Below are 57671 nucleotides of genomic sequence, written 5' to 3'. Positions count from 1 at the left end.
GTCTGTGGGCAGTGTCGGACTGACCGAAGACTTCATCAGTGGCACCTTCGCCAGCAAGAAGGAAGCCGTGGAAAAAGCGGGCATCGATGAGCTGGTGGAGCGCATGAACAACCACGAGTTTGAGCTGATTGCCGTTGGCCGCGCCTTGCTGCAGGACCCTGAATGGCTGACGAAGGTGAAGGAAGGACGCCTTGAGGAGGTAGAATCCTTCGCCAAGAAGTCCCTCGCCAAGCTCTACTGAGTTGCTATACCCCTTCAGCCCCGGTTATCCGGGGCTTTTTTGTGCCTGCCCGGTGGTCACCTGTCTGATTGGTAATCGCGTTCACCGGCAGATCCACTATGATGTGGCGTATCGTTCACTGGATGGGAGTTAAGCATGTTCAATTCAGCCGTACTGAAAATAACTGCTCTGGTCGCGGTGCTGACCCTGGCCGGGTGTGCCACGGTGGGCCGGGATTTTGCGACCCACAACGTCGATGAAATCACCATCGGTGAAACTACCCGCTCCGATATACAGACGCTGTTTGGCGAACCCTGGCGCACTGGCGTCGAGGACGGCAAGCGTACCTGGACCTATGGCAAATACCGCTGGTCCGCGATTGGCGATGCGGAAACCACCGATCTGGTGGTTCGGTTCAATGACGACGGTACCGTCTCGTCCTACGTCTACAACACCACAGAGTAGTCGTCCTGATGTTGTCCTGCCGGTGTGGTGCCGGGAATACCCGGCACCACACCGGCTAATATTCAGGCACGCAATCCACTCACCAGTTTGTCGATGCTGTCCTTGGCGTCCCCGAACAGCATGCGGGCGTTATCCTTGAAGAATAGCGGGTTCTCCACACCTGAATAACCCGTCGCCATACCCCGTTTCAGGACCACCACCTGGTGAGCCTTCCAGACTTCCAGCACCGGCATGCCGGCGATCGGGCTGCCCGGGTCTTCGGCCGCTGCCGGGTTGACCGTGTCATTGGCACCAATCACCAGCACCACATCGGTATCCGGGAAATCGTCGTTGATCTCGTCCATCTCCAGCACGATGTCATAGGGCACGTGGGCTTCGGCGAGCAGTACGTTCATATGGCCGGGCAGGCGCCCCGCCACCGGGTGAATGCCAAAGCGGACATTCACGCCCCGTTCCCGAAGCAGTTTGGTCATGTCACTGACGCCACTCTGGGCCTGGGCTACAGCCATACCGTAACCGGGAACGATAATCACGGATTCAGCATTGCGAAGTTCTTCACAAACCTCATCAATACTGGTTTCGTGAACCGACTGATCCGAGTCGGCCACGGCAGAGCTGCTGCTGGTCTGGCCGAATCCGCCGAGGATTACACTGACGAAAGACCGGTTCATTGCCTTGCACATGATGTAGCTGAGGATGGCACCGCTACTTCCGACCAGGGCCCCGGTGACAATCAACAGGTCGTTACCGAGCATGAAGCCGATGGAGGCTGCGGCCCAGCCGGAGTAGCTGTTCAGCATGGAGACCACCACCGGCATGTCGGCACCGCCAATGGCCATAATCAGATGGATGCCGAGGACCGATGCGATCACGGTCATCAGCACCAGGGCAATCAGCCCCAGGGCCAGGCTGTCGGTGCCCAGAAACCAGGCACCCAGCAGCACCGAGACAATGATTGCGGCCAGGTTCATCATATGCCGGCCAGGCAGGGTCAGTGCCTTGCTGTCGATCCGTCCATCCAGTTTGCCGCAGGCCACCAGTGAGCCGGTGAAGGTGACGGCACCGATAAAGATACCGATAAAGACCTCCACGAGCTTGATGGTGTGCTCGGTGCCGGTGGTCTCGGTGAGCGGCTCAATGTACCCGGCAAAGCCCACCAATACCGCTGCCAGGCCGACAAAGCTGTGCAGCAGTGCGACCAGCTGGGGCATTTGCGTCATTTCGACCTTGTTGGCGATGGCGATGCCGACGCTGGCGCCAAGGAGGACCGCAATGACGATGGCAATGACACCGTCGCTACTGACACTTGCCAGGGTCGCGACCAGGGCGATGATGATGCCGGCGACCCCGTAAAGATTGCCGCGCCGTGCTGACTCCTGATGGCTTAGGCCACCGAGGCTGAGGATAAACAAAACACTGGCCACCACATAGGCCACACTGACGAGTCCCGTACTCATGGTGGGCGCCTCCTACTTGCGGAACATTTTGAGCATGCGATGGGTGACCCGGAAGCCGCCCCCTACGTTGATGCTGGCAATCAGCACCGCGACGAAAGCCATAATTCCGACCGCAACATTCTCTGCCTGGGCCAGATGCAGTATGGCGCCAATCACAATGATGCCGCTGATGGCGTTGGTCACGCTCATCAGGGGGGTGTGCAGGGAGGCAGTGACATTCCAGATGACTTGCCAGCCAATAAAGCAGGCCAGTACAAACACTGTGAAGTGGCTCAGGAAGCTTTCAGGCGCATGGGCGCCAACGCCATAGAGTGCGGCCACCGTGACAAGCAACAGCGCACCCTTGCCAATCAGGCTGCGACGTTCGGACTCCTTCCGCGCGGCCTCCTTCTGCTCGGCAGAGGGCTCTTCTGTACCCGGCGCCGGCTTGGGACTGACGGGCGCTTCCGGTTGTGGCGGTGGCCAGGTCACATCCTGGTCCAGCACCACAGTCAGGCCACGAATGACGTCATCCTCCATGTTCACCTTTGGCTGGCCGTCTTTTTCCGGCGTCAGCTCAGTCAGCAAATGGAACAGGTTGGTGGCGTACAGATCACTGGCGACCTTGGCCATTCGACTTGGCAGATCGGTATAGCCGATCAGGGTGACCTCGTGTTTCTGCACAATCTTGCCCGGCTCGGTCAGCTCGCAGTTGCCACCGCGCTCGGAGGCGAGATCGACAATCACGCTGCCAGGCTTCATGGATTTCACCATATCCGCCGTGATGAGCTTGGGTGCCGGTTTGCCCGGAATCAGGGCGGTGGTGATGATGATGTCCACCTCTTTGGCCTGCTCTGCAAACAGCGCCATTTCCGCCTTGATAAACTCGTCGCTCATCTGTTTGGCATAGCCACCGGTGCCGCTGCCTTCCTCTTCTCCGAAGTCCAGCTGAAGGAATTCGGCACCCATGCTTTCAATCTGTTCCTTCACCTCAAGCCGGGTGTCGAAGGCACGCACCACGGCACCGAGACTATTGGCAGCGCCGACAGCCGCGAGACCGGCCACACCGGCACCAATCACCATCACCTTGGCCGGCGGTACCTTGCCGGCCGCGGTAACCTGACCGGTAAAGAATCGCCCGAAATGATTGGCCGCCTCGATCACCGACCGGTAGCCGGCAATGTTGGCCATGGCACTGAGAGCGTCCATTTTCTGGGCGCGGCTGATCCGGGGCAGGCTGTCGATGGCAAAGGTAGTGATTTTCTTTGCAGACAGCTTTTCGAGCAGCTCGGGACTCTGGGCCGGCCAGATGTAGCTGACGAGAAAGGCGCCTTCCTTCATCAGGTCCACTTCGTGGGCGCCCAGCGAAGGGTTTTCCATCGGTGCGCGGACCTTCAGAATGAAATCCGCCTCACGCCAGAGCGAGCGGGTATCGACGGCGATGCTGACTCCTACCGCCTCGTAGGCTTCGTCGCGGTAGTGCGCGGCTTCGCCAGCCCCGGCTTCGATAATGACCTCGTAACCCAGGTCGATCAATTTGTGAGCGGATGGCGGGGTGACCGCTACCCGTCTCTCGTCAGTGAAAATCTCTTTCGGGATGCCCAGCTTCATAGTGCGCACGTCCTCCGGCTAAACCGATGAACCAAGTATCTGATATACAGACTAGTTCAACCTGAGGAAACTGCTCGTTTCTGAACTGCCGTTTGCCTGAAATGGTTCCAGTGGTTTGAACCAGGTGAGTCGGTTTAAGTTTGCTTTAAGGTGCAGGGCCCATACTGCACCCATCTTGAATCAGGTTTTACCGGGAAAACCTATGGCCCTGTCCTATAAACGCGCTTTCCATGCACAGGCTGTCGCGCATGGTGGAACCGCTCGGTTTCAACGGCCTGAGATCAAACCCTACTGGATGGTGTTGATCAGTGCCGTTGCCCTGACCGCCTTTTATAACTTTCCTTTCTATTCCGCCATTGAGCAATACGTTGGTTTTGAACAGCCGATGCTAATGGGCAAGCTTGTCTTGCTGTTGCTGCTGGTTAACCATTTGCTGATCAGCCTGTTTTCGGTTCGATTTGTCTTGAAACCGGTACTGGTGTTTCTGTTTTTCAGTGCTGCGCTCAGTGGTTATTTCATGAATGCCTACGGTGTGCTGATCGACAAGCACATGCTTCAGAACGTGCTGGAAACCGATGTAAACGAGGCCCGTGGCTTGCTCAGCACCGGATTACTGGTTCATGTAGTGCTCTTTTTTGTGGTGCCGGTTGTCCTGCTGAACCTGATCCGGGTGAAGTGGCCGGTCGGGTTTAAAAAGATCACCCACTGGCTGGCACCGGTGGCCATCAATGTGGTGCTGATTCTGGTGCTGGCGTTGACCAGCTATGAAGAGATGGCCTCAACGTTCCGCAATCATCGGGATATCAAAGATCTTGTGGTGCCGGTGAACAGTGTTGCTGCCATGGTGTCGTTGGCCAACAAGGCAGCGGCTGCGCAGTTTCCCCAGGAGTATCAGCAAGTGGGGCTGGATGCGACGGTTTCTCTACCGGTTGCGGATCGTTCCAAACCCAACCTGGTGGTTTTTGTCCTGGGCGAAACTGCGCGCGCAGACCATTTCGGGCTCAATGGCTATGAGCGGGATACCACGCCCGAGCTCAGCCAGCTCGCCCGGACATCCGGTGGCAACCTCATAAACTTCCCCCGGGTGTCGTCCTGCGGAACAGCAACTGCGTTGTCAGTGCCCTGCATGTTTTCCTGGCTCGGAAGGCCGGATTATGACGAAGCGGTGGCAAAAAACAGCGATAACTTTCTGGATGTGATGACCCGGGCGGGCATTGTCAGTACGTGGCTGGACAATAATTCCGGCTGTAAGGGCATGTGTGATCGCATTCCCACGATCCGCCCCGAGGATACTGAGCTGTGCCAGGGGGAATACTGTGATGATCTGGTTTTGTTGAAGGGAGCCCATGAACAGCTTGATGCAGCAGACAATAAAGATCATTTCATGGTGCTGCACCAGTTAGGCAGTCATGGCCCCGAGTACTTCAAGCGCAGTAAACCTGACCAGAAAAGGTTCCTGCCGGAGTGTGAAAGCAATGAACTGCAGACCTGTGACCAAGAGACCATTATCAACGCCTACGATGACAGCATTCTGGTGACGGACCAGTTGCTGGCTGAAACCGTGCGCATGCTGAAATCCATGCAATCGGACTATAACACCGCCCTTGTTTATGTTTCCGACCACGGCGAGTCACTGGGTGAGGGTGGCATCTACCTGCACGGAATCCCCTACATGCTGGCGCCAGAGGCCCAGACTCATGTACCCATGGTGATGTGGCTGTCAGACGGTTTCCGGATCGACAACCGGATTGATGCCGAATGCCTGAAACAGGTCGCCTCGCAACTGCTCAGCCACGATAACCTGTTTTCTTCAATGCTGGGTCTGATGAACGTAGAGAGCGAGGCGGTAAAGCCCTCGCTCAATATTTTCGAGAGTTGCAGAACTCACTGAATCCTTTGTCAGTCCTCCGGTCGTTGTTCTGCGGAGGATCAGGCCACCGCAGAGCCCCAACTGAAGGCCTAGCTCACCAGGGTTCCGCCGTCCACCGCCAGGCATTGCCCGGTGATGTGGCGCCCCGCCTCGGAGGCCATCAGCACCGCTGCGCCCTTCAGGTCTTCCTCGCCGCCAAAGCGGTTCAGCGGGATGCGCTCCAGCATGGTGTCACCCTGGGCATCCAGCAGGCCCTGGGACATCTTCGAGGGGAAGAAGCCGGGGCACAGGGCATTCACGTTGATGTTGTATCGGCCCCACTCCGCAGCCAGGGCACGGGTGAAGTTCACCATGGCACCCTTGCTGGTGTTGTAGGCGATGGTCTGCATGCCTTCGGGGTTGCCGGACAGGCCGGCAATGGAGGCGATGTTGATGACCTTGCCGGTCTTGCGGGGAATCATGCAGCGCTTGCCGACGGTCTGGGTCAGGAAGAAGCTGGCGTTGACGTTCAGGTTCATCACCTTCATCCAGCCTTCGGCCGGATAGTCTTCGGCTGGTGCGCCCCAAGTGGCGCCGGCGTTATTGACCAGAATGTCGATATCGCCCAACTGCTCCACAACCTGATCGACAACGCCGGGAATGCCCTCGAGATTGCCCAGGTCGGCGGCGATGGTGACTACCTTGATGTCCAGACCTTCCAGGTGCTGTTTAGCGGCATCCAGCTCATGCTGTTTGCGAGCACTGATGGCGATGCTTGCGCCCAGCTCGCCCAGAGCCTCGGCCATTTGTAGGCCCAATCCCCGGGAGCCGCCGGTAATAAAGGCGACCTTGCCGCTCAGATCCAGTAACTGTTTTACACTCATAATCGGTTCCTTGGTCGGTGCTGTCGGAATCAGGCACTGGCGGCCAGCAAGCCGTCGCTGACCTGGGCCAGGTGGTGCTCGGCATCACCGAACAGCAGGTTGATCAGGGTCAGGCGCTTGAACAGATGCGCGGCGAACATTTCGTCGGTGACGCCCATGCCACCATGCAGTTGCACGCCTTTCTGGCCAACATAGCGGGCAGCCTGGCCCACCAGGGTCTTGGCCATGGACACGGCTTCCCGGCGCTGTTCACGGTCCTCCGAGTCGGCTTCGGCCGCAGCAAGAATGGCCATGGACCTGGCCTGCTCGGTCTGGATAAACATATCCGCCATGCGATGCTGCAGCACCTGGAACTTGCCGATGGCGACGCCAAACTGCTTGCGGGTCTTGATGTAATCCAGGGTGGCGCTGTTCATGGCTTCCATGGCGCCCACGGCCTCCGCACACAGTGCGGCGATGCCCAGGTCCACGGCCTTTTCGATGGCCGGGAAGGCGCTGTCGGGCGTGCCGATCAGATTATCGGCACTGACGACGACATTGCGAAACTGAATGTCAGCCGTGCGATGCCCGTCATGAGTGGCGAAATCGTTGATCTGAACACCGTCGGTGGAGGCATCCACCAGGAACAGGGACAGTCCCTGTTCGTCACCCGCAGCGCCGCTGGTGCGGGCCGAGACAATCAGCTGCCGGGCCTGCCCGCCATGGAGAACCGCCGTCTTTTGGCCGCTGACCAGGTAGTTGTCGCCGTCCTTTTGCGCGGTGGCTTGCACGTAGCTCAGGTTGTAGCGGGCGCCCGGTTCACTGTGGGCAAGGGCCATCAGTCGTTCGCCACTGGCGATGGCGGGCAGGATGTCGGCTTTCTGGGCGTCGCTGCCATGGTCGCGGATCAGGCCACCGGCCAACACTACTGTCGCCAGATAGGGTTCAACCACCAGGCTGCGGCCGAAGTTCTCCATAACCACCATGGTGTCGACGGCGTTGCCGCCCAGACCGTCATAGTCTTCCGGGAAGGTGAACCCCAGCAGGCCCATCTCGGCCAGCGCGGCCCAGGTCGCCGGATCAGTACCTTTGCCCGAATCAATTACTTCCCCGCGTTTTTCAAAACCGTATTCGTTGGTCACGAAGCGGCGCAGGGAGTCGTTCAGCATTTGCTGTTCTTCGGTCAGTTCAAAATTCATAACGCCTCCTTACAGACCAAGCACGAGTTGGGCGATGATGTTGCGCTGGATCTCATTGGATCCGCCAAAGATAGAGAGCTTGCGCATATTGAAGTACTCGCCGGCTGCCGGCGTGGCCTCAATGGAACCGGTCCGGGGACCGTCATAGTCCAGCTCCAGGGCTTCCGGAATGTGGGCAATGGCATTGTGGCCGGCGGCTTCCATCAGCATTTCAAACAGCTGCTGGCCGATTTCGGTGCCGCGAATCTTGAGTATGGAGGCTTGCGGCCCGGGCCCGCGCTTGTCGGTCAGTACCCGCAGCACGGTCAGGTCCAGGGCACGTAGTTCCATGTCCAGTTGTGCCAGACGGTCACGGAAGCGGGTATTCTCAATCAGCGGGCGCTGGCCGTCCCGCTCTTCCCGGGCAACGTTTTTCAGCCGTTTCATCACAGCCTTCCACTGGCCTACATTGGCCAGCCCGGTGCGCTCATGGCCCAGCAGGAACTTGGCGTAGGTCCAACCCTGATTCTCTTCGCCGATGAGGTTCTCGGCTGGCACCTTCACGTTGTCGAAATAGACTTCGTTAATTTCGTGCTCGCCGTCCAGCATGATGATGGGGCGAACCTCGATACCGGGATCGTTCATGTCGATCAGCAGGAAGGATATGCCCTGTTGCTGCTTGCCTTCGTTGCTGGTGCGCACCAGGCAGAAAATCCAGTCGGCGTGCTGGCCGAGGGTGGTCCAGGTTTTCTGGCCATTGACGATGTAGTGGTTGCCTTCGCGCTTGGCGGCAGTTCGCAGGGAGGCAAGGTCAGAGCCGGAACCGGGCTCCGAATAGCCCTGGCACCACCAGTCTTCGCCGCTCAGGATGCCCGGCAAGAAGCGCTGTTTCTGCTCGTCGTTGCCGAAGGTCATGATGACCGGTGCCACCATGCGCAGGCCAAAATCGAGCTGGCGCGGCGCGCCGGCGAGGGCACATTCTTCCTCGAAGATCAGCTGTTCGACCGGGCTCCAGCCCGGACCACCAAATTCTTCCGGCCAGGTGGATGCGCCCCAGCCTTTGTCGAAGAGGATTTTCTGCCAGCGCTGGGTCATGGCCTTGTCCGGGCGCAGGCTTTTCTGGACCCGTTCGCGGATGTCGTCTGGCAGGTTATCTTGCAGGAACTGGCGCACCTCGCTGCGGAAGGCTTCCTGTTCCGGGGTGTAATTGAGATCCATGGACCACCTCTGTTGTATTCGTGAGGTAAAAAGGCTCCGGCGACAAGGGAGTCAATCGCCGGAGCTACAAGGAGAACTCGGTGCTGCCCGGTGGTTTAGGCCACTTCAAACAGGCCAGCAGCACCCATGCCGGTACCTACGCACATGGTGACCACGACATATTTAACGCCCCGGCGCTTACCCTCGATCAGGGCGTGGCCGACCAGCCGGGAACCGGTGGTGCCGTAAGGGTGGCCGACAGCGATGGCGCCGCCGTTGACGTTCAGGCGATCCATCGGGATGCCGAGTTTGCGCTGGCAGTAAAGCACTTGCACGGCAAAGGCTTCGTTCAGTTCCCACAGGCCGATGTCGTCGACGGTGAGGCCGGCGCGTTTGAGCAGTTTGGGCACCGCGAACACCGGGCCGATGCCCATTTCGTCCGGCTCACAGCCAGCGACTGCGAAACCACGGAAGATGCCCAGCGGTGTCGCGCCGCGTTGCTCGGCGACCTTGCTGTCCATCAGCACGCACGCGGAGGCGCCGTCGGAGAACTGGCTGGCGTTGCCGGCCGTGACGGCACCGCCTTCCATCGCGGAGCGGATCTTGCTCACGCCTTCCAGGTTCGTACCCGGACGAATACCTTCGTCCTGGCTGACGGTTACTTCCTGGCTGCTGAGCTGGCCGGTGGCTTTGTCAGCAACGCCCATGGTGGTGGTGATGGGCACGATTTCGTCGTCGAACTTGCCGTCTTCGCGGGCCTGGGTGGCCAGCTGCTGACTGCGAACGCCGTACTCGTCCATGTCTTCTTTCTTGATGTCGTAACGCTTGGCCACGGTCTCGGCGGTATCGAGCATGGACCAGTAGAGCTCCGGCTTATTCTTCGCCAGCCAGGGCTCCATGAAGTAGTTCTGGTTGACGTTGGCCTGAACGGTGGAAATGGATTCCACACCGCCGGCAACCATCACCGGCACCTTGTCCACGGCGATGTGCTGAGCGGCCATGGCGATCGCCTGCAGGCCGGAGGAGCAGAAACGGTTGATGGTCGCGCCACCAACGGTGACCGGCAGGCCGGCGCGAATTGCACCCATGCGGGCAACGTCATTGCCGGTGGACCCTTCTGGCAGGGCACAGCCCATCAGCACGTCTTCGATTTCGTTGGGGTCCACTTTCGATCGCTCGACCGCGTGCTGGATGGCGTGGCCCGCGAGAGTGGCGCCGTGGGTCATGTTCAGGCCGCCACGCCAGGATTTGGCCAGCGGCGTGCGGGCTGTGGATACGATGACTACATCATTGGACATAACAATTCTCCTCAGGTCGGAGCTGCTTTTCGAAGGCAGCCCCGGATCAATTCGTGGACCGGTTATTTGCTATCGAAACCCTTGCCTTCCTCGGCACATTTGGCCAACAGGGAGGCCGGCTCCCAGAAGCCTGGCTGGGTGTGCCGGTCTTCGGTAAAGGCCTGCATGGCACGAATGACGTTGGGCAGTCCGACTTCTTCGGCGTAATGCATGGGGCCACCGCGGAACACGGGGAAGCCGTAACCGGTCAGGTACACCATGTCGATGTCGGAGGCGCGCTGGGCGATGCCTTCGTCCAGAATCTGGGCGCCTTCGTTCACCAGGGCGTAGACGCAGCGCTCCACGATTTCCTGATTGCTGATCTTGCGCGGGGTAATGCCCAGTTCGGCGCGAACCTCGTCCACCACCTTGTCGACTTCCGGATCGGGCAGGGCGTTGCGGTTGCCTGGCTCGTAACGGTAGAAACCGGCACCGGTCTTCTGGCCATAGCGACCCATCTCACAAAGACGGTCGGCCACGACCATCTTCACCATGTCCGGGTTTTCCTCATACTGGCGTTTGCGGATGGCCCAGCCGATATCGCCACCGGCCAGGTCCGCCATGCGCAGTGGGCCCATGGCAAAGCCGAATTTCTCGATGGCCTTGTCAATCTGCTGCACGCTGGCACCTTCTTCCAGCATCAGCAACGCTTCGCGCTGGTATTGGTTGATCATGCGGTTGCCGATAAAGCCGTCGCACACTCCGGAGACTACGGCGGTCTTCTTGATGGCTTTGGCCAGTTTCATGGCGGTGGCCAGAACGTCTTTGGCGGTCTTCTCACCGCGCACCACTTCCAGCAGCTTCATGATGTTGGCCGGGCTGAAGAAGTGCAGGCCGATGACGTCTTCCGGACGCTTGGTGAAGCTGGCGATCTTGTCCAGATCCAGGGTTGAGGTATTGGAAGCGAGAATCGCGCCTTGCTTGCAGACCTCGTCCAGCTTCTCGAACACCGACTGCTTTACGCCCATTTCTTCGAACACGGCTTCGATCACCAGATCGACGTCGCTCAGGTCGTCATAGGTCAGTGACGGTGTCAGCAAAGCCATCTTGGCCTTGGCGTCGTCTTCGCTCATCCGGCCTTTCTTGACCCGGCCCTCGTAGACTTTCTGGATGGCGGCAACGCCACGGTCCAGGCCTTCCTGCTTCATTTCCACCAGCGTCACCGGGATGCCGGCGTTCAGGAAGTTGATGCTGATGCCGGTACCCATGGTGCCACCACCGATCACGCCGACGGATTTCACGTCACGAACCTGGGTGTCGGAGGGGACATCCGAGATCTTGCTGGTCAGACGCTCAGAGAAAAACGCGTGGCGCAGGGCGCGGGATTCCGGGGTCTGCATCAGGTGTACGAAGGCTTCGCGCTCGACTTCCATGCCCTTGTCGAACGGCATGGTCACAGCCGCTTTCACCGCTTCCACACACTTCAACGGCGCCGGGTAGTTTTTAGCCATGGCACCCACGGTGTTGCGGGTGAACATGAAAAAGCCTTCCGGGTTAGCGTGTTTGGCTTTCAGGTCACGCACACGCTTGAGCGGCAAATTTTCGCTGACCACCTTGGTGGCATAGGCAATGGCGACGTCGAACAGTTCGTTATCAACGATTTCGTCAAACAGCGCACTGCCCTTGAACTGTTTGGCCGGCACGGCGCTGCCAGACACAATCATGTTGAGTGCATGCTCGGCGCCTATCACCCGTGGCAGACGTTGGGTGCCGCCGGCACCGGGCAGAAGCCCAAGCTTCACTTCCGGCAGGGCAATCTGGGCGTCCGGTTTGGCGATCCGGTAATGGCAGCCCAAAGCCAGCTCCAGACCACCACCCATGCAGGCACCGCTGATGGCGGCGATGACCGGCTTGCGGCTGCTTTCCACGTAGTTGATCACGGTGGGCAGCATGGGTTCGGTCATGGCTTTGGCCGTGCCAAATTCGCTGATGTCAGCACCGCCCGAAAAAGCGCGGTCAGAGCCGATGAGCACAACGGCTTTCACCGCATCGTCGGATTCTGCCTGGCGTATGCCATTCACAATGCCCTGGCGTAATGCCAGGCCCAGGCCGTTAACCGGCGGGTTGTCCAGTCGAATGACGGCGATTTTGCCGTGTACATCGTAGTGGGCGGTACTCATTTGGCAGCTCCCTGATACTGACATCGTTGTGATCGAAGGTATATGAAGTGATGTCTTGATATCTCCATACACTGGTGTATTGTTTGTCCATACACTAATGTATGTTTTGGGCGTGGTCAACGGTTTCAAAGTTGTGGTTGCCGTTGATGTAGAATGCTTATGCAACGCCGACCAGACTTACCAGAGCAGGATCCAATTGCGGAATGAATGAAGCCCAGACCCCCAAACGCCGTGGCCGAAACGCGGTGGAGAAAACCCAACTCACCCGTGACGACTGGCTTGATGCGGCGGCAGGGGAAGTCGCCGCAGGCGGTTTCAGCCAGTTGCGGGTAATGACACTGGCCAAGAAGCTAGGGGTAACACGCGGCAGTTTCTACTGGCACTTCCGGGACCATGAGGATCTGGTGGTCAGTTTTCTCGACCGCTGGCGGGATCGGCGACTGCACGAACTGCAGTACTGGGAGCCGAAGGGCGGTGACGTGGAAACGGAGCTTCGGCAGATCCTGGAATTGCTTCTGACCGACGCCTCCCGAAACATTCGCCGCTTGCAGGTCGAACTTGCCGTCAGGGATTATGCCCGCCGCAACGACTATGCCGCGGAGTTGGTAACAGAGGTGGATGCGGCGCGTATTCGCCAGAACTGCACCCTGTTCGAGCGCCTGAGCCGGGACCCTCAGCGTATCGAGGATTTGTCACTTCTGTTGTATGTCTCGACCATTGGCTCCCAGGTGGTACTGACCGGTCGTAAAGGAGAAGAAGATACCATTCGCCGCATTGAGGATCTGATGGCGCGGATCGTCCTGGGGGAGGTGGCGGCGGAATGATCGAAACGTTTTTCAGTACCTTCACCAGTCGCACCGTGTGTTTTCTGTTTCTGGCATTGCCCAGAGGAATGCGATGGCCGCCGAAATCGTGTTGACGGGTATTGCCGGCTTCATCGCGACGACATAGAGTTAATCGGGATTTCATTGCTCACGGGGATGTATGTCTGCCGATACCATTGCACACAATCGCAAACGCTTTGACTTTTCCGGCGTGGATTCCATCTGGCTTTTTGGCTATGGCTCGTTGATTTACAAGGTGGATTTTCCTTTTCTGGAGAAACGTCCGGCAACGATCCATGGCTGGCAGCGCCGGTTCTGGCAGGGTTCCCATGACCACCGGGGAACACCGGAAGCCCCCGGGCGGGTCGTGACTCTCATCGAAAACCCGGATGCCCGCTGCAAAGGTATGGCTTATCGGGTGTCTCCCAAAGTGTTTGAGCACCTCGATGTGCGGGAGAAAAACGGCTATCTGCGCTTCACTACCAAAATGACCTTTGATGATGGCAGCCACGCCGAGGGGTTGGTTTACATAGCGACCGAGGATAATGAAGCGTTTCTTGGCCATGCGCCGGAGGCCGATATTGCCCGCCAGATTGCCGGTGCCAATGGCCCGAGTGGGCCCAATTCTGAATACCTGCTGCGTCTGGCAGAGTCTCTCCGCACGCTGGGTGATGCCTGCCCGCACACATTCGCCATCGAAACCCATCTGCGTTCTGCCACTGAAAGCGACACCTGACCCGCCCGAAACGTCAAGCCGGCGGCGGCTTCCGTAAAGTTCGTGCAAAGCTGGCGTTGAGTGGCTGACTTTTTCTCTTGGTTCGATAGTCTGAAATCAGGCCGCGTTCAGGGTGTTCCTGCGCGCCTACTCAGTCTCTGGAAGGACAGGAGAACCACCATGAAACGATTGCTGATTGGAAGCTGCATCGCGGCTCTGCTGGTGAGTGCCTCGACAGTCATGGCAGATGACCACAGGGGGTTTGGCCATCCGCCGGGCATCCAGAAACAGCTGGACCGGGGTAAGGCGATGCCGCCCGGCCACCAGAAGAAGGGAATTCTGCAAGCCCACTATCGGCGCGATCACCATGACCGTGATCGCCGGTATAAGCACAAACACAAGCGTAAGCACCACAAGCGGGAGCGCGACCATTACAGTCGTTACGACCGTAATCATCATCACCGGGACAAGCACCGGCACTCATATCGGCACCGTGATCACAGGGACCGGTACCACCGGCATTCCCATCATCGTGAATACCGGATGAATATCGGGTTCGATGATCACGTGCCGCCGGAGTACCGTATGGCACGGATCATTCACAATACTCGTGAGCTAATCGAGCATTCCCGCCGTTAAAGCCCCTGGCCGGCTCTTTGCGACGGTGCTGCAGTCCGATCAGGATCAGCGGCACCACAATCATCAGGCTGCCGGCCAGGAACCACAGATCCGGAACTTCACCAAAGCCGACCCAGCCAATACCCACAGCCCAGATCAGGCCAGTATATTCGGCACTGGTCACCTGGTTGGCATCAACCTGCTGGTAGGCCAACAAAACGGTGATGTTGTAACCCAATATGAACAGGGATGATCCCAGGGCGCTGATCAGTATCCCGGAATCCCAGGCGGCGCCTTCCCACCAGGCAAGGGCGCCGGCTGCAGGCAGGATCAGCAGGTAGTTCAGGAACAGCTTGTGCACCGTGGACTGCGCTTTCGGCAGCCGGCGAACCATGACTGCATTGATCGCCAGGGCAAACGCGGAGCCCAGCGCCGCGACAGCGGCCCAGTTGAATTCCATTGGCCGCAGGATAACCACAATGCCGGCGAATCCGCTGAAAACCGCAATCACACTCAGCGGAGTCAGGCGTTCCCTGAACAGAATGACGGATAAAACCATGACGAGGATGGGGGCGGCATAGAACACTGCGTTGGCGGTGGCCAGAGGCAGATTGCCCAGGGCGATGACCATGCACAGGATGCCGGCGAGATGAATATGTGCCCGGAAGGCGTGAATCCTGAAGCCCGCAAACAGGCGCTTACGGTCCAGTTGACCGGCCAGGGGTATCAGGAAAGCGAGTGTGATCAGACAGCGCAGGAACGCAAACTGGAAGACCGGCGCGCCGGGTTCCAGCAGTTTGATAAAGACATCCGAGAGCAACGCCATGGCGTTGCCGATCACCAGCAGAAGAATCGCACTGTTGACGGTTTTGCCTGACATCTTCCTTCACCTCGCTGTCTTGTATGCATGCTTTACTGAAAAAGCTGGCAGGCGATTCGCCTACCAGCTCCCCGACTCTGTGTCAGTCCAAGGCTGGGGTGAGATTCTGGGTGTTGAGGAATCAGGAGGTTAGAGAGGGGTCGCCATCATGGCGATTAGAGATGTCAGACTTAACGTGAGATTTGTTGTCGCTTTCCCACGGAATCATGAGATTTTTCTGGAAAAGGTCAACTAAAACATTGACCTATATTCAATGGCAGTAATTAATAGCATTGAAATTAGGGAAGGTAAAGTGAATTCGCTTTAGCAACGAATTTGGAATCTGGCGGGTGTGTTCAATAAGCGGGAAGTGATTGAGGCAGAGCGGCAGCGTAAAAAGGTTTTGATCGGATTGTGAATTAAATGGCGATTTCAGTCATACCTCTCAAAAGGCAGACTTAGCGGAAAAGCTGAATCCGCGAATCAAAGTAGTCTTTCCGAACGCATGACATATTCGCAGAACGATTGATTGTCTACCCTGGGTTCAAACCGATGTTCTCCTACCCATTCGAGTAAATTAGCAGCTACAAGCTTGCGAATGTGCTGCCGACTGCAATTTAGCGCTTTGGTGGCACGCTTCATTGACAATCCTTGAGCGTCGGTACGAATGAGCTGATCAGTCAGCCACTTTTTGAGTATTTTGGGATGGAGAAATAGACTTTTTACTCCGCGGGTATCTGAGAAACCACCATCGACCCGATTCAGTATTACGTCATTCGCGAGTTGCCCAAACGTTACCGGGAATCTTGAGAAAATTGTGTTGTCAGGAAATATTTCTATCGACTCGTTTGGGCGTGGTCGCTTTTGGATGATTTCCCCGAAATCACGCAGGTCGAATCTGCGACTTGTTGAATACTTGACGTTTTTGTGAGATTTCAGCACATCCCATCTGAAATAGTCTTGGGCAGATTCTTCGCTCAACCCCAGTATTTTTGCGAAGGAAATCACATTTGTCTGAAATCGATAGTTCGACTGTTCGTCCGACTCCAGTGCTTTGTCACGCCTAGATTGAGATATGTAAGCAGTGGTTTCTGAAAAAGCGTTTTCGGCGAAAGGTAACTCCTTGGTTGGCAGGGCTTGCTCGCTGGGACCCCACCACTCTTTGACTAAGAGAGAGCGGAAATTGTTGCAGGGGGCTTCAACAAAATCCTGACCCAAGAAATTCAGCTGGCCTCTCTTCTCTTGGCACTGTTTGCGCCAGGCTGCATTTATTGATGGGCTTTCAAGCAGCGAATAGGCGCGGGCAACGTACCTGGAGTGTTCCATTATCTTTGGACAGTTTCTTACAGACTCGCAGACTAAGTCGAAAGGACGCATCGCAACCACTATCGCGAGACAGATGTCCTGCAATAGTGATTCGTCCACGTCGCTGGATGCAGTCGCCATGTCATCCCAAAGCTGACGCTCTGTTGTAGAGATCTCAGACGGTTGGCAGGAATCGAGTTCGTTCCAGCTTTTTCCGCAGTGCGGACAGCCGATGAGCAGACTGCTTGTCCACTTAAGTTCTTTATCACATTTCGGACAGTGCGACGTCAGTAGACACTCATGCTCCGGGCAGTGTGCCGTTACCGCGAGACCCCATCTCCAATCCAAGATGCCTTGCTCGGAAACGCAGGCCGTACAAATTCTGGGGAAGCCGAGCCGCAGGTCGAAAATCATGCGCCATTTTGAATAAAGCCACCTTAAGTGCGCTCTTTCCTTGAATCGTATCCGGTGTTTAGTCAGAGGCTTTTCGAGTTTCCGTTCCAACGCACTGAATATATGCTTCGAAGGCATTTCAAGCCAGCCAAAATAACCAGGCGCGGGCGTCGGCTCGCAGTCTAAATATTTGACGATCTCAGAATGCTTAAACACACAGTTCAGCTTTCCGATGCGTAAAAGGAAGCCATTGAACGACTCATTTTCAATGGGCTCTGGTCGGACGGCAAACCTTTTCATCGTTGAATATCCCAGTTCTTTTTGTTCTCGATAGCCGCCTTCCTCGTCGCCTTCTCAGCCCGTTCTCTGACCCGATCAAAAGGCGCATTTAACGGGTTGAAGTTCCCTAGATCCGGGTTCATTGACGTTTTGGAGAGCGCCCGGGCGAGGTCATTCCTCGTGATTGTTTCGCCTGGTTCTGCGTCCATCAGAGCCATTACGATGAGGCTTGCGATTAATCGAGGAATTCCCTTAGTTGCAACGTATAGGCGGACTATCATTTCTTTGCTCGCCATTGGGACGATCTTCACGCTCTCGCGCTCGAGACGGTTTTTACACGCTCTGAGGTAGGAACCGAAAACGTTGAGATCGGCGTCTGTATCGACTTGGAACGGTGTTAAGCGCGTTTGATGCTGAGCAAACCGCTGATACAACTCCTCGTAATGCGCTATCGATCTGTAGCCGGCAGGCGTGCCCGCCATCACTACGGCGAGCTTGTGCTGATCCATCATGAGTTTGATGTGGTTGACGACGCCGCGGGTATTTGACTTTGCCTGCTCGCGCAAGAAGTGCTGAAACTCGTCTAAGATGAGTAGCTCAACCCCTCGCTCCCGAATAAATTCGTCGAGCTTTTGCTTCAGCTCGTCAACCGTGCCCTTGGTAGATGCCTCGAAACTCGACGCCAAAAGAATAGCGTGAATCATTGACTTGAGCGTAGGCTCCGCAGGTACGGAGACATGAATGACAGGCTCTTTCGAGCGCTCTGGACTCTCTAGGTCCATGCGCCCCTCCAGATACTTCCTGGAGTAGGACTCAAGGATTGAAGATTTGCCAAGGCCTGGAATGCCCATCAGTAGCATGCCCGTCCCCTCGACGCCGGACATTTGATGAGTCCGACGAATATTGTCTAATGCTTCTTGGAAGCGTCCATGTCGCGTTCGCCATTCTTTAAAAGCAACTACGGCAGGATTGAGGTCAGGCAGACTTTGTTCGTCATGATCAATCATCTTCGTACTCTCCATCCTGGCCGTACTCTTCAGAGCGGGTTTCAAGGGACTCGTAGGGCATCGAGTTACCGCCCACAGGAGGGTTAGACAGTGACCTGTCTTCCTCTAAGGATTCGTTGATCAGCTTCTCAACATCATTTACCGGGGCTGGCCGTGTTCGCCGGGAGCTGACTCTACGCATATTGGCATCATGTCCTTCGTTGGCATTAATGATGGCTCGGCTTGATCTTGCCTTTCGTGGGCCCGTATAGCCCTTGTCGGCATAGTGGCTTGCACGTCGAGCCTTCCATTCAGCGTGAGTTGTGCCAGGCTCAATGTCCTGGTCAGTGACGAACGCTGAGAAGACTTCGTCGCTTAAAGGATCGATGACGTTAATGCGTGAAATGTCATTATGCGTGTACTCCACTTGTACCTCGGCGGGCTCATTCATGCTCCTGAGAACCATGCCGATTCTCTTCAATCTGTTCTCGGGATCGTTGTACCGAAGGTTGTTCAGTTGGATCCCTTGGTGGCCGTGTGGACCCGAGATAGTGCAGATCCTGGTTTCACCCATGGTGTGTTTGAGCCGCTCAAAATTGACCGGCAGGTGCGGTGGAAATACTCGAGCCTGCTCTACCCAAACCTCATAGGGCGTTCGATTCGATAGGCCGCGGTGCGGCGTTTGGTGATACTCGTCAACCACCCACTCGTAGAGTGCGGTGCGGAATTCCTGCAACGTCATAGATGCCTTCTCTTTGATCGTTGCATCCAGATTTGGTCGGTCCGTATGCTTCCCGCAGTACCCATGAAGAGTCTGAGCAAAGCGAGTGCGCAGCGTATTGAAAAACCGTTCGATAAACGGTTTTTGCCAACCGGCGTAGGTTTGAACGATTTGGGATTGGCTCCCGGCGTCTAGGAGAAACGCGTGGGTTTTCATGCTGACATAGCCAGGGCCGCCATCGCTTACGAAAACCTCAGGGACGCCGTACATCGGCCAGTCATTTTCCAGTCCAGCTGGCAGTAAATCGGGGCCTTTGGGGCCGATTGAGTGCTTGTAGCTGTCAATGACTGGGCCAGCAGACTCACCTCGTCCCACCTGAACGACCAGGCCAAGTATCGCGCGGGAATACACGTCGATGACTCCGAAGATGGTCACCGGGCCCAGGTATCGACCGTTTTCATCAGTCACTCCAATTGAGAGATTGACTGCATCGGCTTCCACTCGCTCCAGAATCCGATCAGTTTTGAGTTTTTTGGTTGCGTTACGAGCGGCCGCTTTCGCAGCGCGCCGGCCCTGCCGCCTTTCGATAGCCTCAATCGGAGCCACACATTCTCTCGTCCACTTTCGAAACGTCTCCCGGCAGGGCCTTTCAGCGTCTTTTCCAAACCTGAGCTCAAAGGATTCAACGAAGCAGTCGTAAGCGTACTGGACTGTCGGATTCCCAAGCTGGAGGTAATAATCGTCGATGATTTCGAGGGCGAAATCTTGGACATCCTGTGAAAACGAGGATTGGCGATGGCGTGTCTGTTTGCCCAGCATGGATGCGACTCCGTGTGAGTGTGTCTTTGATTTCTTTGCCCAACGGGCAAGGGTTGAGTGGGATATCGGTTTGGTATCCCCGATTTCTCGAGCGACTCGTGCAATGACCTGTTTTCGGATGGCGATTCCGCCAATGCCTCCTTTTTTGGTAAGCCGGTTCAATTCGTCGATGTAGGCTGAGCGTCTTTCGAGCTCTTTAAGATCCCCTATTGAAAGATCCGGGGCTTTTGGAGCAGCGACCTTGTCTTTTGGAACGAGATGAAGAGTTGTCCCAAAAGCTGCCTCGATTTCGGTGCTGGGTTTAATGACTGGCTGATACCTTGAATCATCAAACGTGAGCACACAGTTCGAGTCTGGAAGCATCGTTATCGTTGCTGCTAGACCTTCAAATAAGACGCGGTTGCCGGTCACTGCGATGGAATTCAACATTGCTTTCTTGCTCCTTACAAAAGGGATTGGATGTGGATTTATCACCACGTAAATTGCATCTCCGACCATGGTTTGGTCAGATCGCATTGGAGTAGTTGATGCGCTACCGCTCGGCGAATGAACGAAATATCCAACCGCAGATCATTGAGTAATTTGTTCATTACCTGCATTGACGCGGTGCGGACGTCTGTCGCGTCCAGAAGCGATTCGAATTCAGAAATTGGCGGCGGTGTGTCGAGCACCGGCATTAGAAAGCGAAGGTTCTGAGCCTGATTTCCAGGCCGGATGTCATCTTCTGTTAAAACTCGAAACGATAGGCCTCGTTTCCCGAAAAATCGATTAAGCTTCTCGGCTTTGCGAAGAAATTCCGACCGGGTCGCGGCCTTTCGAGTTTTCACCTCATCGACGTATTGAACGCCCTGTTCGACGATCAAGAAATCCGGTGTGTAACGTCTGGGTCGCCCTTCAAGATGGAACTGGATCGAGAACGGTTGGCTTTCGACGGATTCCGCCGCTTTCTTGAAGCGGATCAGATTCAGATAGTCGAGCTCGAGTGTGCTTTCGACCGCGTACACCCGACCGTAATGGCGGGAATAGGCCATATAAGAAGACCGAATCGGTGATTGTTTCACTAACTGACGTTGTTGCATGCTTCGCTCCAGTTTCGTTTGTTCGACATCATTGAATAGTTCAAAAATTAGCCAACGCAAAAATTTAAAGCGTTATAATTCAAAGACTTATTTATGGTTATGCAATGTTGCCGCCTGTCCGTTCACAGGTAAGTAACTAAATTGCAGAGCAAAACCGGACAAAAAATTTGGAAAAACTTGAGTTTTTTTGCGGAAAAGCCTCCGATTAATTATTGGTAATGTTTTAGAGCACACAGAGAAGGAAGTGATGTATGGACTACTCGACGGGCCCTTTGAGTACAGAAGAGATCGGACGTGTTGCGATGCACGATGGTGTAAAACAGGGGGCGCTTTCAGTCGTTAAAAAGAAGTTGGGCCACATTCTCGGCACAGGAAGAGATTCCGAAGTGCACCAAGTTGCAGAAGATGCCTTGAACGAGGTCACGGTGCATCTGTTGAATGCGATCCAAGCCGGCACCAGCTCATTGAAAGCCGAAGAAAGCGACGGTGAAGTCGATATTCTCAAGCACCCCGTTGCGCGTTACTTGATCTCTGGCGTTGCACATTACTGCAATGACCGGCTCAAAAGGTGGTCGGTTAACAACGAAAAAGGCCAGGTCGGCGCGCGAGCGAGGTACATCATTGACTCGGAGCTAGCTGATGACTCCGATTACTGGGATCAACACCTGAGTCACTCTGGAAGCTTGGCATCTTTGGACGATGACCGCGTCGATTCTTTGCTCGCAGCCAAGGGCTTGTCTGGGGAGGACATCGATTTGATCAAGCGGAACCTCGCGGGTTGGAGTTTTGTTGATCTGGCTGCGGAACACGGTGGCACTGCGGACAAGTATCGCCGTCGAATTCAGCGTGCTTTGGATAAAGCTGACATTGACCCGGAATTGCTTGGCTAAACGCGCGTTAGATGTGATGCGAGGTCGGAAGGTATCTCACTGGCCTCAGCTTCGCAGAGGAAGGCGCGAGCTTGATCTGAGGAAGGTTCTGCTGGCCCGCGAATTTCATAATCCAAGCAGTTGTCACACCGCTTTCCAATAGGAATACCTTTGATCTGTAACCGAGATGGGCTTCCCTTCGACTCCCGTTTGCCTCTTTCCTGCTACAGTATCTTTGATCAGTAGATGAGTTCAGAGACATAGAGGGAGTGAATTCATGAAGCAGCCAACTCGCCCAGAAGTTTCAGTGAGTCTCTCTGAACTGAAGGCAAATCCAATTGCGGCTGTGGAGTCTGGAAATGGATTTCCTGTTGCGGTTCTGATTCGAGAAAAGCCAGAATTTTATTGCGTTCCAGCAGACTTCTTTGAGGCGATGATTGAGCGAATTGAGGAACAAGAGCTTGTTCGGCTGATTGAATCGCGCCAATCCGAACCAAGCATTCCAGTGAACCTGGAAGATCTATAAGTTCATCCGTGAAATCGAACTGACACCTTTCCTTTGCCAATTGGTCGTGACTTTCTCAAATTGTTTCAATTTGCATCAGTCTAGCTTGGAATGCTTCTCGTCGGTGTTTGGCGACATGGCGATCGGATTGGGTTAGCTTCGGGTTTGTTTGCTAAAGAGGGGAAACCTATGGCTCTGTTAGCTGAAGAAATAGTTGAAGAGTGGCTAAACCGGCAAGGCTATTTCACGATTCGCGGTATTCGCCTTGGTGTCAACGAGGTTGACTTGGTGGCTGTAAAATTTTCGGAAGGCTCCGAAGTTACCTGCCGTCATATAGAAGTGCAGGCATCAATGCGGCCGGTCAGTTACATTTCCAAAGTTCCAAAAGCTGCAAGGAAATCTGGTCGCGCGCCAAATAGCGCCGCACGCTCCGAAGAAGAGCTGGTCCAAGGCGTAGCTGAGTGGGTGGAAGGCAAGTTCTTTGCGGCCAAAAAGCGAGCCCTGATGAAGACACTCTGTGGCGGTCAGTGGACGTCAGAATTGGTCATCAATAACGTTAAATCTGAAAAGGAAGTCGGTTTAATCTCAGATCATGGAATCACTATCCACCGCCTCTCTGATATGGTCCGCGAGCTAGACGATAGCTCAAAATTTCTTATAAAAAGCGCAGCCGGATCTGACTTTATCGATCTGCTTCAGATGGGTGCGAAAACGCAGCAAGAAAAGTAAGACTGACCTTTCCTAGCCGTCTCGACGTTTAGCCTCAGTGTAGGAAGAATTGCAGCCTGAATTGGAGAGAAGATAATGTTTAAATTTCGTACGGCTGTGCTTTTCAGCTTGGCTTGTCTGTTTTCCAGTGACGTTTGGTCTATTACCGGTGTTGAGATTTACCAAGGCTGTAGCGTCGCAGCCCAAGAAGATTTCACCTATGAGAGCCTACCGACAGCAAAGGCAATGTATGTTGGACACTGCTTGGGGCTGATAACTGGCTTTGTAGAGATGATTCGGCTTTATGAAGGCACAGAGGCGCCACCAGTGGCCTGCATCCCAGACAATGTAACCGTCTCAACGATTGTGGATGATGTTATAGATTTTCTAGATGAAAACAGGGCTCACTGGGATATGGACGCTTCTGTTTTGGTGATTATCGCTATCAAAAACAATTACCTATGCGGGGCTTAGAGCTTTTTTATCGGACTTTTATGACCAAGTAAGTTAATGTCGACTTTCTGGCCCACTTGGCTCCTGGTCGGGAGGCTGAGCGGGCATGCAGCCACAGTGCTCCCCTTTTCGGAGCGCGAATGTGTGAATCGAGTTGACGTTACCTATTGGTTATTCAAACCGTTGCTCTCGTTCCTCATCCTCCCGCTGTTCACGTTCTCTCTCGGATTCGATCAACTTAGCCAGTTTCTTAGAAACTGATTGAGCAGCCTGAGAGATTTCTGGGCGTTCGTGTTCGACCAACTCACCAATGGTATCCAATCGAGGTTGCATCACATTCGCTCGGCTACCGGACCAAGATGATGGAGTGACGCGTTCGGCGAATGCCTCCAGAACAGCTTCTGGCTCAGGAGAGGCCTCCAGGAACCTGATCGCTGACTCCGAAATGGTAGCTACTCCTCCCTGATCTTTATCCGTTGACCAAAGACTGATCCCCGCCGCGATAGACGCCCACAGGCTGTTATCGTTTTTAGCACGGCACCATTCAATCAAAAACTTCACATCGATTTTGGCAAGAGGAGATTGACGCAGGTCTCCATCGCGAAGAAAGAGCATTCGTCGATATTGTTCTTTTTCAGTGCCCTCGAAAACGCGTTTAAGAAACGCCTCGGGCATCAATGCAATAGTCGTCGCGATAGCACTTTCGAATGCATGAATGTAGCCATGGTGCTCATCAATAACCGCAACGATAGTGTCTAACCACTCCAGCTTTTCTGCTTCGTTCCCGTCTAACCGTAACGCGACACCGACGACGCGCTCCATGTCATAATCCATGGATCCGCCAGGGTCACTGTGTTCTCTCTGGAGTCTCTGGATCGCCGCCTTTAGGCCGACCAGTCGAAGGGCCGAACCAAGCGCATCCATAGCCCCCTCTTTGCAATGTAACTTCATGCTTAAAGAATCTAAAACCACGTCATCGCCGTTCGGTTTACTTAGGAGTCGCTGAGCAAGCTCAAGAACACGGCCTTCTGGCAAGTGGGAATACTCTTCTCGCCAAAGGATTAGTCCATACATTTGGGGGTGAATAACAGGATCATCGAGAAGCGCCATACAGCGATCCAAGTCAGTTTCTGTGAACGCCTTCCGTGGATGCAATCTGACCAATGCATTTCGAAGCTCAGGGTGCTGTGCGCACTGATCGAGTAGCTCCTGTGCTAGTGCAGGATCGACAACGTCAGCTTCTTCAATAAAGCCTCCAAAGACGGCAACATTTTTATTGGCTTCTGGCTGCTTCTCCAGTTGATTGATGAGCTGCTGCCAACCAACTCGCAGGTCATGACATCCCTTCGCTAACCCTCTCCCGAATGCGGTGCGATAGGGCATCCAATCGTTGGAGAACAAAGTGAGACCCAACTCGTCGATTTCGTAATCGGATGCTGCAAAGTCCTCCCCCAATTGGAGCGCCTTGGCTTCAAGTCGCTTTTCAGATTCGCGATACTTGTTGGCGTCCTCAGGATCAAAGTCGGCGTCTAGCGCCCAATAGTCGTGCCCCTTGCCGAGCACATATGCCATTATTGTTGGAACCAAGTCATCGGGTTCCAACTCTCTCTCCAATGCGGCAAGGTTATCTGGCAGCGGCTCGAAACCACCCTTGTCTTTGCGCTTAGAGTGATCGAACCGGATCGTTGATCGGATGGATTTCCAACCCTCGACCCAGGGCTGATGGGCATGTAGCTTTCGAGCTGCGTCGACGAGTTTGTCCCTCATCGCTTTTTGGTGCCATATCCCTCGAAACGCTTTCGCCAGGGTCTGTCTTGCGGGCCCCTCAAGATCAGGGTCGCCTGAGGTTCCCAATCGCACCGCAACGTCGATAAAGGCACTGCGCCACTCCACGAGTTCATCGTGGCTGGGTCGGAATCCAAAGTCTCTTGGCCGCGCGCCAAACTCGTTCATCCCATATCCTGTCCACGGCGGCCCAGCCAAGGCAGTCGAAAGCATCCTGAAGCCCAGCGACCTGCGTCCAGCCACGTCTGACCAAAGGCATTCATTCATGATTGCAATGCGCTGATGTAGAGCGGCATGGGTGCCAGACAGGTACGCCTGGAAAACTCTCGCGATCTTATCTCGAACCGCTTCGTAGTTGTTGTTCTCGTCTTCGAAGTCGGCTACTCGGATTAGGAGCCGGACGCAGCGGTCGAAGGCACCCGCTTCGTATGCCAACATCTGCAAAAGATTGAGAATGGTTGTCCGCTGTGGGTGGCGATGCGGTTCCATACCCTCAAAGTCAGGCGCGGTAAGCTCCGCTTCAATACGGTCGAGCAGTGCTTCAGGAGCAACCGGGCCGATATAGTTCAGCATTCGTGCTTCCATATCGTCCAGCGCTAGTATCTGCCCTAGCAGCCCATCTGGCTGGAGCCAAGCCTCAACGATTGCTTTCGCAACGAGGTGATCGTGCAACAGCCCCAACCTGTGTGCGAACGACATCAGCAAACGTTGACGGCCGGAGGCTTCAAAGGTCGCCCTGAGTTGATCAACTGGGATACTTTCAAGTGCCGATGCTGCAAGCTTGTTCGCAATGGCATGGGGCAGGATGGCACGCCAATGTCCCCTCTTCTGCACGACATGGCGGTCCAGCAGGATTTTTACGGATCGAAACAGTTGACGCTGGGAATGCCCCGAGATCGAACCCAGTACTCCCAATTCGTTGTAACCGTCCTCAAGGGTTGAGACAGAGAACGAATATACCAGAGACAGTATTTCAGCCTGTTCCCGAAGATTTTCGTCCGGATGATTACGCTGCTCAAACAAACGGTTAAACAACTGCGTGTCAGAAAGCTGAGCTAATCCCTCACCTTTCTCAACTCTCTCTGCGATTGCCAGGGATACCCTCGCATTCCCGTCAGCAAACTGGGCTATCCGGCGGGCGTTGATCTGACCGATATCGGGGAAGCGACGGATCAGAAGCTGCTCAGCCACCTCCGGTCCGACTGCCTCAATGTGGATTGCCTCGGTTGTCTGAGGCTTGTCGTCCCTGATGTCGTACTCAACGGTGATGAGGCTCACATCGCCGCTTGCGGCTGATACTTTGCTGGCCAGCGAAGAGTGCAATTCTGATGGGCAATTATCGAGAATGATGATGGCACGTCGGCCCTCATTAATTAGCCTGTCCAGAACAGCTGCCGCCGAAGGATCCGGATCAGCACCCGTATCGACATAGACGGCAATGGTCCTATCGAGAGCGTCTGAACCAACGCTCTCATCGAAGAGTGCCTGCACGATCCTCGTCTTCCCGACCCCGGATAAGCCCGTGATACGAATGGCCTTCTTGGTAGATCGAATTAGGTCCCGCATCGGATCGATTGCGTCTTCAATACTTAACTTCTGGCCCTGTTCTGACGGTAACGTGACCATCACGCCAGGGGCACAAATCAGGTTGTCAACGACATCATGTGGTGGATTGCTCCAAGCGCCATAGGGCTGCCAACCGGAGTATCCCTGGCCGAGCTTTCCTTTTGCCCACAGCATGATAGAAGGATGCTGTCGCAACCACTGAAGCAGCTTTGATCGGTCGTAAAAGTTCAGGTGAATATTGCCACTGTCGGGATCATCCTTAACGGCATCCCGCATAGCTTTTAGGCGATCTTTCAGCATGGGAGGGGAGCAATCATCACCCAAGCTGACGATAATGTAGCTTCCGCCCTTTGCAGCTTGGCCTGAGATTGTCGGTGACAGTTGGCCGTCGGCGGCCATCTCATTAGTGATCGAGGCCTTCGGCATCGAGTGCTTCTTGGCTTGTAGGATCGTATCAGCCTTAACAAGAAAGCCGGTGTTTAGCGTATCGACGGGAACCTGAAGATGGATATCAATTCCTCCGTCAGGCGCATTGATTGAACCTGACCAGCTTACCCATGCGGGGCTATGGCCATGCGCCGCCACTTCGGCCTCGGCGAGACGAGCAACTAACTCTTCGAGCTCAGTATCGGTCAGTCGGAGTAGATCATCTTTCTCTATGTCGAAAATTGCCACGCACTCACCTCAGTAGATCCTCCAGCGGTTTCACCCAGAGATAACCATCTAACTCAGCCAATCTGATGAAGTGTGCCTGTTGGAGCGCTTATTGTGAAAGGGCTTACCTTCAAACAACTTCGTGGATGCTTGTTGGTCGACCTGAATTTTCGCTTGAGCGAGGTCACCGACCGGCCACTTTCTGGGGGCCTGCCTCCGACCAAGTTACGTTTTCAATCCGACTCATTCAGTCGGGACTTGATGGTAGCGAGAGCATTAACGAGCTCGCGATCATGGTCTGAGTAAGCCGGCAGAAATTCTGCAATCGGAATCCACCAAGACTCCTCATCAGGAGCAACAACCGCAGCCTGATCATCCAGCAACAGTGCGTCAGTTCGGCCGCAGCGGGCCTTGTCTTTTATCGTACCGCTGGGATGGATGACAGGTAGGTCAAGGAACCAGATTGGCACCATTCCCTCTTCGACCAACAGGTTCCGAATCGTCTGTACTCGCTCTGAGCTGACGGATGTGTACAGCATCAGATTACAGGCCTCCGACACGTTCTCGAGAAAAGTATGGAGACCAGGCCTGGGAATTTGGGAGACGGCGTTGCTAATGAGCGTCCCTTCGAGATCCATGCAAAGAAGCGTTTTTTGCTTTTGTCCATTCATGGTTGAAACCTCGTTTTATGGCGTTCTTCGAGATCAGTGGGGTTGAGTTCCAAATCCCGAGCTTGGCCTCGCGCCAACGAGCCTACTCTTTTTGTAACTTTAGACTGGCGGATTTTCCAATCCTCGCATACACTGATGATTGCGTAAATATATGATTTAGAACGGGAAAATAATTTTAATTATGGAATGTCGTGAGCGTAGGAAAAGTTTTCGCGAGCGTTGATGACCAGAGAGCCAAGACATGAGCACAAAAGCTTCAATCTCCAGCGGTCCGAATTATTACCTCTATTACCAGGAGCTGCTCAGCGCTCAACCAGAGTCAGTTTTTCTAGAGCTGAATCATCCGCGGGAGTATCGATTCGAAAGAGAGACGTTCCAAGGCAAATCCTGGGATGTGCTTGTTGTTGAAATCCCATCTGAAGACATGGACAAGATCGCGATCGACTGGATCAAAAAGAGAAAACTCCAGGGTGCCGTCGGGGGACCCGAGGGTGCAGAGTGGGGTAGTCCGGACTGTCCTTGGGAGTAGCGGTGAGAATTGTTTGTATATCAGATACGCACAGCCTGCATGACAAAATGCTGCCCCTCCCGCAAGGGGATGTCCTGGTGCATGCGGGAGACTGCACCGGGTCAGGCTCTCTGCCGCAGCTCGATGACTTTACACGTTGGATGGGGTCTCAGCCGCACAAGCACAAGGTTCTCATCGCTGGTAATCACGACCACTGTTTTGTTCGATACCCCGACTGGTCCCGGGAAATGTGTGAGAAAAACGGAATCACCTACCTCCGTGGGGAAGCGGCAATGATTGGAGGATCAAAATTTTACGGCTTTCCTTGGCAGCCGGTCTTTCGGTGGATGAGCTTCAACGCGGAAGAGGGAGAGAGGTGGGGGCGACTGAAGCTTGTCCCGGAGGATACCGACGTACTTGTGACGCACGGACCAGCCTTGGGGATTTTCGACTGGATTCCGGATATCGGTGAACACGTTGGCTGCTATCCGCTTTTTAAGAAGATTGAGGAGCTGCCGCATCTAAGGGCTCACATCTGCGGCCATATCCACGAAAGTTATGGATTCGCGATTCGCGAAAGCGACGGCATTAAGTTTGCGAACGCGAGCACTTGTGACGCTCGCTACCGTCCAGTTAATCCGCCAATCATCATCGATCTCTGAGAGTTATGGCGCCGCTGCAAGGGGAGTGGAGTTTCATGATAACAACACAGATTGAACGGGAGCAGAGATGAAGATTGTGTTTATCGATATGGATGACACCCTGTGCGACTTTAAAGGCGCGTTTTCAAAAGCCCTAAAGATGAATCCAACTGTTCGGTACCCGCAGTCCCAATATCGATTCTTCGCCAATCTCCAACCAATTGAAGGTGCGATCGAAGCGGTAAAGCGCTTGGTCGATTCGGATGAATACGATCCCTACATCCTTTCTGCCCCCAGCACGAGAAATCCTCTCAGTTATGCCGAGAAGCGAGAATGGATTGAGCTTTATTTCGGATTCGACTTTTGCGAAAAGCTCATTCTATGCGCACACAAGGGGCTTCTTAAGGGAGACCTCTTAATCGACGACAACCATGAGGGCAAAGGCCAAGATCTTTTCGAGGGGGAGCTCATCCAATTCGGTAGTTGCGCTTACCCAAATTGGAAGCATGTTTGCACCCGACTTGGAATCTAGGGCTGGTTGGAGCCTTAAACCAAGATTCACCGCGAAGGGTAGTGGCGACGCTAAGACAGGGACTGACGAAACTCCTGCAAATGCGCTCACCGTGGGGCAGGCCAAGCAAGGGCTGGCACTTCACTTTGGGGTGAGCTCAGAACAAATCGATATTCAGGTACGCTTCTGATGGCAGCAGCGCCTCAAACAGTTGAGACATTGCCGCTACCACCGGTACGTTGTTAGCCGACATTTCAGTAAGACATGAATGACATAAAACTAGGTAAAGAGGTAGAGAATGAACGCGACTGAAGATGAACAGCACCAATTGGAAATGCTGGTGTCGAAGTACGATCAGCATCGTGCGCTGCGTGGTGAGTTAGTCTTTGGTGCCATAGATGACGAGGGGCGCCTCGATGTTGCCACTCCGTTCTTCGACGAAGCGGACTATGCCGAGTTCAAGAGCAGCGGACTGCGTGACGCATTGATTGGCCTACTGGACGACATGATGATCGGACGATCGAAGCAAGGCGTAGGGTGCGCACATGACGGCATTCTCCGGCTGAGTAGCAGCAAGACGGCACTGGAGTGGTTACCTGAAGGAGCTTCCCGCGATGCTGCTGACGCGCGTCGGGCTGACTGGAACCTAATTCCGTGGCTGATCGAACAGCTGGATCTCATTCAGCACGCAACTATCGAATGGAAGAAGGCCCGATCCGCCGAGAAGAACGATGGTGATACTGCTCGATGGAAAAAGGAGATCTGGCGGAGCCCCGACAAGAACCACGCGATAAAATCGGTACTTGCTGCCGAAGGACAGCGTCTCGGCTTTCAGGTATTACCAGCTGGCAGCCGTGGGGAGTGGCTTTATGACCTGGTCTGGCGGCGCCTGGATGCCAACCGTAACCTGACCTGCATGCCACTGGCGGTGGAGATCGAAATGTCAGACAGCAGTCTCGGAGGCATCCGTTACGACTTCAACAAGCTCCTTCAGGCCCACGCAAACCACAAGCTGATGGTCTTCCAGGTGAAAACTGAAGGCGAGGTTGAGTCGACCTTCGAGCGTTTGGAAGAGTCCATTCAGGTCTACCCCCATTCGGCATCCTGTCGATATCTCCTGTGTGGCTGGAATACCCAGCAGAATGCTTTTTCCTTCAAAACGCGAGAAGTAGCAAGCATTTGATGAATCCTGCAAAGGCTTGGCAGTTTCGACTCCGAGCCTTTGTCCTTTTTGGCACGAACGTTTTTACCCTTCATTCAGATAGACTGTAAACAAGCGGTCGTTTATTGGACGCTTGGACAGTTCTCGGAAAACCCATCAGATTGCTATTGTTGTGTGTTCAAAATCACGTACAGAAATCTATGATTAGAAAAGGTGCGTTTGATGATCAAAGACTACTAGTGGCCAATGCACTCGGGGTAAGTCCAGAGTCTTTTTAGAGGAGCCCGCAGTAACGGGGTAGAACCCGACGACTACCCAAGCCTGTGTGCCAGAGGACTAATGGGTCTGGGGCATTGCGTGGGGACAGTTGGGCCAATAATGCCAAATTAAGCGCCAGTCTCTACTTCAACATCATCATCACCACTTTCCAGTGAGATGTTGTCAAAGTTAATTCGAACGAAACTCAATAGGTGTTGGACGGTTATTTGGTCCGCCCTAGCTGCAAAGAGAACGTCGCCGTTATCGATCGCACTGCCAATTCCAGCATCTTCGAGTTGATATATAAACCCTTCAACAACGTCTATGGCAGCTGCCACTTTTTCATTGGGCGTATCAGCTTCTAGCAGCGCAAACAGTTCAAATTCGTAAGAGGTTTCTTCATGGTAGGAATTAAGCCTGACGTATACCGCTCTCACAAAATTCTGACCAATTTGATCTAGCTGCTGTGTGAACTCGCCTGAGAGGTCATTGAATATGGCATTGAAGGCATCTGGTAGGGCTGTCCTGCGATACCTTAAGGCCCTCCAGTGGGGCAGGGTTCTCTTCGTAAGATCAGGTAGCTCCCTAATATCCGCTTGAGAAATGATTTCCCATAGGACGTCCTTGGCAACGTGAACAAGGTTGCTTACTTTGGCCTCAAACCAACAACCTTCCTCGATCTCAAAGTGAATTTTCCGTGCACTGTACGCGAATGTGCTGCCAGAGTGAGGCGCCTTAATTGGCGTGCAAACTGCGAGTTCAACCAGGGGATCAGTATTATCATTACCGCAGGCGATATCACAGTCCTGAGAAATCACTACCAGTATGTCTTTGTCCGTGATCCGATTGTTTTTTTTCCACTCACGACGTTTTTCATCAGGTCTACTGGTGATCCAGTACTTTCGCGACTCCTCGTCAATCGTAGAAGCAGGAAAATAGCACCCTTGGCGAAGTCCCAAGTCGTGCAAAAGTTTTTGACCATTTGAGGGCATAGGGCTTTAGGTCGAGGAGGTGAGTTCGTTCAAAGTCTGAGAGTAAAGGTGACTGTTCTTAGCCTCCGACTTTGTCATTCTGTCTGCTAACTCCCTTGCCATATTTTCAATCGCTCTTCCATCAAGTGTGCTGCTGGATAGCAAATCAAACAGGGATTTACCATTTGGCCCCAATACATTTTTAGCTAACGGGCCTGGGCTCTTGGGGAGTATTTGATTTACAGACTTGATGAGGGCATACACCTCCATGGAGCGCTCTTTAGTGCTTTTGTTCATCGTATTCTGAGCTTCTGCGCTCTTTTGGTAAGCGTAAAGGGTCTGTCGCGATACCTGGAGAATCGCAGCAATGTCTTTGGTGGGTAACCCTAGGCTTAGTTTTAGATCGGCAATTACGTCAGTAATCCCAACTGAACTTTCAGCTTTAGTCTCTTTCGCTGGTTCATTTGACTCGTTGGACTGAATAATACGAGCACCCGAATGCGGAAATATAACGTGGCGTCCGACGCGGGCACCTGTTCCGAAAAAACCAAGCTGCTCAAGTTCTAAAAAGCGATTCTGATCTTGGGTTTCAATTTGGTTCAATGCTGTACATGCGTTTGAGTATGTTTCGTATGACCTATTGATTGGTTGAGGTTGTCCTGACGACCATGTCATTTTTCTTATCCTCTTCAATCTGAGTTTCGCCCCATTCACGTTTTGCAGTAGCCGTAATGGAACTCCAAAATACATTGCTGGTGGCGTTGTAGAGTGAGCTTAGCTTCTCTTTGACAAGTTCCAAGCTCATTGCAGGGTTATCTTGGAAAAAGTGCACGTGGTCAATGTCCAAAATGCCGTAAGTGTCGGCATCCATATGCGCCCACCAAGTCTGACCTGCAATTTTGAGTGTGCAATTGTTGTCCGGTTCCAGCAGGTTATTGGGCAGAACCTTTCTAACTTGGCCTTCTTGAGGCGGAATTTCTTCGAACCCTACAGTCATTTCGCTACCGAGTGCGGTTTGGGAGCGGGACATCATCAAGCCTTGCAGTTTTCGGGCGCCTGGGAGCATACCTAATCTGGCGGGCAGCATCCCTTCTTGAATGTAGTCAGAAAGTTTTGACCCGGGTGCTGGCGCGATTACATCGACGTAGCGTAGCCCAATTCTCTTAATAAGTACTTTCTTCGTTTGATCGACGACTTCGAGAAAAGCAGTAAGTATATCAAAATACTCATCTTTTAGCTCTTCGAAGGTGCTGTAGTTTGCTGTCTTGAGAATTATAGCGTTCTCTGAGACTTCCACGAGTTCCCTTTGCGAAGCTGATCGAAATACACGCCGTGGAGTAATCAATTCCTTGGGGGAGGCGGTCTGATTGCCTGGATTAAACTGGGCGCTAATCTCCAGTACTCGATGCTCGCTCCTAATATAGTCTTGGAAGCCGAGGTCGATCATACGACTCTGTATGGCGTCTTCTATCTGGGGGTCGCTGAGTTTAAGCGCTGGGCAGCGTGAAATCTCCAGATGTATGACGGTATGCACCAGCGGGGCTTTCTTAAGAATTTTTTTCACAACCCTCCCCTCAATTTAATGCAGTGCTTGTCACAACATTTTGGGACGTTCATTTTACAGATTATTTGACACTCTCCAAGCATCATAGCGGATATTGCTGTAACTGCTAACAGAAAAAGGGTTACAGGTCCTTAATGGCTCAAAAAAGAGGGACAACAGCTGCGGAGGATCAGTTAGTTTTGCCTGTCTGATCGAAAAAATAATCAGATAATTTCCGAAAGTTTGATTGATGATAGAGGACATCCACGACCGCGTTCATTGCAAGGCGGAGGTCTGTCGAATTAACCAGCCACGAATCGTGGTTCGGCACGACATGCGAGTCTAAGAACTGCTGAGCAGCGGGCATGCAAGTTGATGAAATGCAAAGGCCAAACTGAGCGCGCTAAAAGTTCAGACTTTAAAACCGTGGACACAACTTGGACACAGGTCAACAAAAAAGGCCTGCGTTCTCATGTAAGCCTCCAAGAATATGGCCTGCCGGAAAGAATTTGAACCTATGGCCTTTCCTCCGGAGGGCAGACAACAGCGCTCCTGAGCTCTTGTTCATTAAAAAGGCTTGTTCATTATTAATGAACAGTGCTATTTTGTGAACATAATGTTTGGAGAGGCTATGAAACCACCAATCAACGAGCGCGAATTTCTAAGCCAGGCAATCCGCGCGTTCCATCAAGAAACAGGTTTAGAGTTACACCCTACTGTCGAGAGTGAAGTGATGCCTTACTCTGATGGCTTCATTCTTGAACTGGGCGATACGGGTATCCAGTACAGCGTTGAGCTGAAGCGCTGGGCGCAGCAGGCGAATATAGGCACTATTGTCGCTCAGCTACGACGAATGCCGCCGCCCGCATTGCTGGTCGCTGATTACGTAAACCCGAATATGGCAGACCGTCTTCGAGAAGCCGGCGCACAGTTCATTGACGCCGCCGGCAATGCCTATCTGAACGAAAAGACATTCTTCGTCTTTGTAAAAGGTAATCGCAAAACGCCGGTCCATGCATCACCAAGGAAAACCTCCCGAGCCTTCAATTCATCTGGTTTAAAGCTGATTTTCAGTTTTCTAACGGACACTCATCTGGTCGGTGAAACCTACCGAAGAATGGCAGAAGTTAGCGGTGTTTCCCTTGGTGCCATTGGCTGGGTTCTGAATGACCTGAAAGACAAGGGCTATGTCCGAGAACATGGAAAGAAGGGCGTAAGGTCACTTGAGAACCCTATGGGACTGCTTGATCGCTGGGCCGAGTCTTACCCGGAAAAACTGCTACCCGAGTTGGACATGGGGCTATTTCAGGCAACATCTGCGATGCCGTGGAAGAACATCCGGCCGGAGCTTCTGGGTGGGTGTTGGGGCGGGGAAGTTGCCGTCTCTCGACTGGGCAACTATCTGTCGCCTGCTCAGGGGACTATTTATCTGCCCCGAGAAAAACTGAAAAACTTGGTAATGGAGTATAGGCTTCGTAAAAGCCCGGACAACTCACCCAATACGTCCGAGACATTGCAGATCAACGAGAAATTCTGGCTCGATGATTCACTCAACGTAAACCAAACTCTTGGGATTGCCCCAGATTTTCTTGTCTATGCTGACCTCCTGATGACCGGCGACCCTCGTAACCTGGAAGCAGCGGAGCGGCTTTATGCCCAGATTAAAAATCGAATCCAAGAATATTGATCCGATTCAATTGGACACCTACGGAGCCATCAAGCGTGTTGCCGTGGATCAGGATGTGCCTTTCATCATTGTCGGCGCCTCCGCCCGTGATCTGGTAATGCATCACGCCTATGGAGCACCCATTCAACGGGCAACAATGGATATCGATCTCGCCGTTCAGGTCCCGGATTGGACTGATTTTGAACGCATCCGCGACAGTCTGATTCGCCAAGGTTATACCAAAACCGATCTCCCTCATCGTTTGCACGGCCCGAACGGCGCACCGATCGACATTCTTCCTTTTGGAGCTGTTGAAAGTGATGATTCAGTTATTCAATGGCCGCCTTCTGGGGATGTGCAGATGAGCGTGGTCGGTTTCCAGGATGCACTGGATAACGCCGACTGGTTGACGATAGCAGCAGAGCCAGAGCTGGAATTGCCTGTCGCCAGCCCCCAGGGGTTGGCCCTTCTGAAACTGGTCGCCTGGTCAGAGAGAGATGCGCAAACAAGACGCAAAGACGCGGCCGATATCGCTTATCTGGCATCCAACTATGAAAATATTCCTGGCCAGATGGATCGGCTTTTCGAACAGCATGAAAGCATTCTTGAGGCCCACGGCTGGGATACGAGACTTGCGGGCGCTCAGTTGCTTGGAAAGGAAACAGAACAGATTGCCAGTGAATCAACGATGAAAGTCCTGCGACGCTTGCTCAATAAGGATCTGATTGCCAACCTGACAAGGGATTCGGGCAACGCGTGCGGCGATGCCACCGAAGAAATCGTGTCAGCGTTTATTGGTGGACTTTTTGGCTCAGAGGTAACGAATGTACAGAATTGACTCAGAAGCCAACCGCATAACACCACTGGCGGTAAAACGCTTCTCAGAACTCAAAATCTCCGAGCGAAATCACTTGCAGGAATGGCTCGAAAACGCTCCCGAAGCCTTCGGCGAAGAGCTTCTGATCATCCAGAAAGAATTCGACGGTTTCGACGATACCCTTGAACGCCTTGATCTACTCGCTCTCGACAAGGACGGCAACTTGGTCATTATCGAAAATAAGCTGGATGACTCCGGTCGGGATGTGGTCTGGCAGGCGCTGAAGTACGCCAGCTACTGCGCGAATCTGAGCCGTGCCCAGGTCATTGATATCTATCAGCGGTATCTCAACCAGAATTTCAGGCCCAGCGACTCAGAACCGCTGAACGCGGAAGAAAAACTTTCTGAATTTCTTGGCGTGGAGGATCTCAAAGAAGCCAGCATCAACCGCACCCGTTCCCAACGCCTGATCTTTGTGGCGGCTAAATTCCGCAAAGAAGTCACCAATGTGGTGTTATGGCTCAGCCAGTTCGAAATCGCCTGCCAGTGCTTCAAAGTGACGCCTTACGCCTCTGGAGACGATCTTTTCCTGAACGTCGAACAGATTATTCCGACGCCCGAATCCCGCGACTTTATGGTGGGCATGGCGGTGAAGGAAGCTGAGGAAAAGTCCGTATCGGATGAACTCAGAAACAGCCAGCGGCTGAGGTTAAGGTTTTGGGAGCAAGCGCTAGAAAAAATAAAACACAGCGAATGCTCCCTGTACGACAACATCAACCCCGGAAAGGACCACTGGCTATCTGCGTCAACCGGTATCTCCTCAGTGAGCTACGTTTTGATCTTTGCCAAGAAAGAAATCCGGGTGGAACTGACCTTCCAGCGTGCAGACGCCGACGAAAATACGTTCATGTTCGAGTTCATGAAAGAGCGTAAAGCAGATATCGAGGCTGAATTTGGTCAGCCGCTTATCTGGGCGGATCTGCCCGAGCGAAAAGCCTGCCGAATTCAATACGCGAAAGCAGTGGACGGTTACGATGAGGACAACTGGCCTGCCATGATTGATTGGCTGGTGGAGCACATCGTCCGATTTGAGAAAACATTGAGAAAACCGCTTAAAGACGCTGGCGCTGCCTTAAAAACGAGAGCTGGCTGAATTCAAGCACCGGCACTGATACCCCAGTATTTTCACATCCAAAGAGAACCAACGCAGTCATGATCACCGGCGAACTAAAATCCAAAATCGACAAAATCTGGGACACTATGTGGTCCGGCGGCATTTCAAACCCCATTTCCGTGGTGGAACAGCTCACCTATCTGCTGTTCATCAAGCGCCTGGACGAGTTGCACACGCTTAAGGAGCGCAAGGCCCAGCGCCTTGGCCAGGCAATTGAAGAGCCGGTCTTCGCCAGCGATCAGGACCACCTGCGCTGGTCCCGCTTCAAAGACGCCGCGCCGGAGAGCATGTTCAATACGGTAAAGGACGAGGTCTTCCCGTTTATCAAAACCCTGGGTAACAAAGGTGAAGACGATGGCGAGGGTGGTAGCACCTACACCCACCACATGAAAGACGCGCTGTTCCTCATGCCGAAACCTCAGCTGCTGGCGAACGTGGTGGACCAGCTCGACAGCATCGACATGTCCGACGCCGACACCAAGGGCGACCTTTACGAATATATGCTGGGCAAAATCGCCAGCGCAGGTCAGAACGGCCAGTTCCGCACCCCGCGCCACATCATCAAACTGATGGTGGATATGACGGCACCCACACCCAAGGACGTGATCTGCGACCCGGCCTGCGGCACGGCGGGTTTTCTGGTGGCCGCCTCCGAATACATCCAGCAGCACCACAGCGAAGCCATCTACAAGGATGAGGATGCCCGCCACCGGTTCAACGAATCCACCTTCCACGGCTACGACTTCGACACCACCATGCTGCGAATCGGCAGCATGAACATGCTGCTGCACGGCGTGGAGAACCCGGATATCAACTACAAGGATTCTCTGGCCCAGGCGGATGACGCGGATGAAGAAAAGTACTCGTTGATACTTGCGAATCCGCCCTTTGCCGGCAGCCTCGATTACGAGTCCACCGCGAAAGATTTACTGCAAACGGTAAAGACGAAAAAGACCGAACTGCTGTTTATCGCTTTGTTCCTACGCCTGTTGAAAACCGGCGGCCGCGCAGCGGTCATCGTGCCGGACGGGGTGCTGTTCGGTTCTTCCAAGGCCCATAAAAGCATTCGGAAAATGCTGGTGGAGGAGCATAAGTTGGATGCCGTTGTGGCCATGCCGTCTGGAGTATTCAAACCTTATGCAGGCGTCTCTACCGCCATCCTTTTTTTCACCAAAACCAATTCCGGAGGCACGGACAACGTCTGGTTCTACAACATGCAGGCGGACGGCTTCTCCCTGGATGACAAGCGCACCCCGCAGGCAGATAAAACTGACCTGCCTGATCTGCTGGCCCGCTGGCAAAACCGAGCAAACGAAGAGGGGCGCAAGCGCACCGAGCAAAGTTTTCTGGTGCCCCGCGAAGAAATTGCTGGCAACGACTATGACCTGTCGATCAACCGCTACACGGAAGTGGAGTACGAGTCGGTGGAATATGATCCGCCGGGGGTGATTCTGGAGCGGTTGGCGAAGTTAGAAGAGGAAATATCTGAAGGCCGTAAAGAGTTAGAGGCGCTGCTGAGATGAGTTCAATGCTTAAGGCAATAGGCGATCTCGTCAGCAAATGTGAAACTTGGAATCCAGCTTACAAGGGCCAGGATGACTTTGAGTACATTGATCTTTCCTCAGTGGACAAGGATGCAAAGGTTATTTCCGCGACTGAGGTTATCCCATGCTCAGAAGCGCCCAGCCGGGCTAGGCAAATTGTAAAAGAAGGGGATGTTCTAGTATCGACGGTCCGTCCTAATTTGAATGGTGTTGCTAAAGTTGAGGGCCGTCATACCGGAGCAACTGCATCTACGGGGTTCTGTGTATTGAGGCCTAATCCAGATAGTCTGGATACGAATTACCTCTTCCATTGGGTGAAGTCTCCAGCCTTCATCCAAAGGATGGTCGATGTGGCCTCGGGCGCCAATTACCCTGCGGTTTCTGACAAGAAAGTTAAGGGATCACCCATTCCAGTTCCTCCCCTGGAAGAACAAAAGCGCATTGCTGAAATTCTGGATGCGGCGGATGCTCTGCGGGCCAAGCGCCGCGAGTCCCTCGCCCAACTCGAATCGCTCCTGCAATCCACCTTTCTGGATATGTTTGGCGATCCGGCAAGTTGCGAGTCCCAGTGGGACAGGTGTGTCTTAGGAGATGTAGTTGAGTTCGCAAAAGACGGCCCTCATGTCAGCCCGGAGTATTCGGAAGAAGGGATTCCATTCCTTTCAGCGCGACACGTTAGACCCGGTAAAATAATCTGGGAAGACCTCAAACACGTCTCTCAGGAAGAAGCCCAGCGTCAATGGAAAAAATGCAGGCCCCAAGAAGGCGACATTCTCTACACGAAAGGCGGGACAACAGGGGTCGCCGCCACTGTCACAACTCCTGAGCCTTTTGCGATATGGGTTCATGTTGCGTTACTTCGGCCGTTAACCAACCTGGTACACCCAATGTGGTTAGAGGCTATGCTGAATACAGAATATTGCTACCAGCAATCTCAAAAATACACTCACGGAATTGCAAACCGAGATCTCGGACTGAAGAGGATGGTCAAAATTGACATGTACCTGCCTCCATTGGAGCTACAGACTAGGTTTGTTGGCGTTGCAAAGCGAATTCTCCGGGAAAGGCAGCGTTATCTAGATCATTTGGGGGAGCTGAATTCCCTGTTTCTGTCTCTTCAAAGTCGAGCCTTCGTGGGAGAAGCCTAGTCAGCATGACCAATTTCGCTTTCCTGCCCAAGGACTTCAACGAACTGAGTCAGGCTGCCACGCTGGCGGAAGGCCATATTCTGGGTGATCCCCGCGCCGCCTGTTTCCATGCCCGTTTTGCGCTGGAAGCGGCTGTGCACTGGCTTTATCGCCATGATGCCAGCCTTCGCATGCCTTATGACAATAAGCTCGGCGCGCTGCTGCATGAGCCCACCTTTATGAACCTGCTGCCGGAGGCAGTGTTTCAAAAGGCGCGGGTAATACAGAAGGTGGGAAACATCGCCGTCCACCAGACCAAGCCCATCGAAACCCAGCACGCCATGCAGGTGGTGAAAGAACTGCATCATGTCTGCTATTGGCTGGTGCGAACTTACACGCCGTCGGCACCCCGCGAAGGCGCTGCCTGGCGCGATGACCGTGTGCCGCGGCCACTGGACAAATCTCAGGTCGTTCCCCGCACAGAACTGAAAGCGCTGGAAGAAAAGCTCGCTGCCCATCATGAAGCTGCGCTTAAGCAACAGAAAGAGCGGGATGCGTTGGATGAAGAGCTTCAGGCACTTCGAGAAGAGTTGGCGGAACTGCGCGAAATGCGGGAGCAGGAGCCGGATACCCACGATTACTCGGAAGCCGACACCCGCCGTTACCTGATTGACCTGGAGCTGCACCGCGCCGGCTGGCCGCTTGAACAGAAACGCGACCGGGAATACGAAGTCACCGGTATGCCCAACAACAAGGGCATTGGTTATGTGGACTATGTGCTCTGGGATGATGACGGCAAGCCGCTGGCGGTGGTGGAAGCTAAGAAGACCACGGTGGATGCCACCGCGGGCCAGCAGCAGGCCAAGCTCTATGCGGATTGCCTGGAGCAGATGCATGGCCAACGCCCGCTGATTTTCTACACCAACGGGTACGACACTTGGCTATGGGATGACAAGGTCTATCCTCCTCGCGAGGTGGCAGGTTTCTACAAAAAAGACGAACTCACCCGGCTGATTCGTCGCCGCGAGAGTCGCAAGCCGCTGGATGTGGCGGCTATCAATACCGATATTGTCGAGCGCTATTACCAGAAACGGGCCATCGGCAGCATTTTCGAGCAACTCAAAAACGCCCAGCGGAAGGCGCTTCTGGTAATGGCGACCGGTACCGGCAAGACCCGAACGGCTATCGCGCTGGCAGATGTATTACAGCGTGCCAACTGGGTCAAACGGGTTCTGTTTCTGGCTGACCGGGTGTCGCTGGTGAATCAGGCGGTGAATGCATTCAAAGCGCATCTGCCGGAATCCAGCCCAGTGAACCTAGTTACCGAGAAGGACACGGAAGGCCGGGTGTACGTGTGCACCTATCCCACGATGATGGGGCTGATTGATGCCAATCGCGGTAGCGATACGGACGAGGCGAGGTTTGGGGTCGGTCATTTCGACCTGATTGTGATTGATGAAGCCCATCGCTCGGTCTACCAGCGCTATAAAGCGATCTTCCAGTATTTTGATTCTATGCTGTTCGGCCTTACCGCTACGCCGCGCGAACAGGTGGATAAAAACACCTATGACCTGTTCGATCTGGAGCAGGGCGTGCCGACTGACGCCTATGAGCTGGACAAGGCGGTCAGCGATGGCTTTCTGGTGCCACCTCGGGTTCAACAGGTTGATCTTCGGTTCCCCAGAGAGGGCATCGATTACGACTCATTGAGTGATGAAGAAAAAGCTCAGTGGGAAGAGTTGGAGTGGGGCGACGCTGAAGACGGGTCCGACATCCCCGAGCGGGTCAATGCGTCTGCGCTCAACAACTGGTTGTTCAACAAGGACACTGTCGATAAAGGGTTGCAGCACCTGATGGAGCATGGCCATCGGGTAGAAGGTGGTGACCGCCTCGGTAAAACGATCATCTTTGCACGTAACCAGGAACACGCAGAATTTATCGAAAAGCGCTTCAATCACCATTACCCAAAGCATGCGGGCCAGTTCGCGCGGGTGATCTCCCACAAAGGCAAGTATGCCCAGAGCCTGATTGACGACTTCTCGCAGAAGGACAAGCCACCTCACATTGCCATTTCCGTCGACATGCTGGACACCGGCATCGACGTGCCCGAAGTGGTGAATCTGGTGTTCTTCAAACCCGTGTACTCCAAGATCAAATTCTGGCAAATGATCGGGCGAGGCACACGCCTATGCCCGGACCTTTATGGGCCCGACCAAGACAAGCAGGACTTTCGGATATTCGATTTTTGCTACAACTTCGACTTCTTCCGGGAGAACCCTCAGGGCATCGAAGCGGGCAACACTCCCTCATTAGGAATTCGACTCTTCCGCGCCCGTGTTCAGTTGCTGAAGCAGCTTCAGGAGGCTGAAGAGTTTGATCCTGAACAGGCCGTCACCGGGCACCTCATTCAGGATTTGCACGGTGAAGTGAGCGCCATGAACACGGAAAACTTCATTGTTCGCATGAAGCAGCAGGTTGTTGAGCGTTTTAAGGATGCAGATGCCTGGTCCGAACTGAGCGATGAGGATCAGATGGTTCTGGCAAACGACGTTGCGGGACTACCATCAGAGCTGGATAGCGATGACATCCGTTCGAGAATGTTCGATCTCACTGTGTTGCGCATGCAGACCGCACTGCTGAATTCAGACGCGTCGACGTTTGAAAGCAACCGCAACAAGGTGATTGAAATCGCGATGAAGCTGGAAGAGAAAACGGGCATTCCAGCAGTGAAGAACCAGCTCGATTTCATTCAGGCGGTGCAAAGTCCCGAGTTTTGGGAGGGCATGGACGTTCCGACACTGGAGGATCTTCGCCTTCGTCTGCGGGGCCTCACCGCGTTCCTCGACAAGAAAGAACGCAAGATCGTCTACACGGATTTTCAGGACGAAATCATCGGCGTACGAGACGACCCGGTCGTGGATATCCCCAAGATGACCAGCGTTCAGTTCGAAAAAAAGGTGAAGGATTATCTTCGTAGCCACCTTGACAACATCGTGATTCAGCGCCTGCGGAAAAATCGCCCGCTGACTGAGCAGGACTTAGAAGCCCTTGAACAGATGCTCATCGATCTGGGTGAGGATGATGGCAAGTCATTGTTGTCTGGATTGCTGGAGCGTTCAGGCGCGCCCTCGCTCCCTTATTTCGTCCGCAGCCTCGTAGGCATGGATGAGGCAGCGGCGAAGGAGGCATTTGGGAAATATATTTCGGATACCAGTCTGACGGCGCCCCAAATCCGTTTCGTTGAAACCCTCATTGAACAGCTCGCATCGCGGGGAGTGATAGAGCCCTCCGCACTCTACGAACCGCCTTTTTCGTCAATTCATGCTGGGGGGCCAGAAGAACTGTTCGCCGGGAAAGATCGGGTGATTGACGGAATCTTTGATGCGCTGGATCGGACGAAGCCAGTCTCTGGCGACGCGGCGGCGGGTTAGGACTGTCCGGGAATTTTCAGGAGCGCAAACATGTGTAATGCATGGAACCATCCACCTGAATGTCAATGTGGATGGGGCGGTAAGGGCCATGCTGGTAAGCGCCAATTTGGCTCGGACTATAATCAGTGGGTGCCGCCACTGGATCTGTCGAAAGAGAGCTTCACGCTTCCCAATGCTTCTTGCCCAGTGTGTGGCGCCCTTGTATTTTTCTATAAATCTCCAGATGGCGGACGAGTATTTTTTGACGAACTTGGGCCGCCCTGGCCAAAACATCCGTGTACGGATTCCACGAGTATTCCAGCGAAGCTATCGGTTGCAAAACTAAGCCTCCATGAAGAACGTTCCGCATGGGAAGATCAAGGTTGGCGGCCCGTCCAACTTCGGTATGTCTCGGAAATTGACAAGTTTTTCTCGCGCTTACATTTAATTAAAGATGGTGTTGAAACAAATTTATACCTGAGAAAGTCCTCACTTACTCGATACGGTAAAAAGATATCGATTCAGGCCCATCTTCCGGCTCACATCCGAGAAACCCGCGAGGACGTCTTTGAGCTCTCAATGCTGGACAGCTTTGCAAGGCCTGTCCTGATGTCCTGCTTTGCCAACTTGGCCCTAGCCAGAGACAGAGAGCCGACACCAGTCCGTAAGTCGGGGAAGAAGCGAGTAAAACAACTTCCTCCAGCCCCAAAGACTCAGAAATTTACGCTAAAACGGAAGCGCCGTTCGGGTTCAAGGAGGGGATGAAAAGCGCGATCGAAAAAGGTCGAAGATGAACATTCGCGGAGTTCCAGGAAATTCACTTTTAAACAAAAGCGAACATTGATGCCTCTCATCCAACTACGACCAAAACGACATGGGCGTGAGTAACTGCCAGGAACACTGAAAATAGAGCGGGGGACAGCACCGTGTCTGTCCGCACACAAAGGTTATTCCAGACTGACGGCTGTAATATCTCCGCCTCGGCCTATCCCAACGGAAACCGGGAATGACACGAAGTGGAAACGCGTTGTGACGTTGTCGTCATGTATGGCAAAGCCGAAGGTGTAGGTGTTGCCGCGCTCCAGGGCGATGTCGTCGCTATTGCCAGTGTCCAGCGGCCTGATCCAGGTCACAACCCAGTTGCCGTCCTCCCACTTGCCTCTAATCCGCGTATTGTCCGCCGCCGACCCGCGAGCGTCGACGCGACTCAGAAGCCGGCCAGGAAGTACGTCGCCCTCCCGCCAGTCGGCGTCGGGGTCATACAGGGTAGCGTTTTCCTCGCGGATCAGGGCCGCTGGCTTCGGGACACTCTCGATGTCCGCTATGGTGAGAGATTTCCTGCCCACTTTCTCGGGATCAAACATGTATTTGGGGATCATGGAGTCGCGATCAACGTTCCAGGAGAACGGGTTTTGGCCTTCGTCAAAAAGGCGGTATCCGAGCACATAGCCATCGTCTGCCATGTCAACCGGGTTGCTACGGGCCGCTCGCCACTGCATTAGTTCCAGAAACACTCCTCGTTCCTTGATCTGCGCCAGAACCTCCGCTGGCTTGACCTTGTCCCAGCTTGCGGATGCGTCGGTACGCGAAACCGGAATATATTTGCGCACGTCCTTCCGACCCAGACCACCGTCGCCCAGATACGGGTGAGAACGGACCGTTTCGGTTGTAGGTTCGCCCGGCATGTCCCGCATGCCGTTGTGGCAGCTGAGCCAGCACCCCTGTTCGGCAAAACGTTGCACATCACCATCGTCGATCATGACCGCAAGACGGTCTTCGTACAGGGGCGGTTCCTGTCCCTGACGAACACGCTTCGCAGACCGCGGACCGCCATAGAACGCCCATGCCTGACCATCGTAACGCATATAGTTGTGCATTATGCCGGGCCGATCGGCTTGCGTCCGCCAGTTGAATCGGAGGTACAGGTTTTCCTCATCGTGGGCCGCCTGGATAGCCAATCGCAGTGACCCTTTCTTGCCTTCGATGGGATTGGGTTCCAGCTGGCCACCTGAGACGATATCTTTACCCATGCTCTGTTCGTCGCCATTGTGGCACCGCGTGCAGCCGGTGCCACGTCCCACCTTACGCGCACCGGGGTGTTCCTGGCTGTGCAGCCACTGAAAACTCGATTGCCCAGGGTAGAACAGCGTAATCTCTTCAACCGGTAACGACTTCCAGTCGATGGAGGGGGTTGTGTCAGCGAGAGCTGAACTTGCCAGCCAGATCGTAGCGATAACAATTACGGTGGAATTTCTCAATGAAGTCGGAAACATAGCGCTTTCCCTGCAAGATATGAGAGGTCCGGCGAGACCTTTAATGTGCCCTTAAAACCTTTGCTCATTCCAACAACAATAGACCTAATTTGTCCAAAACGCGGGTTAATAGGGTTTGCGGTGAGTCTCGGCTGTCGGAACCCTACCTCCGAATACAAGATTAATTATCTGCGTCCTGCTATTGGCAAAAACTAGTGGCCAAGGCAACAGGCATTTCGTCGAGAAAGAACCAAGCTGTCTGCCAGTGCAACGTTGTTGCGATTGGGGATGGCGGGGAGCTCATAGTTGCTGTTGACCAAGTTACTATAGTCAAGGCTGGCGCAAAGATATAACCATGCCAGCCACGGCGACGGCTACTGCATTGTGGCTTCGCCTCCATTCTGTAACCGCGTGCTGAGCGGCGTTATCCCTAAATCTGAATGTCCGCTTTGCGACCAGGCCGATCTCCCTAATCTCCTAAACAAAAGCGAACATTGGCATCGCACTGAGTCCAAGCCAGTTTTCCTGGCTCAAGCCTAAAGAACATCCTTTCTGGAGCTGAGGAATTGGTTTAAACATGAGCTTCTGTGAGGGCTTTTGGCCGGTAAAGATGTCTGTTGAATTTATGGGCATATAATGGAAAACACCTGAAATCCGCAGAATGCTTGCGGTTTAATTTGCACAGAAAAGCCGCGCGCACACTTTTGACAAAGCCCGAGTTCGCAGAATCGTGGAAAGGCAGCTAGTATCCCTTTGAAATGGAATAGAAATTCGCACTGTGATTTGGTTCTAGATTGAAAGAACCGACTGGGTTTAGTGCGAGTCCAAACTAATAAGCTATTACTTTGGGGGTTGCCTCGAATCGCACAAAGCCCGGAGAGCTTAATGAAATACGTTCGTAACATAAGTGGGGCGTTTACAGGCGGAGCCTTAGGCGGGCTTTTGGACAGCTTCAATATCTGGTTTATGGGAAAGGTAGGGTTATCAGACCTTATTGGTATTTCAATGAAACCAGATTTCACCGCACCTTGGTTGTATCAGCGAATGATCTGGGGTGGGTTGTGGATGCTGCTATTACTAATACCCGTTTGGAAAGATCGCACCATATTACGTGGCATGGCGGCTAGTATCTTTCCTTCAGCAATGGTGCTGCTTGTTGTTTTTCCTTCAATGAACAAGGGTGTACTGGGTTTGGAGTTTGGCATCGCTATGCCAATGGTTGTGATCACCTTGAACTTCATTTATGGGATATTTTCAGCTTACTGGTATGTGGCGACTTGCTCCAATCAAAACCATAAATAACAAGTCAGGTCAGCGGCCCGGTAAGACGCACCGCTGCTTTCGGCGTTATAAGTTATTACTATGCATTACGTTTATTTGAATAAAAACGAATTATCTGACATGAGAGAGCGTGCCCTTTCCGAATCTCATGATTAGGAAAAGAGGAGGGCGTTCATTAGGCTGCCCTAGATGCAGCGGCTGCCACCAAGCGTGCGCCACCTTTTTTCAACATTCAGCAAAACAATGTATTTGGGCACTGGCCCTCACGACGCTCCCACTGAACAGTCGTATGCTGGATGCCAAAGTGCTGATTCAGCATTTCAGCGGCCTCACTGATCACTTGGTCGTCACTCTCGGGGTCGGGTTTCACCAGGTGAACGGTTAGCGCGTTTTCGGTGGTACTCAGAGCCCAGATGTGGAGGTGATGGGCCGATATTACTCCTGGCAAGCTTTCAAGACGTTCATGGACAGCCGAAGGATCAATCCCTTTGGGGACGGCATCTACCGCTAGGTTGACGGAGTCTTTCAGCAACTGCCAGGTGCCCACAAAGATCACAACGGCAATAACGAGACTCACAATTGGATCTATCCAGGTCAGGTTGGTGAACATCAATATCGTGCCGGAGATCACGACGCCGACCGACACTGCGGTATCTGCGGCCATATGCAAGAAAGCGCCCCGGATATTGATGTCCCCTTTCTGCCCTTTGAGAAAGAGCATCATGGTTGCGCCGTTAATCAGTACCCCAATGCCAGCCACGATCACCACGGTCAGCCCGGCGACGTCGGCAGGATCTGTCAGGCGCTGAATGGCTTCCCAGGTAATACCACCGACAGCGGCGATCAGAATCAGAGCGTTAAACAGGGCCGCCAGAATCGTGGTTTTCTTCAGGCCATAGGTCTTTGCGTTGGTTGCCGCTTTGCTGGCCAGCCAACTGGCTGCCCAGGCCATGATCAACCCCATAACATCGCTGAGATTGTGGCCGGCATCAGCAAGCAGCGCCAGCGAGCCGGATATAACCCCGTACACTGCTTCGATGACGACAAACAGGATGTTGAGGAACACAGCAATCGCAAAGGAGCGGTTATGGGTGTCGAAATGATGGCTGTGGTCGTGACTGTGATCGTGCATTTTTGCCTCTATCAATGATCAACAACGATGCTGGCGTAGCTATGAACCCTTTAGCAACTACAGGGTCAAGGGCTTGCCACTGATTTGCGGTACGCTGAGCGTAACCCTACTGATCGCGTGTTTTACCCAGCACCTCTGCCAAGCCTTCGGGCACCGGCATGGGTGCAAACGCGCTGACATTTGCGCGACCGGTATTTCCGACCGGAACCCAAATTCGGGAAAAGACCAGGGCGGCAATGGTTCGAATTGACTGCCCCAGCACTTCACGAACGTCTCTTGTCCGCCACCCTAGTCTGAGCATTCGCAGATGGGTTGCAGCGTGCGCCAGAGCAAATTTCTGGCTGAGGATATGGGCTCGCTCAAGGTGAGTGAAGGCTGTCTGGAAATCGCCCGCCCACTCCGCAATGCGTGCCGCTTCAAGTTCCGTAAGATAGGACGCCTTCAATTCACTGTGCATTGATGTTTACTCCCCATGGAGGGCCAACGACGGGCCAATAATCGAACACCTGACCCCGAAAGGTTCAGCCTTTCAGTGCCAGTATGCGTTTGGCACCCATCAATACGATGGCACCAACAATTCCGCCAATAATCAGATCTGGGTAGTTGGACCCGGTCCAGGCAACGAGCAGCCCCGCAAGTATTACCCCCAGGTTGATGACCACGTCGTTGGCTGAAAATATCCAGCTGGCTTTCATGTGAGCACCGCCTTCACGATGTTTGGCGATCAGGAGAAGGCAACTGATGTTGGCAACGAGAGCAACAGAGGCGACAGTCATCATCATTAACGATTGGGGATCACTGCCAAACAGAAAACGCCTGCCAACTTCAATCAGTACACCGGCGGCAAGAATAAGCTGAAGAACACCAGCAACATGCGCAGCCCTGACCTGCATTTTGATGCCATGCCCAACAGCGTAAAGCGCGAGCCCGTAAACCGCAGCATCAGCAAGCATGTCTAGCGAGTCTGCGATCAAGCCAGCGGACTGGGCGATTAGGCCCATCGTCATCTCGACCAGAAACATCAGAGCGTTGATTGCCAGCAGTATCCATAAAGTGCCGGATTCTTCGCTTTCGTTGGCTTTAGACGATTCAGCCGCTCTGACGGATTCAGCGCTGGCGTCTTCTGTCCTCTGCAAGGAAGCGCCCAGGCCCAGGTTTTCCAGTTTGCTGGTAATAGGACCGGTTTCTCCATGGTGGATAATTTCCAACGTACGACCCGATAAATCGAATGACAGCGACTGAATGTTTTCAACGCCAGTCAGTGCCATTCGAATCATTCGCTCTTCCGAGGGACAATCCATTTTGGGTATTCTGTAGGTGCTTAGCTGGCTACCTGTTTCGGCGGTGGCGCGTCCCTGAAACTTGTCATCTACGACAGAGTCTTCACTGCCACACTGCCCATTGCAGGGTTTGCTCATTTTCTCGGCTCCGGTTCTCGTGCAAATGATGCAATTTAAAACCCTGTAGCTACTACAGGGTCAATGACTAATCTACTCTAGTAGTCGTCAAAATCGGCGTTTGTCTGGATAAAGATCTACAATGATAAGTGCGATGGTGTGGACGTCTAATTTTATTTCGAGGGTAAACTTTATGATTTCATTTAAAGGACTTACAGCAACCGCTGCGTTGTTGGTTTTTCCTGCATTCGTACTAGCGCATGGTGATCAAGGCTCATGGCAAGGGCATGGTCCTGGCATGATGATGGATCAGGAGCAAATGCAACAGATGCACCAGAACTGGTCCCACATGAATCAGCTGATGCAACGCATTCCTGATGAAGCTTCACCGCAAGAACGGCAACGATTGATGCGAGAACACAGGGAGGCGATGCAAGAGCAAATGGGTTTTATGCATCACGGTATGATGGGCCCCGGCATGATGCGTGGACAAAACGGCATGATGGGAGGTCAGCATATGATGAATGGCGGCCAACCAAAAAATGGTGATGGTCTGACTACCGATCAAAAAATTCAGATGATGCAGGAGCGCATGGATCAAATGCAGCTGATGATGGAGCAAATGCTGCAATACCAGCAAAATCTAAAGGTAGAGTGATCGAGAAGCCTTCAAATACTTTTACTTAACAGACGCGTAGTATCTGGCGAGTTTGATAGGCTGACGTTTGTGAAAACGGCGCAGTAGCTGGGTTTCAGTCGCAACGAAATCCGTGGCCTGTTACGGCTGGAAGATGGCGCTCTGGGCGACCACTTCGAATGTTCGCTTTGCGACCAGAGCAACCCCCGTAACTCAGCTAATCTTAAATTTGAGTCCCTCCGCATCATCATTGGCCGAATGCTTCAACCTGTGGCTGGGTAAGCCTGAAGCACTCGGTGACTCCGATCACGCGAGCGCAACCCCACCAGTATCAGCGGCACCACGATCATCGCACTGCCCACCGCAAACCAGAGATCGGGCATCTCGTTGAAACCTATCCAGCCAATCAGTACCGCCCAGATCAGGCCAGTATATTCAGCGCTGGTGACCTGGTTGGCATCCACCTGTTTGTAGGCCAGCAATACGGTGATGTTGTAGCCCAGGATAAATACCGCTGAACCTCCAGCGCTGATCAGTATGCTGCTGTCCCAGGCGGCGCCTTCCCAAAGTGCCAGGGCACCGGCAGCGGGGATGATCAGCAGGTAGTTCAGCAGCAGTTTATGCACCGTGCTCTGCTCTTTGGGCAGTTTGCGAACCATGACGGCGTTGATGGCCAGGGTAAGGGCAGCTGCCAGAGCTGCGATGGCGGCCCAGTTGAACTCTACCGGCCGTAGTATCACCACAATTCCGCTAAACCCACTGAACACAGCGATTACGCTCATTGTTGACAGCTTTTCCTGAAAGATGAGCGCGGCGAGAACCATGACGAGTATCGGCGCGGCGTAGAACACGGCGTTGGCGGTCGCCAGTGGCAGATTCGCCAGTCCAATAACCATGCACAAAAGGCCAACCAAGTGGATGTGAGCGCGAGCGGCGTGCACTTTAAGTCCGGTAAACAGGTGTTTGCGGTTGAGCTGGCCTGCCAGCGGCAGAAGCAGGAGCAGGGTGATGACACAGCGCAGGAACGCAAACTGAAAAATCGGTGCGCCAGGCTCCATCAGTTTGATAAAGACATCGGAGATTAATGCCATAGCATTGCCAATAATCAGCAAAAGGATTGCGCTGTTGACTGTTTTTCCTGACATGGTGCCTCCCCGGGCGTCTGGGCGTCGAAGGGTCAAGCCGAATCGCGCCTTGGTGAATGTGATTTAGTGCCGCTTACTGTCAGAAAATCCGATTCACTACAGCGGACTGACAAAAGCCAAAACGAGCCAAAACAGCCCGAATCTCACGTTAAAATTGTGAGGCGCTTATCCTGATAGGACGAAAATAGCCGCCCAAGCCCTGGTGGCTCTGGCCTGGAGCAATACCACGCTTCGTGAGATCGAATCTCAATCTCGAATTGGACTGACATCTGGTGATGAAGTCTAATGATCAGTTACTATCCGATAAAATGATCTTTATTTCATAGGCATTAGAAAATTAGATAATGAAACTGCCACCCCTGAAAGCATTGCCGGTCTTTGAGGCCGTCGCCCGACTCAACAGTTTTTCGCATGCCGCGGAAGAACTGGCGGTCAGCCAGAGTGCGGTCAGTCATCAGATCAAACAGCTGGAAACCTATCTGGGTGAGAAGCTGTTCTGGCGCAGCGGCCGCACGGTCACGCTGACCGACGAGGGCCGCCAGTATCTGGACGGCATCAGCTCTGCACTGCTGCAGATCGAGCGGGCCAGTGAACAGTTGCTTGGCCACGAAGAGTCACGCCTGCGCCTGTCCGTGTTCAGTTCCTTCGCGGTGCGCTGGCTGGTGCCCAGGTTGCCGGATTTGCAGCGGTTGCATCCACAGATGGAGCTGGCCCTCGAAATGAGCATTGTGAGCCCCGTGTTGTCTGACCGGGTGGCGGACTGTTTTATCACCATCCACAAGGACTCGCCGGCCTACAGCTATGAACTGCTTTATGTGGAGCGGCTGTTTCCGGTGTGTAGCCAGGATTACTGGCAGAAAATACGTCGGGAGCTGGGCCGGGAAGGGGCAGACGCTGATGATGTACCTTTGTCCGTAGAAGACATATCAAAGTTTCCGCTGTTATCGACCCACAGTATTTTCGAGAAAGCTGCAGGCGACTGGGAGGCATGGTATCGCGCGGTGGATCAAAAGATTCCACAAGGCGTGAGTATCCAGCACTTCAGTCATATGTTGCTGGCGCTGGAGGCAGCGCGCTTCCACCAGGGCATCGTTCTGACCAACGACTACATGCTCAGTACCCGTAAGGACTCTGAGGACTTTGTGCGTCTGCCCTGTCATCCGGTGATGACCGGCGACCAGTTCTATTTTGCCTGGAAAACCAGTCGGCGCAGCGAACGGGGGCTGCAGCTGCTGCGGCGATGGCTGGTGGATGAGGCTATCCGGGGTGGCCTGCGGGGCGAGTGAGACGGAACGGCCCGGAACCTTCAGGCATGAATCAGCGTTAACGTCATTGAGTTCAATCCCGTGTTAACTTAACGGAATCGCCAGACTTTAGGAGTTGATACATTATGCAGTCCATTCTGATGTTTGCCCTTTTGGGTGTAATGATTGGTACAGCGCCGGCGATGGCCAAGTCACCTCATGGTGATCAGCAGCTGCCGCCGGGCCTGCAAAAGAAAGTGGAGCGTGGTCAGCCACTACCGCCGGGCTGGCAGAAAAAGCTGAACTATCGGAAAGGTGATCATTTCGACCGGGAGTTGTTGCACTACGGTGATATCCACGACATCGGCGGAAACCGTCAGCGGGTAGAGGTCGAGGATCGTGTCTATACGATCATCAAGGATACCCGCGAAATCATTGATATTCTCGACCAGTAACGTCAACGGTGACCCTGTTAGCCGTTTTCGAGGGCTTCCCAGACCTCGATAGCGGCGGCAAGGTCTTCCAGTGAGGCACCCACGGATTTGAACAGGGTAATGGCCTCTTCATTCGTGCGCCCGGGCTTTGAGCCCCTCAGCAGCTCTGCCAGTTCGGCCCGCAGGCCTGTTTCATCAAAGGCACCTTCGTTAATGGCCTGAAGCACGTCTCCGGCCTCGCCCATGGCACCGGCGTAGGTATCCACGAACACCTCGCTACGGGCCAGGCACTGGCTGTCGGTCTCTCGCATGGTTGGCCGGAACGCGCCCACCAGATCCAGATGGCTGCCGGGCTGCAGCCATTCCCCCCGTACCAGTGGCTCGGTGGACAGGGTCGCACAGCTGATGATGTCTGCCTCCGGAACGGCGGTTTCCAGATCATTCACTGCCTCACAGTCAAAGCGGTCGCGGAAACGATCAGCCAGCGCTGCAGCCTTTTCCGGATTACGGCCCCAGATCCGCACCTTGCGGATGGGGCGCACCGTGGCATGGGCTTCGATCAGCATGGGCGCCAGCTTGCCGGTGCCTACCACCAGCAAGGATGAGGCGTCCTGGCGTGCCAGCTCACGGGCGGCCAGCGCAGAAGCCGCTGCGGTCCGCCGGCTGGTCAGCGCACTGCCGTCGAGACAGGCCAGGGGAGTGCCGTGCTCGCCTTCACACAGGACATATAGGCCGGAGATGGCTGGCAGGCCGGCGTTGGCATTTTGTGGGAACACGTTGACCATTTTCATGCCGATATACCCCGCCGGTTCCCAGGCGGGCATCAGCAGCATGGTGGCCTCCCCATCCGGACGGTGCATGGCGTGATGGTGCCGTGGTGGCGCTTCCACGCCCTGACGGAAAGTATTGGCGAGACGTTCGATCAGTGCCGGCCATGACAGGGCGCCAGCTACCTCCTGTGCAGAAATGACACGCATAATGTTTAACCCTCTTTACGGCTGACCAGTCGCTGGATTTCACCGATGATGCCGCGTCGGAAAACCATCACACAGACCACAAAGATAGTGCCAAGAATCACCTGTACCCAGGAGCCGAAGGCTGACAGCTCATGACTGAGGGCGCCCACGGTGATGGCGCCAAGTACCGGACCAAAAACTGTTCCCAGCCCGCCGACCAACGTCATGAGGATGACCTCACCGGAGGTTTGCCAATGGGCGTTGGTGAGTGCGGCAAACTGGAAAATGATCGCCTTGGTGGCTCCGGCCAGTCCGGCAAGGGTGGCGGAGATGACAAAGGCCAGCAGCTTGAAGTGGTCTACATCATAGCCCAGGGACAGGGCGCGGGATTCGTTCTCCCGAATGGCCTGGAGTACCTCGCCAAACGGCGAGTGAATGGTGCGGTGGATGATACCGAATCCGATCAGGAAAATGGCGAACACAAAGTAGTACATGGCGATGGGGTTGTTAAGGTCAATAAACCCGAAGAGCTCGCCCCGGGGAATGCCCTGCAAACCATTTTCGCCACCGGTGAACGGCAGCTGTAGTGCCAGGAAATAGATAATCTGAGCCAGCGCCAGGGTGACCATGGCGAAATAGATGCCTTGCCGGCGTATTGCCAGAAAGCCAAAAGCGCTTCCCAGCACCAGGGTAAAGCCGGTGCCTGTTAATATGCCCAGCAGCGGCGAAAAGCCCCACTCCTTGGTGACGTACCCCGTGATGTAAGCCGCGCCGCCGAAGAAAGCGGCATGGCCAAACGACAAGAGCCCGGCATACCCCAGCAACAGGTTGAAGGCGCAGGCGAACAACGCGAAGCACAGCAGGTCCATGACAAACACCGGGTAGGCGAACAGCGGTGCGGTCAGGCCCGCAACAAGCATCAGAATAAACAGAATACGATTTGTCATGAGCGGCTCACCTCTCCTTACCGAATAGTCCCGCCGGGCGGAACAGCAGAACCAGGACCATCAGGAAAAAAATCACAGTGCTGGCGGCGGGTGGATAGATGACCTTGGTCAGCCCCTCAATCAGGCCGAGCGCGAGTCCGGAGAGAATGGCACCCATGATGGAGCCCATGCCCCCGATCACCACGACGGCGAACACCACGATGATCAGGTCGGCGCCCATCAGCGGGCTGACGGAGTAAATCGGCGCGGCCAGTACGCCGGCGAGACCCGCCAGACCAGCGCCAAAGGCAAAAGTCAGGGTTATCATCAGAGGAACATTGAGGCCAAATGCCTGAGTCAGGTCCGGGTTTTCGACACCGGCCCGTAGCCGCGAACCAAGCTTGGTGTGTTCAATGAAGAACCAGGTAGCGAAACACACCACGAGCGAGAACACGATGGCGAACAGACGATAGGTGGGGAAATACATAAAGCCAAGGTTCACCACCCCGTTGAGGCTCTCCGGCTGACCCGGGTAGGGGGTGCCGGAGACGTTGAAGTAGTTGGAGAACAGGCCCTGAAGAATCAGGGTGATTCCGAAAGTCAGCAGCAGCCCGTATATGTGATCCAGGTCGTACAGGCGCCGGAGCAGGAGGCGCTCAATGAGAACCCCCAGCAGACCGACCAGCAGGGGCACCAGAATCAGTGATGCCCAGAAGCCGATCTGGATGCTGATACCAAGCCACTGCTCCAGAAAGGAGTAGCCAATCAATGCGATGAAAGCACCGAGCATGTACATGGCGCCGTGGGCAAAGTTGATGATATTCAGCAGTCCGAATATCACCGCAAGCCCGAGGCTCAACATGGCGTAAAACACACCGACATTAAGCCCAAGCAGCGCTTGAGCCAGAATGACCTGCATCGACACGTTGGCTATCTCCCGTTAAGTGGTGGTTAAACCGTGTGTTAGTTAACCAGCGAACATTTGGTGTCGGCCATTGAGATGAAGGCCTGGTCTGCGGGGATTTCCGAGACCACGTCCAGTAAGTCCCACTCACTTTGCGATTCTGACGGTTTTTTCACTTCCACCAGGTACATGTCGTGCAGCATGGAGCCGTTGGGGGCGATTTTGCCACCTTTCACAAACATGTCGTTGAGGGTCATTTCGCCCAGCTTGGCGCGGACCGTGTCGGAATCGTCCGTTCCGGTTTCCTTGACCGCTTCCAGATAGTGGGTCACCGCTGAATAGACGCCCGCATGAACCATCGTTGGCATGGCACCATGGCGCTCCTGGAACCGTTCAGACCACGCTATGGTTTCTTCATTCTTGTTCCAGACAAAGGCGGTGGTAAATTGCAGACCCTGGGCAATGTCCAGACCCATACTGTGGACATCAGTGATGAATACCAGCATGCCGGCCAGCTTCTGGCCACTCTGGACAATCCTGAACTGGTTGGCCTGCTTGATGGCGTTCACGGTGTCCTGGCCCGCGTTGGCAAGGCCGATCACGTCGGCTCCGGACGATTGTGCCTGCAACAGGTAGGAGGAGAAGTCGTTGGTGGAAAGCGGCGCGTTAACATTGCCGACCACTTCGCCGCCCAGGCTCTCTACAACGGCGCCGGTGTTATCCCGCAGTGAGTGTCCGAAGGCATAGTCCGCGGTGATAAAGAACCATTTCTTACCGCCGTTTTTGACCATCGCGGTGGCTGTGCCTACCGGCAATGCATGGGTGTCATACACGTAGTGAATGCCATAGGGTGAGCACTGCTCTTCAGTCAGCGCGGTGGTGCCTGCCCCGGTGTTCATGGTGATAATTTTCTTGTCCTTGGCGAGGCCCTGCACCGAGAGTGCGACCGAGGAGTTATCCAGGGCCGTGATCATGTCCACGTCTTTGGCGTCGATCCATTCACGTGCCGTGCTGGCGCCAATATCCGGTTTGTTCTGGTGATCAGCAGAGATGATTTCAATCGGTTTGCCCATAACCGAGCCACCGAAGTCTTCGATGGCCATTTGGGCTGCTATGACGGCACCAGGGCCTTCCAGGGACTTGTAGACCCCGGACATGTCACTGAGTACACCAATTTTGATCTTGTCGTCAGACAAGGCTCCGGCTGCGGTTAGAGGCAATGTGAGGGTCGCTGCAGCCACAGCGCCGACCAGTCCTTGTTTCCAGTGCTTGAACATAGTGGGTATCCTTTTGTTATTAGATTCCGGGTCGGACCGATGACGGCGGCCCAGCCCCGCAGACTCAGACACTCAGGTGTCTGTTCAACTGCTCTTTTTTGGCCTCGAGATCGGCCGCATCGATTTGCTCCACCACCTGACCATGCTCGATCACGTAGTGCCGATCGGCCAGAGGCGCAGCAAAGCGGAAATTCTGTTCCACCAAAATGATGGTGAAGCCCTTTTCCCTCAGTTTGCGAATGACACCATCCAGAGCTTTCAGGATCACCGGGGCAAGCCCCTCGGTAATTTCGTCCAGTAACAGAAGGTTGGCGCCGGTGCGCAGGATTCGGGCAATCGCCAGCATCTGCTGTTCGCCGCCGGAGAGCTTGGATCCCTGGCTTTTACGGCGCTCTTTCAGGTTCGGGAACATGGTGTAGATTTCATCCACCGACAGTCCGCCTTTCGCGATTACCGGTGGCAACTCCAGGTTTTCATCGACGTTCAGAGAGGCAAAAATCCCACGCTCTTCCGGGCAATACCCCAGCTTTCCCACATGGGCAATCCGGTGTGTGGGCATATTGATGATTTCGGTGCCGTGGACCTTGATGGAGCCAGTGCGTTTACTGACCAGCCCGAGTATGGCTTTCAGGGTCGTCGTTCGTCCTGAACCATTTCGGCCAAGGAGGG

Annotated in this window: 51 protein-coding genes (2 of these 51 running past the window's edge); 24 read left to right on the top strand and 27 right to left on the bottom strand. The window is 54.1% G+C overall.

What is annotated here, in order from left to right; translation table 11 throughout:
• Together KFJ24_RS14855 and bamE are read left to right on the top strand one after the other, a co-directional pair.
• Positions 1-241, top strand: the end of a protein-coding gene (locus tag KFJ24_RS14855) for an NADH:flavin oxidoreductase (RefSeq protein ID WP_250831865.1). It extends 872 nt beyond the left edge of the window; 241 of the gene's 1113 nt are visible here — the last part of the coding sequence; its start codon lies beyond the left edge, outside the window; its stop codon occupies positions 239-241.
• Between the two features lie 135 nt (positions 242-376).
• Positions 377-685, top strand: a complete 309-nt coding sequence (gene bamE / locus KFJ24_RS14850; protein ID WP_250831864.1) for an outer membrane protein assembly factor BamE domain-containing protein — start codon at positions 377-379, stop codon at positions 683-685.
• 62 nt (positions 686-747) lie between these two features.
• Here the strand turns inward: bamE and pntB are convergent, their stop codons facing one another.
• On the bottom strand, positions 748-2142 hold the full coding sequence (gene pntB / locus KFJ24_RS14845; protein ID WP_250831863.1) for a Re/Si-specific NAD(P)(+) transhydrogenase subunit beta: 1395 nt from the start codon (positions 2140-2142) through the stop codon (positions 748-750).
• A 12-nt stretch (positions 2143-2154) separates the two neighbouring features.
• Positions 2155-3732: a Re/Si-specific NAD(P)(+) transhydrogenase subunit alpha gene (locus KFJ24_RS14840; protein WP_250831862.1), complete on the bottom strand. Its 1578-nt coding sequence runs from the start codon at positions 3730-3732 to the stop codon at positions 2155-2157.
• 202 nt (positions 3733-3934) lie between these two features.
• Here KFJ24_RS14840 and KFJ24_RS14835 point away from each other — a divergent pair, with 202 nt between their 5' ends.
• On the top strand, positions 3935-5623 hold the full coding sequence (locus KFJ24_RS14835) for a phosphoethanolamine transferase (protein ID WP_250831861.1): 1689 nt from the start codon (positions 3935-3937) through the stop codon (positions 5621-5623).
• Between the two features lie 68 nt (positions 5624-5691).
• Here the strand turns inward: KFJ24_RS14835 and KFJ24_RS14830 are convergent, their stop codons facing one another.
• The 5 genes from KFJ24_RS14830 to KFJ24_RS14810 all read right to left on the bottom strand — a co-directional run bounded on the left by KFJ24_RS14830 (position 5692) and on the right by KFJ24_RS14810 (position 12276).
• Positions 5692-6465, bottom strand: a complete 774-nt coding sequence (locus KFJ24_RS14830; RefSeq protein ID WP_250831860.1) for an SDR family oxidoreductase — start codon at positions 6463-6465, stop codon at positions 5692-5694.
• 29 nt (positions 6466-6494) lie between these two features.
• Entirely contained in the window at positions 6495-7643 is a 1149-nt protein-coding gene (locus tag KFJ24_RS14825) for an acyl-CoA dehydrogenase family protein (RefSeq protein ID WP_250831859.1), read from the bottom strand.
• A gap of 9 nt (positions 7644-7652) precedes the next feature.
• On the bottom strand, positions 7653-8840 hold the full coding sequence (locus KFJ24_RS14820; RefSeq protein WP_250831858.1) for an acyl-CoA dehydrogenase family protein: 1188 nt from the start codon (positions 8838-8840) through the stop codon (positions 7653-7655).
• Between the two features lie 95 nt (positions 8841-8935).
• Complete coding sequence (locus KFJ24_RS14815; protein WP_250831857.1) at positions 8936-10117, bottom strand: acetyl-CoA C-acyltransferase; 1182 nt, start codon at positions 10115-10117, stop codon at positions 8936-8938.
• A 62-nt stretch (positions 10118-10179) separates the two neighbouring features.
• A complete protein-coding gene (locus tag KFJ24_RS14810) occupies positions 10180-12276 on the bottom strand; it encodes a 3-hydroxyacyl-CoA dehydrogenase NAD-binding domain-containing protein (protein ID WP_250831856.1) in 2097 nt (698 codons plus the stop codon).
• Between the two features lie 203 nt (positions 12277-12479).
• On the opposite strand from KFJ24_RS14810, the gene KFJ24_RS14805 reads away from it, so the two are divergent.
• The 3 genes from KFJ24_RS14805 to KFJ24_RS14795 all read left to right on the top strand — a co-directional run bounded on the left by KFJ24_RS14805 (position 12480) and on the right by KFJ24_RS14795 (position 14454).
• Positions 12480-13100 (top strand): TetR/AcrR family transcriptional regulator, encoded by a 621-nt coding sequence (locus KFJ24_RS14805; RefSeq protein WP_250831855.1) that lies wholly within the window; start codon positions 12480-12482, stop codon positions 13098-13100.
• A gap of 160 nt (positions 13101-13260) precedes the next feature.
• Complete coding sequence (locus KFJ24_RS14800) at positions 13261-13836, top strand: gamma-glutamylcyclotransferase (RefSeq protein ID WP_250831854.1); 576 nt, start codon at positions 13261-13263, stop codon at positions 13834-13836.
• Between the two features lie 159 nt (positions 13837-13995).
• Positions 13996-14454, top strand: a complete 459-nt coding sequence (locus KFJ24_RS14795) for a hypothetical protein (protein WP_250831853.1) — start codon at positions 13996-13998, stop codon at positions 14452-14454.
• On the opposite strand, the gene KFJ24_RS14790 is transcribed toward KFJ24_RS14795, so the two are convergent.
• The 5 genes from KFJ24_RS14790 to KFJ24_RS14770 form a co-directional block, all read right to left on the bottom strand.
• Complete coding sequence (locus tag KFJ24_RS14790) at positions 14411-15313, bottom strand: DMT family transporter (protein WP_250831852.1); 903 nt, start codon at positions 15311-15313, stop codon at positions 14411-14413. The two genes, KFJ24_RS14795 and KFJ24_RS14790, sit on opposite strands and share 44 nt — an antisense overlap.
• Positions 15314-15775: 462 nt before the next feature.
• Positions 15776-17290 (bottom strand): TniQ family protein, encoded by a 1515-nt coding sequence (locus tag KFJ24_RS14785; RefSeq protein ID WP_250831851.1) that lies wholly within the window; start codon positions 17288-17290, stop codon positions 15776-15778.
• On the bottom strand, positions 17287-18276 hold the full coding sequence (locus tag KFJ24_RS14780) for a TniB family NTP-binding protein (RefSeq protein WP_250831850.1): 990 nt from the start codon (positions 18274-18276) through the stop codon (positions 17287-17289). Before KFJ24_RS14780 ends, KFJ24_RS14785 begins: the two co-directional genes overlap by 4 nt.
• A complete protein-coding gene (locus tag KFJ24_RS14775; RefSeq protein ID WP_250831849.1) occupies positions 18269-20224 on the bottom strand; it encodes a hypothetical protein in 1956 nt (651 codons plus the stop codon). Before KFJ24_RS14775 ends, KFJ24_RS14780 begins: the two co-directional genes overlap by 8 nt.
• Before the next feature lie 41 nt (positions 20225-20265).
• Positions 20266-20874: a TnsA endonuclease N-terminal domain-containing protein gene (locus tag KFJ24_RS14770; protein ID WP_250831848.1), complete on the bottom strand. Its 609-nt coding sequence runs from the start codon at positions 20872-20874 to the stop codon at positions 20266-20268.
• A gap of 251 nt (positions 20875-21125) precedes the next feature.
• Between KFJ24_RS14770 and KFJ24_RS14765 the strand changes: the two genes are divergently transcribed.
• The 4 genes from KFJ24_RS14765 to KFJ24_RS14750 all read left to right on the top strand — a co-directional run bounded on the left by KFJ24_RS14765 (position 21126) and on the right by KFJ24_RS14750 (position 23430).
• On the top strand, positions 21126-21764 hold the full coding sequence (locus tag KFJ24_RS14765; RefSeq protein ID WP_250831847.1) for a hypothetical protein: 639 nt from the start codon (positions 21126-21128) through the stop codon (positions 21762-21764).
• Between the two features lie 256 nt (positions 21765-22020).
• Positions 22021-22269 carry a type II toxin-antitoxin system Phd/YefM family antitoxin gene (locus KFJ24_RS14760; protein WP_250831846.1) on the top strand — a complete coding sequence of 83 codons (249 nt, stop codon included), beginning with the start codon at positions 22021-22023 and terminating at the stop codon, positions 22267-22269.
• Between the two features lie 168 nt (positions 22270-22437).
• Positions 22438-22977, top strand: coding sequence for a hypothetical protein (locus KFJ24_RS14755; RefSeq protein WP_250831845.1), 540 nt, complete (start codon positions 22438-22440; stop codon positions 22975-22977).
• 75 nt (positions 22978-23052) lie between these two features.
• Positions 23053-23430 (top strand): Rap1a/Tai family immunity protein, encoded by a 378-nt coding sequence (locus tag KFJ24_RS14750; RefSeq protein WP_250831844.1) that lies wholly within the window; start codon positions 23053-23055, stop codon positions 23428-23430.
• A 150-nt stretch (positions 23431-23580) separates the two neighbouring features.
• On the opposite strand, the gene KFJ24_RS14745 is transcribed toward KFJ24_RS14750, so the two are convergent.
• Complete coding sequence (locus tag KFJ24_RS14745) at positions 23581-27435, bottom strand: hypothetical protein (protein WP_250831843.1); 3855 nt, start codon at positions 27433-27435, stop codon at positions 23581-23583.
• 212 nt (positions 27436-27647) lie between these two features.
• Entirely contained in the window at positions 27648-28052 is a 405-nt protein-coding gene (locus tag KFJ24_RS14740) for an NIF family HAD-type phosphatase (protein ID WP_250832663.1), read from the bottom strand.
• A 274-nt stretch (positions 28053-28326) separates the two neighbouring features.
• Here KFJ24_RS14740 and KFJ24_RS14735 point away from each other — a divergent pair, with 274 nt between their 5' ends.
• From KFJ24_RS14735 to KFJ24_RS14720, 4 genes are all read left to right on the top strand, one after another.
• Positions 28327-28614: a hypothetical protein gene (locus KFJ24_RS14735; RefSeq protein ID WP_250831842.1), complete on the top strand. Its 288-nt coding sequence runs from the start codon at positions 28327-28329 to the stop codon at positions 28612-28614.
• A 2-nt stretch (positions 28615-28616) separates the two neighbouring features.
• Positions 28617-29255, top strand: a complete 639-nt coding sequence (locus KFJ24_RS14730; RefSeq protein WP_250831841.1) for a metallophosphatase domain-containing protein — start codon at positions 28617-28619, stop codon at positions 29253-29255.
• Positions 29256-29322: 67 nt separating this feature from the next.
• The gene (locus KFJ24_RS14725; protein WP_250831840.1) at positions 29323-29766 is read left to right on the top strand and encodes a 5' nucleotidase, NT5C type; all 444 of its coding nucleotides are present in this window, start codon (positions 29323-29325) and stop codon (positions 29764-29766) included.
• Positions 29767-30043: 277 nt separating this feature from the next.
• Positions 30044-30928, top strand: coding sequence for a hypothetical protein (locus tag KFJ24_RS14720; RefSeq protein WP_250831839.1), 885 nt, complete (start codon positions 30044-30046; stop codon positions 30926-30928).
• A gap of 365 nt (positions 30929-31293) precedes the next feature.
• Here the strand turns inward: KFJ24_RS14720 and KFJ24_RS14715 are convergent, their stop codons facing one another.
• The 3 genes from KFJ24_RS14715 to KFJ24_RS14705 are packed head-to-tail and all read right to left on the bottom strand — an operon-like array spanning position 31294 to position 33700.
• The gene (locus tag KFJ24_RS14715; protein ID WP_250831838.1) at positions 31294-32133 is read right to left on the bottom strand and encodes a hypothetical protein; all 840 of its coding nucleotides are present in this window, start codon (positions 32131-32133) and stop codon (positions 31294-31296) included.
• Positions 32134-32163: 30 nt separating this feature from the next.
• Entirely contained in the window at positions 32164-32811 is a 648-nt protein-coding gene (locus KFJ24_RS14710; RefSeq protein ID WP_250831837.1) for a hypothetical protein, read from the bottom strand.
• Positions 32774-33700 carry a TIGR04255 family protein gene (locus KFJ24_RS14705; protein ID WP_250831836.1) on the bottom strand — a complete coding sequence of 309 codons (927 nt, stop codon included), beginning with the start codon at positions 33698-33700 and terminating at the stop codon, positions 32774-32776. The genes KFJ24_RS14710 and KFJ24_RS14705 overlap by 38 nt, the downstream gene beginning before the upstream one ends.
• A 610-nt stretch (positions 33701-34310) precedes the next feature.
• Between KFJ24_RS14705 and KFJ24_RS14700 the strand changes: the two genes are divergently transcribed.
• Genes KFJ24_RS14700 through KFJ24_RS14675 form a run of 6 tightly spaced genes read left to right on the top strand, consistent with a single transcriptional unit; the run spans position 34311 to position 43438 of the window.
• The gene (locus tag KFJ24_RS14700; protein ID WP_250831835.1) at positions 34311-35366 is read left to right on the top strand and encodes a type IV toxin-antitoxin system AbiEi family antitoxin; all 1056 of its coding nucleotides are present in this window, start codon (positions 34311-34313) and stop codon (positions 35364-35366) included.
• Positions 35367-35409: 43 nt separating this feature from the next.
• Entirely contained in the window at positions 35410-36183 is a 774-nt protein-coding gene (locus KFJ24_RS14695; RefSeq protein WP_250831834.1) for a nucleotidyl transferase AbiEii/AbiGii toxin family protein, read from the top strand.
• On the top strand, positions 36170-37315 hold the full coding sequence (locus KFJ24_RS14690) for a DUF4268 domain-containing protein (protein WP_250831833.1): 1146 nt from the start codon (positions 36170-36172) through the stop codon (positions 37313-37315). Before KFJ24_RS14695 ends, KFJ24_RS14690 begins: the two co-directional genes overlap by 14 nt.
• 59 nt (positions 37316-37374) lie before the next feature.
• Entirely contained in the window at positions 37375-38859 is a 1485-nt protein-coding gene (locus tag KFJ24_RS14685; RefSeq protein ID WP_250831832.1) for a type I restriction-modification system subunit M, read from the top strand.
• A complete protein-coding gene (locus KFJ24_RS14680; protein WP_250831831.1) occupies positions 38856-40028 on the top strand; it encodes a restriction endonuclease subunit S in 1173 nt (390 codons plus the stop codon). Before KFJ24_RS14685 ends, KFJ24_RS14680 begins: the two co-directional genes overlap by 4 nt.
• Before the next feature lie 5 nt (positions 40029-40033).
• Positions 40034-43438 carry a DEAD/DEAH box helicase family protein gene (locus tag KFJ24_RS14675; RefSeq protein WP_250831830.1) on the top strand — a complete coding sequence of 1135 codons (3405 nt, stop codon included), beginning with the start codon at positions 40034-40036 and terminating at the stop codon, positions 43436-43438.
• 926 nt (positions 43439-44364) lie between these two features.
• Here KFJ24_RS14675 and KFJ24_RS14670 read toward each other — a convergent pair.
• Positions 44365-45690: an ethylbenzene dehydrogenase-related protein gene (locus KFJ24_RS14670; RefSeq protein WP_250831829.1), complete on the bottom strand. Its 1326-nt coding sequence runs from the start codon at positions 45688-45690 to the stop codon at positions 44365-44367.
• Positions 45691-46554: 864 nt separating this feature from the next.
• Here KFJ24_RS14670 and KFJ24_RS14665 point away from each other — a divergent pair.
• Positions 46555-46971: a hypothetical protein gene (locus KFJ24_RS14665; RefSeq protein WP_250831828.1), complete on the top strand. Its 417-nt coding sequence runs from the start codon at positions 46555-46557 to the stop codon at positions 46969-46971.
• Positions 46972-47182: 211 nt separating this feature from the next.
• Here KFJ24_RS14665 and KFJ24_RS14660 read toward each other — a convergent pair whose 3' ends face one another.
• The 3 genes from KFJ24_RS14660 to KFJ24_RS14650 all read right to left on the bottom strand — a co-directional run bounded on the left by KFJ24_RS14660 (position 47183) and on the right by KFJ24_RS14650 (position 49500).
• The gene (locus tag KFJ24_RS14660; RefSeq protein WP_148608179.1) at positions 47183-48082 is read right to left on the bottom strand and encodes a cation diffusion facilitator family transporter; all 900 of its coding nucleotides are present in this window, start codon (positions 48080-48082) and stop codon (positions 47183-47185) included.
• A gap of 106 nt (positions 48083-48188) precedes the next feature.
• Entirely contained in the window at positions 48189-48539 is a 351-nt protein-coding gene (locus KFJ24_RS14655) for a DUF3703 domain-containing protein (RefSeq protein WP_250831827.1), read from the bottom strand.
• 64 nt (positions 48540-48603) lie between these two features.
• The gene (locus KFJ24_RS14650; protein ID WP_250831826.1) at positions 48604-49500 is read right to left on the bottom strand and encodes a cation transporter; all 897 of its coding nucleotides are present in this window, start codon (positions 49498-49500) and stop codon (positions 48604-48606) included.
• Between the two features lie 172 nt (positions 49501-49672).
• Here KFJ24_RS14650 and KFJ24_RS14645 point away from each other — a divergent pair, with 172 nt between their 5' ends.
• Positions 49673-50137 (top strand): DUF4175 domain-containing protein, encoded by a 465-nt coding sequence (locus tag KFJ24_RS14645; protein ID WP_250831825.1) that lies wholly within the window; start codon positions 49673-49675, stop codon positions 50135-50137.
• Between the two features lie 242 nt (positions 50138-50379).
• On the opposite strand, the gene KFJ24_RS14640 is transcribed toward KFJ24_RS14645, so the two are convergent.
• Entirely contained in the window at positions 50380-51261 is an 882-nt protein-coding gene (locus tag KFJ24_RS14640; protein ID WP_250831824.1) for a DMT family transporter, read from the bottom strand.
• A gap of 344 nt (positions 51262-51605) precedes the next feature.
• On the opposite strand from KFJ24_RS14640, the gene KFJ24_RS14635 reads away from it, so the two are divergent.
• The gene (locus KFJ24_RS14635) at positions 51606-52547 is read left to right on the top strand and encodes a LysR family transcriptional regulator (protein ID WP_250831823.1); all 942 of its coding nucleotides are present in this window, start codon (positions 51606-51608) and stop codon (positions 52545-52547) included.
• A 104-nt stretch (positions 52548-52651) separates the two neighbouring features.
• Entirely contained in the window at positions 52652-52960 is a 309-nt protein-coding gene (locus KFJ24_RS14630; RefSeq protein WP_250831822.1) for a hypothetical protein, read from the top strand.
• A gap of 17 nt (positions 52961-52977) precedes the next feature.
• Here the strand turns inward: KFJ24_RS14630 and KFJ24_RS14625 are convergent, their stop codons facing one another.
• From KFJ24_RS14625 to KFJ24_RS14605, 5 genes are all read right to left on the bottom strand, one after another.
• Positions 52978-53916, bottom strand: coding sequence for an ornithine cyclodeaminase family protein (locus tag KFJ24_RS14625; RefSeq protein WP_250831821.1), 939 nt, complete (start codon positions 53914-53916; stop codon positions 52978-52980).
• Between the two features lie 5 nt (positions 53917-53921).
• Entirely contained in the window at positions 53922-54842 is a 921-nt protein-coding gene (locus tag KFJ24_RS14620; protein WP_250831820.1) for a branched-chain amino acid ABC transporter permease, read from the bottom strand.
• Positions 54843-54849: 7 nt separating this feature from the next.
• Positions 54850-55740 (bottom strand): branched-chain amino acid ABC transporter permease, encoded by an 891-nt coding sequence (locus KFJ24_RS14615; RefSeq protein WP_250832662.1) that lies wholly within the window; start codon positions 55738-55740, stop codon positions 54850-54852.
• A gap of 44 nt (positions 55741-55784) precedes the next feature.
• Positions 55785-57002 (bottom strand): ABC transporter substrate-binding protein, encoded by a 1218-nt coding sequence (locus KFJ24_RS14610; protein WP_250831819.1) that lies wholly within the window; start codon positions 57000-57002, stop codon positions 55785-55787.
• A 64-nt stretch (positions 57003-57066) separates the two neighbouring features.
• Positions 57067-57671, bottom strand: the 3' portion of a protein-coding gene (locus KFJ24_RS14605; protein ID WP_250831818.1) for an ABC transporter ATP-binding protein. Its footprint extends 115 nt past the window's final position; the window shows 605 of its 720 coding nt (coding positions 116-720); its start codon lies off the right edge, out of view; it ends in the stop codon at positions 57067-57069.

Source organism: Marinobacter sediminum (assembly GCF_023657445.1).
GTDB lineage: Bacteria > Pseudomonadota > Gammaproteobacteria > Pseudomonadales > Oleiphilaceae > Marinobacter > Marinobacter sediminum_A.
Note: the sequence above shows the minus strand (reverse complement) of the source record. Positions and strands in the feature narration are given on the sequence as shown.

Coding starts and splice junctions, on each gene's coding strand:
- KFJ24_RS14620 (WP_250831820.1), bottom strand. CDS start 54,842: ATGACAAATCGTATTCTGTTTATTCTGATGCTTGTTGCGGGCCTGACC.
- KFJ24_RS14840 (WP_250831862.1), bottom strand. CDS start 3,732: ATGAAGCTGGGCATCCCGAAAGAGATTTTCACTGACGAGAGACGGGTA.
- KFJ24_RS14615 (WP_250832662.1), bottom strand. CDS start 55,740: ATGCAGGTCATTCTGGCTCAAGCGCTGCTTGGGCTTAATGTCGGTGTG.
- KFJ24_RS14775 (WP_250831849.1), bottom strand. CDS start 20,224: ATGTTGAATTCCATCGCAGTGACCGGCAACCGCGTCTTATTTGAAGGT.
- KFJ24_RS14740 (WP_250832663.1), bottom strand. CDS start 28,052: ATGGATCTCGAAGGGACGCTCATTAGCAACGCCGTCTCCCAAATTCCC.
- KFJ24_RS14665 (WP_250831828.1), top strand. CDS start 46,555: ATGAAATACGTTCGTAACATAAGTGGGGCGTTTACAGGCGGAGCCTTA.
- KFJ24_RS14610 (WP_250831819.1), bottom strand. CDS start 57,002: ATGTTCAAGCACTGGAAACAAGGACTGGTCGGCGCTGTGGCTGCAGCG.
- KFJ24_RS14660 (WP_148608179.1), bottom strand. CDS start 48,082: ATGCACGATCACAGTCACGACCACAGCCATCATTTCGACACCCATAAC.
- KFJ24_RS14795 (WP_250831853.1), top strand. CDS start 13,996: ATGAAACGATTGCTGATTGGAAGCTGCATCGCGGCTCTGCTGGTGAGT.
- KFJ24_RS14650 (WP_250831826.1), bottom strand. CDS start 49,500: ATGAGCAAACCCTGCAATGGGCAGTGTGGCAGTGAAGACTCTGTCGTA.
- KFJ24_RS14750 (WP_250831844.1), top strand. CDS start 23,053: ATGTTTAAATTTCGTACGGCTGTGCTTTTCAGCTTGGCTTGTCTGTTT.
- KFJ24_RS14790 (WP_250831852.1), bottom strand. CDS start 15,313: ATGTCAGGCAAAACCGTCAACAGTGCGATTCTTCTGCTGGTGATCGGC.
- KFJ24_RS14780 (WP_250831850.1), bottom strand. CDS start 18,276: ATGATTGATCATGACGAACAAAGTCTGCCTGACCTCAATCCTGCCGTA.
- KFJ24_RS14720 (WP_250831839.1), top strand. CDS start 30,044: ATGAACGCGACTGAAGATGAACAGCACCAATTGGAAATGCTGGTGTCG.
- KFJ24_RS14630 (WP_250831822.1), top strand. CDS start 52,652: ATGCAGTCCATTCTGATGTTTGCCCTTTTGGGTGTAATGATTGGTACA.
- KFJ24_RS14760 (WP_250831846.1), top strand. CDS start 22,021: ATGAAGCAGCCAACTCGCCCAGAAGTTTCAGTGAGTCTCTCTGAACTG.
- KFJ24_RS14645 (WP_250831825.1), top strand. CDS start 49,673: ATGATTTCATTTAAAGGACTTACAGCAACCGCTGCGTTGTTGGTTTTT.
- KFJ24_RS14770 (WP_250831848.1), bottom strand. CDS start 20,874: ATGCAACAACGTCAGTTAGTGAAACAATCACCGATTCGGTCTTCTTAT.
- KFJ24_RS14765 (WP_250831847.1), top strand. CDS start 21,126: ATGGACTACTCGACGGGCCCTTTGAGTACAGAAGAGATCGGACGTGTT.
- pntB (WP_250831863.1), bottom strand. CDS start 2,142: ATGAGTACGGGACTCGTCAGTGTGGCCTATGTGGTGGCCAGTGTTTTG.
- KFJ24_RS14670 (WP_250831829.1), bottom strand. CDS start 45,690: ATGTTTCCGACTTCATTGAGAAATTCCACCGTAATTGTTATCGCTACG.
- KFJ24_RS14830 (WP_250831860.1), bottom strand. CDS start 6,465: ATGAGTGTAAAACAGTTACTGGATCTGAGCGGCAAGGTCGCCTTTATT.
- KFJ24_RS14685 (WP_250831832.1), top strand. CDS start 37,375: ATGATCACCGGCGAACTAAAATCCAAAATCGACAAAATCTGGGACACT.
- KFJ24_RS14755 (WP_250831845.1), top strand. CDS start 22,438: ATGGCTCTGTTAGCTGAAGAAATAGTTGAAGAGTGGCTAAACCGGCAA.
- KFJ24_RS14710 (WP_250831837.1), bottom strand. CDS start 32,811: ATGACATGGTCGTCAGGACAACCTCAACCAATCAATAGGTCATACGAA.
- KFJ24_RS14625 (WP_250831821.1), bottom strand. CDS start 53,916: ATGCGTGTCATTTCTGCACAGGAGGTAGCTGGCGCCCTGTCATGGCCG.
- KFJ24_RS14725 (WP_250831840.1), top strand. CDS start 29,323: ATGAAGATTGTGTTTATCGATATGGATGACACCCTGTGCGACTTTAAA.
- KFJ24_RS14735 (WP_250831842.1), top strand. CDS start 28,327: ATGAGCACAAAAGCTTCAATCTCCAGCGGTCCGAATTATTACCTCTAT.
- KFJ24_RS14785 (WP_250831851.1), bottom strand. CDS start 17,290: ATGAAAAGGTTTGCCGTCCGACCAGAGCCCATTGAAAATGAGTCGTTC.
- KFJ24_RS14825 (WP_250831859.1), bottom strand. CDS start 7,643: ATGAATTTTGAACTGACCGAAGAACAGCAAATGCTGAACGACTCCCTG.
- KFJ24_RS14675 (WP_250831830.1), top strand. CDS start 40,034: ATGACCAATTTCGCTTTCCTGCCCAAGGACTTCAACGAACTGAGTCAG.
- KFJ24_RS14810 (WP_250831856.1), bottom strand. CDS start 12,276: ATGAGTACCGCCCACTACGATGTACACGGCAAAATCGCCGTCATTCGA.
- KFJ24_RS14815 (WP_250831857.1), bottom strand. CDS start 10,117: ATGTCCAATGATGTAGTCATCGTATCCACAGCCCGCACGCCGCTGGCC.
- KFJ24_RS14800 (WP_250831854.1), top strand. CDS start 13,261: ATGTCTGCCGATACCATTGCACACAATCGCAAACGCTTTGACTTTTCC.
- KFJ24_RS14700 (WP_250831835.1), top strand. CDS start 34,311: ATGAAACCACCAATCAACGAGCGCGAATTTCTAAGCCAGGCAATCCGC.
- KFJ24_RS14805 (WP_250831855.1), top strand. CDS start 12,480: ATGAATGAAGCCCAGACCCCCAAACGCCGTGGCCGAAACGCGGTGGAG.
- KFJ24_RS14635 (WP_250831823.1), top strand. CDS start 51,606: ATGAAACTGCCACCCCTGAAAGCATTGCCGGTCTTTGAGGCCGTCGCC.
- bamE (WP_250831864.1), top strand. CDS start 377: ATGTTCAATTCAGCCGTACTGAAAATAACTGCTCTGGTCGCGGTGCTG.
- KFJ24_RS14680 (WP_250831831.1), top strand. CDS start 38,856: ATGAGTTCAATGCTTAAGGCAATAGGCGATCTCGTCAGCAAATGTGAA.
- KFJ24_RS14655 (WP_250831827.1), bottom strand. CDS start 48,539: ATGCACAGTGAATTGAAGGCGTCCTATCTTACGGAACTTGAAGCGGCA.
- KFJ24_RS14690 (WP_250831833.1), top strand. CDS start 36,170: ATGTACAGAATTGACTCAGAAGCCAACCGCATAACACCACTGGCGGTA.
- KFJ24_RS14640 (WP_250831824.1), bottom strand. CDS start 51,261: ATGTCAGGAAAAACAGTCAACAGCGCAATCCTTTTGCTGATTATTGGC.
- KFJ24_RS14820 (WP_250831858.1), bottom strand. CDS start 8,840: ATGGATCTCAATTACACCCCGGAACAGGAAGCCTTCCGCAGCGAGGTG.
- KFJ24_RS14835 (WP_250831861.1), top strand. CDS start 3,935: ATGGCCCTGTCCTATAAACGCGCTTTCCATGCACAGGCTGTCGCGCAT.